This window comes from Halodesulfovibrio sp. MK-HDV (assembly GCF_009914765.1).
Lineage (GTDB): Bacteria > Desulfobacterota > Desulfovibrionia > Desulfovibrionales > Desulfovibrionaceae > Halodesulfovibrio.
In genome coordinates, this window is record NZ_WYDS01000014.1 from 1 (window position 1) to 57,671 (window position 57,671).

Below are 57,671 nucleotides of genomic sequence, written 5' to 3' on the forward strand. Positions count from 1 at the left end.
GTGTGCCGGCAAAAGCAGCGGTTCCCGGCATTGCAAATGCGATAACTGCAAATGCTAACACTGCAACTCTCAAAAGTGATTTCATTCTCATCTCCTCTCTTTTCTGTGTTACTCAACTGTCACGTTGAGCTCTTTTTGCGGTAAGTCGAACCTTGTCATCGCCATTTTGTTCTTTTGTATGACAGGTAATTCTGTACCAACTAATTGTTCAAGTTGTGCAATGCGCTGTGCTTGGTCTGTTAGAGCACGCGCTTGAGCGATGTATAGCTCAAAATATGTGTTTTCTGCCGCGATGACCTCTTCAAGGTCGACTTTGCCACTCTGATATGCCTCTAGGGTTACTTCAACGGATTGCTCCGCTTTAGGGAGCAGGCTTTCTTCATACAGAGTGATTTGTCGAATAGCATCGCGATAGCGATATAAAGCCAGCTCCAAATCGGCTAGAAGGATATCTTTGCGTCCCTTTTTTGCCTGAATAGCTACGAGCCTTTTTTCTCTTCCTTCTTCAACGGCAGCGTCTCTGCCGTCCTGCCAAATAGGAATATTGAGGCTTACAGTGGCTATAACTGGATCATTACCGTTTTGGCTTGGATCACCGGAACGGGCTTTATCTGTGTAAATTGATTTTATTCCGAAGGTGAGGTCTGGATAATAATTTTTTTCTGCAAGAGTAATCTGTGCGTCTGCACCAGCGAGTTGTTGGTCAAAGCTCAGCAGCTCAGGATTTGTTTGCTGAAGAAGCTTCCTGAGCATATCTTCTTCAACCTCTAACTGTAGCTCCGCCACTACCTTTGATAGATGCACTGCATCGTCAATATCTCGCCCCATAGCCGCGTTCAAACGAGCTTGAAGAGGAATATACATGTCTTTAAGTGAGGCTTTTCTATTTCGAGAAGAGTCTAGTTCAACTTGTGTTCGGAGCACGTCTGAATACAAAGCATTGCCTGAAGAGTAGCGAGCACGAATTGTAGCTTCTAAAAATTCTAATAATTCGACCTGTTCTGTTGTAAGCTGGATAGCCCGTTGCAAGTAGAGCAACTCATAGTATGCTACTTTAACATTCCGGAATATCGTAGTTTTAATGCTATCCGCTTTTGCTTTAAATACATCCGCTTCGCGGAGTGCAATGTTTTCTTTTGCATCTAGCTTACCAATCCAAGGAAATTTTTGAGTAAGCGCATAACTCATGCGTTGTGGACCAACGCGTGTTTCAACAGGGACAATGTAGACACCAAAAGTGAATTGCGGGTCAGGCAGTGTAGAAACTTGTGGTGCCTTTTGAATTGCGGCTCTCCACTTACTGAATGCAGATTGTAGCTCACCGTTATTTTCAGCCGCAATTTTTAGATAGGTAGGAAGTAAATTTTCAGCGGCGTCTTCTGCATATAATGCTTGTACGCTAAAAAACAATAGCGCCACACTCATCAAAAATGTTCGTGCAATCATTTGTTTTCCCATGTGTTTTGTTTGTCAGGAAATCGCATTTCAATATTAAGAAAGCATAATCAGTAAGTTATGACATACAGTATTCTTTAACACCATGCAGAAATATTATTGTTAGCGCCATTGTATTAATGAGTTTTTGTAAAGGATTGCTAAACGTTGCTTCTGATTATGTAAGCAAAGCATAGGCCAAACTGGCCAATCCTTACTATTTTAGTCAGATATAGAACGGTATTTATTTTTATTCAAGCCCCCCTCTTGAAATTGTATAAAAAGTATACAGTTCAAGACCCTTCCCCTCCTGCTATGTTCATTTTTTTTACAGTAGAAAGAAGTTTGCGAGCGTCAGGCTTGAAGGTCATTACGTAGTAGGTAAGTGGAATTGTACATCCAGCTTTAAGCATCAGTGAGACAAGGGGGCCGTTCTTTGAATGTTTCACGCGTTCGCAATTAAGAATAATCCTTACATGTGGGCTGCTATGAGTGCTATCATTAGTTCTTGTTATGTTAGAAGGTGTACTATTTTTAGGCACCATAAATTTCTAATTGTGGCGAGGACGAATAATTATGCCTATCCGCATTAAAATTCTGATTATCCTGCTATTAACGACAATTCCCCCTGCTCTTTTCTTGCGTGTAAACAGCATGCAATCGATGAATCAGCTGGCAGAAAACGTTGAATCACGAACAGAAACTATACTTCTTAATAATATTAGCATGCTACTGCTGCGTGTTGCTGAGGGGCAAGCGCATCTTCTAAAGCGTGAAGGGCAACTTATTAATACGGTCTTAAGCATTCTTGCTAACGATGCCAGCATAACATTATCGTCGTCACCGCAATCAGCAAAAAAAAGTACGATTCTTCCAATGTATGAAATGGAAAGTCCTAAAGGCATGGCTGACAGGGGGGGCGCATGCATGTCCTCTTCTTCACCAAAAACTAAGGATAATTTCAAATTATTACTTCCTTCGCTCGAAAAATTTGCGGATTTATATCCCGAGTTGATTCTTTGGCAGCGTGTACGACTTTTGGATAGTTCTCAGCTTTTTTTTCCTACAAAAAAAGCTGAACATTCTGAGGATCAATGTTTGTTTGGTGAACCCCCTCTGCCTGCGATCGCAGGAGAAACATCGTGGTCACCGCCCCTGCACGATCCTCTATTCAAAAGATCGATATTTACAGCTACTCAGAATATTTATTCAAAGGACACAAAAATTGGGTCTGTTACAATTGCAGTACCTGTGCATACGCTCCTGCGTTCTCCCGGGAATCTGTCTAAATTTTCGCCTAATGTTACGTCCTATCTTGTTGATGCAACAGCAGAAGGCGATGAGCTTATAATTTTTGCTGTTAGAACACCGAAAGATCAAGGTGGAAGGTGGTTTAGTTCTCCAGAAGACAACCTTGCGCTTGATAAAAAAACGCTCAGTCAAATTTCAGGGGATGTTGTACTTGGGAAGGCTGGTTTACTTAGTGCGATTGTTGATGATGAAAGCCTGTTAATAGCCTACGCACCGCTTAAAATAGGTGGTGCAACTTTGCTTATCACCGTTCCACGTATAGACATTGTCAATGATGCCTCTGAAGAGACAGATATTATTAGAGCTATCTTTTCTAAACAAATGGACACGTCGCATCTGCTGTTGAGTGGAACTCTTTTGCTCTTGGGAATTGTCGCAATTATTTTGTCTATCTCGTTGAGCAAGAGTATCTATAAACTGGTTCATGCTGTGCGCGCCGTGAGTGCTGGTGATTTTTCAGTACGCATTCGAAATGTTGGACAAGATGAGATTGGAGAACTGGGAAAAGCTATTAATGAAATGGTACCTACGTTAGAAGAAAACGTTCATTTAAAAAGTTCGCTTCAGTTGGCAAGCGTTGTGCAGCAAAGCTTATTGCCCAAGCAGGCACCTACTCCAGCCTCTTTTGATATAGCTGGAGCAAGTTACTATTGCGCAGAAACCGGTGGAGACTACTACGATTTCATCGCCTGTGCATCCGGAAGTGCTTCTCAGCTTACTATGGCAGTTGGGGATGTTGTTGGTCACGGTATTCCTGCTGCGTTGCTTATGGCGACAGCGCGAGCGTATTTACGATCTAGTGCAAATAACGACTTCACCCTGTCCGAAGTGACCCGTAAGACAAACGAACTGGTTGTGTGCGATACCTATGGCTCCGGCCAGTTTATGACACTCTTTCTTGCTTCGTTAGATACTTTAAAAAACACATTTACCTGGACACGGGCAGGACATGACGCAGCGATTGTGTATCGTGGGTCAGAATCCCGTTTTATTGAGTTTAAAGGGATTGGAAGCACAGCCCTTGGTGTGAAGTATGATGCAAGGTACACAGAAAATACAGAGCAGCTTTTCCCCGAAGACATCATCGTCATTGCTACTGATGGAATATGGGAAGCACGATCTCCTGAAGGTGTGATGTTCGGTAAAAAACTTATGGAGACTATTATTCGTGATAATGCCTCGCTTTCGGCAGAAAAGCTTATTGAAAAATTACATACTAGTGCTCTGAATTTTACCAAGCTCTCGAGCCTTGAAGATGACTTCACTTGTCTTGTTATAAAGTTCCGTAAGAAAAGTTAGGTAAAGCAATAATAAAGCCGGATGGGTACTTTTCCACATTCGGCTTTATTACTTGCCAAGATTACTATAAGTCATGCGTGTACGTTTTTTTTGGTATAAGCAGTGTCGAATACGTAACTGCTCTTCCCTCTTGATCTTCATGAAAAGTCGATAAGGACAATATGTCAGAAAAAGAAACGCTTGGTTGGAAAGAATGGGCATCACTACCGGACTTCAGTATCTCATGCATTCTTGCAAAAATAGATACTGGTGCTCGAACTTCTTCACTCCACACAATAGATGAAGAGATCTTCATTAAGGACAATGTAGAGTGGATTCGATTTACAATTGCGCTCGATTCACGCGAAAACAGAACTGTTTCAGCAGAAGCCCCGCTCATGGCAAGGCGTTCTGTCACTAATTCCAGCGGTCAGACAGAAGAACGATTTGTTATTGAAGCCCTAATTTCCATTGGCGACTGGCGCAGTTTAGCAGAGATTACCCTAACTCGTCGTAGAGGGATGAAGTGTCGAATGCTTGTTGGTCGCACTGCCATATCTGGAACTGCTATAGTTGACCCAGAGCACACGTTTTTACATCAAGCCCCCTTATGTGGCTAACGAGCTACTTGCTGTTGTCTTTTTAAATTACAGTCGATTGCCTTGAAATTTATTTTTCCTCTCCTTCCTTCTGTCCATTCGCTCCCCCAAAAACACCTTTGCTGAATAAGTATGGAGCAAGAGGACGTTGTAGCCCTTCGCGCCTTTTGGGTGAAAAGACGTTACCTCGTTGCTCTCTTCGTCTTATCTCTACCTAGATGATAGGCAGTAAGAACTGGTATCTCGCAAGAATATTTTCTTTTTTTATTTGTAACAGTCCTGTAATTTTAGCAATTTTCGGTATAGTTAAATAAAAAGAAAAATTTTTTCGAAAAACTTGCCTTGACAGTTGGTTGAATTAGATCTTAAAAGGCTTTTCATGTTGATAACGGATTTCATTTTCAGAAGTCGATTGATAAATACGTGAGTGAATTCTCTTACTTCAGTGCCGCTATTAGCCAAGTGGTACTGTAATGAGATCAGGATTCGCACAACCTTGCGTATCGTATTCTTTTGTCTCAACTTGTTGAAAATGAATTTCATAATCATACATCCAATCTGTCTTGGAATACGTGAATTAAGAAGGTAAAATTTAATGAAACGCTTTATTGTACTAGCTCTCGCTACTTGCATGATTCTTAGTGTCGCTGCTGGCGCTTCTGCTGCTGAATTTAAGGCTTCCGGTTCTATGTGGGCCGGTTTCGATTACATCAACACTGATGGTTCTGACGATGATACCAACAACTTTATCCAGAGAATGGATACTCAGGTAGACATCATTGCTTCCGAAAATCTTTCCGGTACTGTGCTCTTCCGTATTGAGCAGACATGGGGACAGGCAAACGAAAATGTTGGCGCAGGTTCCGGCGGTGCTATTGGTGCTGACGGCGTTAACGTTAGCACACTTCGCGCTTACATCGACTTCCTCGTACCTTCCACAGAAATTAGAGTTCGCGCTGGTATTCAGGGACTGGGTCTTCCTGGTGCTGTAACTGCGTCTGGCGTACTTGATAACGACGTTGCTGCAATTGTTGCTTCTCAGTCTTTTGACAACGTAGCTGTTACAGCTTTCTTTGCACGCCCATACGATTCTGACGGTACTGATGATGCAACCATGGATCTCTTTGGTGGTATTGTTGCGGCAGATCTTGGCGTTGCGACTGTTTCTCCATACTTTCTGTTTGCAAACGTAACCGATAAGGTGGATGCAGACGGCGAAATTTTTGAAGATAATATGTACTGGGTAGGTGCTTCTCTTGAGGCTGCTCCAGTAGAAAATCTCGCATTAGCATTTGACGGTGTATTCGGTAAAGAAAACGGTAAAGACGGCGGTTTCGCAATTGCCGGTAAAGCTGCTTACACTACCAGCATGATGGTTCCTGCAATCGTTGGTTGGTATGCTTCCGGAAACGACGACGATGGTGAAGGTCGTATGCCTAGCATCGATGATGATGACTTCAGCATGACTACTCTTGTTGGTGCTGGTGCTATGGGACCAGATAGCGATAACATTTTCGGTAGTGCTCTTGGTAAATGGGGTCTTGGTCTTCAGCTTGAAGAACTTACCTTCATTGAAAAGCTTAGCCACACTGTACGCCTCACCTACATTCAGGGTACAAACGAAGACTCTGACAGCATTAGCAGCTGGGGTGAAGACGATCGTGCAACCGAAATTGATGTTGCATCCGTTTACAGCATTTACGACAACCTCGACCTCCTTGTTGATTTTGCATACGCAGTCACCGACTTTGATGCCGGTTCTGCTAAAGATGTAGATAACGTATTCAAAGCTGCTGCACTCATTCAGTACAATTTCTAAACACTAACTACGTATTCCAAAACAGACAGTTTCTTGAAAAGAGCCACTTAGCCAGTGGCTCTTTTTTATATCCAGTAAAGCTGTTTTTATTCTGCCCGATTCAATTACGTTTATCTTGTGTGCATCCGAAACGTATTGCTCCTCTTGTGCCTTCGTTCATTTTCTACTCGCCAGTCGAACAAATTCCTGCTTTACGTAATAATCAGCACTCGTTTGTTTTTCAATCTATACTGGAGAACTACCAGTCAGAATATACAATGAAGTAATTACGTTGAAGTTCTATGCAGCAGCCAACTACATGTTTGAGTCGGTTACTTTTATACCCGACCTAGACGTTGGGTGTAATGCATAATATTTTATCTGTTACGCAACCTGCGGAGAATTTAATGGGCAAATATATATTAAAGTTTTCCCCCGTCATTGTTGCCATAATTATGGCCTTATTCCCTTCTCCGGCAGGATTGTCGCCCGAAGGATGGTACTTTCTCAGTATTTTCATTGGCGTCATTATCGGGCTAATTATTGAGCCAATCCCCGCCGCTCTTGTCGGGCTTTTAGGCGTATCTATCGTAGCAGCGTTGGGTTTGGTTGACCCGAATCCCACTGCCAGTAGAAATTGGGCGCTATCCGGTTTTTCTAATGGCGTTATCTGGCTAATATTTTCTGCTTTTATGTTTGCTCTGGGGTATCAAAAGACCGGTTTGGGGAAGCGTATCAGTTTAGTTCTGATTAAGTATTTAGGGAAAAGCACACTTGGGCTTGGCTACGCAATTGCATTTTCAGATGCCATTCTCGCACCCTTTATGCCTTCTAATACAGCTCGAAGCGCAGGTACCATTTATCCGATTGTGAGTAACATTCCGCTGATGTTCAATTCCACTCCAGATCATGAACCACGCAAGATCGGTTCGTATCTGACATGGGTTGCTATTGCGGCAACGTGTGTCACAAGTTCTATGTTTTTAACCGCACTCGCCCCAAACCTGCTTGCTATTGATCTTATTGCTCAAACGACCAACGTTCAAATTTCATGGGGACAATGGGCGAAAGTGATGATTCCCGCCATGTTCCCTCTTTTTATTCTCACACCTTGGTTGGCATACGTGATTTACCCGCCGACGCAAAAAACATCACCAGAAGCGCCATTGTGGGCAAAAAAAGAATTGGAAAAGCTTGGGGCTATTACTCGAAAAGAGCTCATGATGCTTGGGTACGCGGTATTGGCACTTATTTTTTGGATTTTTGGTAAAGAACTTGGCGTTAACAGCACCGTTGCAGCCATCTTGGTTCTGTCCTTAATGGTTTTAAGTGACATCATCACGTGGGAAGATGTCATTAGCAATAAAAGTGCGTGGAACGTTCTTATCTGGTTTGCAACACTGGTTGCGATGGCTTCCGGACTGAGTAAAACCGGTGTTCTTTCATGGATTGGCAATCTTAGCTCAAGTTACTTGCAGGGGCTGCCACCATTTACAGTAGCTCTGTTCCTCGTCCTTATGTTCTTTATGCTTCACTATTTCTTTGCAAGCACCACCGCCCATACTACTGCCCTCATGCCTTTATTTATGGTAACTGCCACCGTGCTGTTACCTGCTGAGATGATCCCACAAATTGCACTTATGCTTGCGGGTAGCCTTGGTCTCATGGGTATTATTACTCCGTATGCAACGGGGCCATCCCCTATATGGTATGGGTCAGGATTTATCAGTCAGGCTCGCTGGTGGTTCCTGGGTGCCATCTTCGGTGCTCTTTATTTAGCTTCTATGCTAATTTTGACAGCTTTATACGTTTAACCCTCCATTCAAAAAAGAAAAAAGGTCTGCATTTTCGTGCAGGCCTTTTTTTCTGGTAATGGAATGTCCGACATAACCTTTTGGACGACGATTCTCCGATCCTTTTCAAATTATACCAAACGACCAAACAAAATAAATGGATACCGATGCTTCAGTACAATTTTGATCTGCTCGAAATCCGCTATAATTCCATTTGGCATTCAATCCTCCACAAGGCGCTTGCCCAAATCCGCCATTCCTCCACAGTAAGTGGCCATGATTGCGACTGCCTCCCAGTCTGATAGACGATATCTTGTGAATCTAGGAAGTTCGAATGCGTCCCCAACGCAGAGGAATAACCCGAAACGATGGTATGGTTTGACACGCTTCCATGAAAACCGAAAAATTCTTCCAGAACAGAATAGCAGTCCCTAGTTAAAACCAAAATCCTATTCGGGCACCTTTTGCGCTTCCCAGTGTTCCATGCATTTTCTGAAAATATGGGGGTAGACGATGAAATGGCGGAATGGCCGGATGCACCTCATGTAAAACGCACTGAAAGCGGTCCTATGCTTAATGTACACCGCAAGGCGAACCTTCCACTTACCTTCTCCCGAGGGAGACCAAGCATAATGCATTAATGTATGCTCGGTGGAATTGGAGAGTTCGTGGAGCGTTTCGTCCTCGAAGGTATACACTGGTCTGAAGTCCATAAAGTCTCGTGTTGAGATGTCCATCGCGCGTTCCGGCGTGTCTTTCTCAAAATCGCTTTCCTGCAAACGATCGCGAAGGCTCTTGTCCCCGCAGCCCGGGATAGGGAGACTATTCATGTTATTATCGATGCGAAATAACGCCCCGAAAAGTTTTCGCATCCTGAATAGCATTCCAGTCAAGGAGCCATCATAAATGCTCTTCATCGTAGGCTCAATGGCGGATTTCTGGAACAAATGTAAATTGACCCCGTCCTTTGCGCCGAATTCGTAGGGGAACTCCCAAGTATCCTCGAGTAGAAAATCGGACGCTAATGAACGGACCCTCCAGTTGAATTTGGTATGCGTAGCAGTCGCGGCAGTAAAATTCATAGTTATTCCTTTGTATGATAATATAGGGCTTAGTACATGATACGTGCAAAAAGTAGGAACATATTTCTACCAACTTCGATCTGATCCATCCATTGCGAACACACCGGCTTTGATAAAGCCATTTCTTATCTCTGCTGTCCTTTCTTCAAGTGGATTCAGTCCAACTGCCAGCCTCCGTTCATTAACCCGTCGAGGTTCTCAATCAAACAAGGTGCCCAATCACCGTCTTGGTTGGAATCGTGTCCCGTAAATTTGGGGGTTCCCTTCGTACATGTGTATACGATCCTCCAGCATTGCCGCCTGCCAAGGGATGGCTTGATTGTTGAAAGCAGCTTCCTTAAGCAACGATAGGCAATGTCGCATGAATGGTGGATTGCCAGTGGCATGCTGTGCGATCAGCCACGCTGCCCATGCACCGTCCTCGCCAACTAAACTTTTCCCTGGCCAGCCATTTTGCACGATGATGGTCTCAAGCCGAAGAGATTTATCTCTATAGAGTTACAGGCACAAATTGACACAGAATTACTTTGCTAACCTGCTGTTCTAAAATAGCAGCTAAACGCTTACTGATTTCGAGTGTGAGTCCGTCATTTGTTGAATAAATTATTAGTGTATTGCCCATTGTCTCTTCTGGTTAACAGTCTTTTGTCTGCTCTATCTACCAATGTTTTATGTAGAAATTACGAAAAATACTTTGTAAAAATCATACCTGAAGGAAGTTTTTCAGGCAACCACCCGAATAGCACGGCACAATGGACTTTCAGAGAAAGATCAAAATGTGAAATCTGTTTCTTTTAACTTTTCCTGTTGTACCTTTCGAGGGGATGGGCAAAAAAACATATTCTTTATGCTTCGCTACTTCTTTCGAGCACAACTGCTCACCCCACTGCCCTCATGCCTTTATTTAAGGTAACTGCCACAGTACTTTTCCCTGCTGAAATGATCCCGCAAATTGCACTTATGCTTGCGGGTGGCCTTGGTCTCATGGATATTATTACTCCGTATGCAACAGGGCCATCCCCTATCTTACGGGTTAGGCTTCATAAGTCTGGCTCGCTGGTGGTTCTTAGGTGCCATCTTTGGCGCTCTTTGTTTAGCCTCTATGCTAATTCTGACAGCTTTATCGTCTAACAACTCCATTCAAAAAAGAAAATAGACCTGCATTTTTGTGCAGGTCTATTTTCTTGTAATGCTGACGTCTTGGTCTTTGGTGGTCAGTTACAGACATCCGAACCAAAAAATTTTTAAAAACAATGTCTGTTCATACAGAACACTATTCGTTTTCTCACAATTCTTAACGTACCGTTCAAGCTTCAATATTTTGTTACTTTGAAGGAGTAATTCAAATAAAAGTGATAACATTTAAATAGTTGTATACCTAATCTATTACCGTGGAGTAAGCTGAAAGGGATATGTATTTTGAAACGAAGCAAGCGAGACCTCAAGAGGCCTTTGAAAGGATTACACTATGCATTTCTTAAAGCGACTATCGATGCGAAGCAAAATTTTCATAACCTTTCTTCTTCTTGTATTTGTCATGTTCGGTTCCATTTCTCTTACATTACCCCACATAAAAGAAACATTTGAGAAAACTATAAAAAATGAACTGCAAGCTAACACAGTACTTGCGAGTATTATGGTTGAGAAGCTTTTGGATGAGTCTGTTGAGCAATATTTTAAAGGGATGGCCGAAACGAGCGCTGGAATTGTTCAGCGGTTTTACAATAGATACAGACGAAAGGAACTCTCGCTGGAACAAGCACAAGCCTTCCCTAAAGAGCTTATGAATACGCATTTAGTTGGAGAAACGGGATACACTTTTTTTATTACGCCAGAGAACAAAGATAATATTGAAGAAATATTACTGGATGCACCTAACAGCGAGACTCTTTCTCATTCTTTTCTTGAAGCAATAATTTCTCAAAAAAAAGGATTCTTGCGAACTGTAAAAGGAAAAGGGATTTTTCCAGAAGATGATGTGGCTTATCTGGATTACTTTTCTCCATGGAAATGGATTATCGCAGCTGTGCCGTTTGAAAAGGGAACTCACTCTATTGTTAGCCTGACAAACTTCAAAGATAGCATTGAAAATTCGAAATTAAGTCCGGGGAAAGGGAGTTACATTACTATATTCGAATTGGACGGGCACATTTTGTATCACCCGTTCTTGCAAAATAAAAATGCATTAGAGCTTAAGGATCCTAAAACAAATAGATTTTTCATTCGAGATCTTGTTGATGTCGTTAGAAAGAAAGGTTTCGATATTCCACAGACGGGCTGGTTTGAATATCATTTTTTGAAACGTGAACAAACAAATAGCTACGGTGCAAAGCTATTCTACTATGTATACCAGCCAAAAAATAAATGGTTTGTTGTTACAGTCATCAATAAAGCTGACATGTTGATGCCTTATTCTCAGCTAATTCATGATTTAGGAATTTTCGCTGCGATCATGCTTATCGTGGTAACTTTTCTCGCATTCCTATCATCCAATCACCTTCTCCAACGTATTACTGCATTGAAAAATGCAGCCAGAAAGCTTTCTGAAAATGACTACAATCTTGATCTTCAAAAGTATGCGGATGATGAAATTGGAGAACTTGAGGAGGCGTTTGGTGATGCCAGTACGAAAATTTCTTCGCTTACACAAAGCCAGAAAGAACTAAACGAAAATTTGGAACGAATTGTGGAAGAGCGAACAGATGCACTGTATCTAGCTTTGCAAGATGCTGAATCTGCAACCGAAGCAAAATCAGAATTTCTTGCAAACATGAGCCATGAAATACGCACGCCGATTAATGCCATTACTGGGCTCACCTATCTTATGCAGCAACAGGATGCACCACCCCAGCAGAAGCGATACATCACCAAAGTTGAAACTGCCGCACATTCACTTCTCGGAATTATTAACGATATTCTCGATTTTTCAAAAATTGAAGCTGGAAAACTTGATCTGGAAAATATGACTTTTTACTTACATGACGTAATGGAAAAAGTATCAACAATCGTGGGGATAAAGGCTTCAGAGAAGGATCTCGATTTCATTATTAGTTACGAACCTGATGTTCCAATGACCTATAAAGGCGACCCTCTTCGTCTTGCTCAGATCATTACCAACTTAACGAATAATGCCATCAAATTTACCGAGAAAGGCGAAGTGGGTGTCTATGTCTCCCGTGAGAGACGGCATTTATTACGGTTTGAGGTGAGGGATACAGGTATTGGCCTGACAGAAGAAGAATCATCCAAGCTTTTTAAATCATTTTCGCAAGCAGATACAAGCACAACTCGTAAGTATGGCGGAACCGGACTTGGTCTTGCCATTTCTAAACAGCTTGTCCAAATGATGGGCGGCCGTATATGGGTTCAAAGCATTAAAGGAAAAGGGACATCATTCTTCTTTACTGTCACTCTTAAAGAATTTTCATCAAAAAATGACGAGCATATGCTCTTTACCAATAAAAGTGTTCTTATTGTTGACGATAGTCCTTCGTGGCAATCTTCACTTTCAAATTTACTTTCTGTTTACAATTTTGACGTTGAAGTAGTTGGCAGCGGTGAAGATGCTCTCAAGAAAGTAGAAGAAAAAGTTCCGTACGATCTTATTCTTATGGATTGGAATTTGCCGGGTTTGAATGGTGTTGAAACGACAAGAAAACTTAAAGAGATGCATCCAACATCAGTGCAACCAATCATTATGGTTTCTGCTTATGATGAGGAATATTACAAAGAAGAAGCAGAACAGCTGGGCATTGCAATATTTTTACATAAGCCCATAAACCCTTCTGAGCTCTACAACATCATTATTTCTTACTTTGGAACAGAGGTTAAAGAAGATTTAGACACCAAGGTGGAAAAAGTGAGTTTGCAGGAAGAGCTTACGACAAGAAAAGGGAGCTGGGTCTTGTTGGTCGAAGATAATGAGCTTAACCGGGACATTATTAAAGATATGCTCGCTCACTCCGGTATCTTGATCGATGAAGCTCATAATGGGCAGGATGCTGTAGACAAAGTTCAGCAACATCCCGACAAGTATGAGCTGATACTTATGGATATACAAATGCCTGTAATGGATGGATATACTGCTACTGTAAAAATACGAGAAGACAATAGCGATATTTCCATAATTGCTCTTACTGCAAACGCAATGGCAGCAGATATTGCGCGTTCAAAAGAAGCAGGCATGGATGCACATCTGAATAAGCCAATTAATGTGGAAGAATTTTTTACGACATTATTACGGTACCTATCTCCAAAGATTAGTTTGAATTCCAATACTCCGCTTCCTTCCGAAACTACAGACCAAGTGATGTTCAAGTTTACCGTAATCGATGCTGAAGCCGGCTTGAAATACATGAATGGCAACCTCGCCCTGTATTATAAGATATTACGTAACTTCCAATCAAATTATGAAGATGCACATAACTCTCTTAAACACCTGCTTACCGAAAACAAGAAAGAAGCAAAACTTTTATTGCATACTCTTAAAGGCCTCAGTGCAAGCATAGGGGCAAAAGATCTGCACACCATTACAAAACAACTTGAAACAAGTTTCGATAGTTCTCTTTTAGGAACTTTTGACCATGAGCTTGGAAAAGTACTGGATGACATAGCAAGTTGTCCTGAGCTTTCAAAACAAAAACAGCTAGACTCTAATTTGCCATTACTTGAAGGAAATACACGTAAAAATTTGTGGTCATCTCTTTTTCAGGCTATAAAAAGTAAAAGACCTAAGAATATTAAGGGAATTCTGGATAAGTTTTTGCCCTATTCTCTGCAAGAGGAGGATGCGCAAAAACTAGCTGAAGTCCGAGTACTTTTAGGTAAATTTAAATACAATGACGCGCTGAACCTTTTAGGAGAAAGTAATGAATAATGATTCGCCTCAACCAACGATACTTGTCGTAGACGATTCTGAGTCTAATATTGAGATGGTTCTTGCTATTCTGGACAATTATGATGTCATCCCTGCGACCTCAGGAAAAGATGCTTTGGATATGGTTGCGAGCGAACATATTGACCTTATCCTGTTGGACATTCTGATGCCGCAAATGAGTGGTTTCGAGGTTTGCGAAAAATTGAAAGTGTCTGAACAGACAAAAGATATTCCAGTGATCTTTCTTACAGCCCAAAAAGACGAAGATAGCATTGAATCTGCATACCTAACAGGTGGAGTCGATTACGTTACAAAACCCTTTAAACCAGTAGAATTACTCGCCAGGGTAAAAGTGCATCTTGATCTTCAAAATCTTATTCAAAAATTAGAATATCTGGCAACAAGAGACAGTTTGACAGGTATTTACAATCGCAGGAAATTTTTCAAATTAGCTGAAAAAATGTTTGCCACGTACGATGAGCATCTCTATGCCATAATGCTGGATATTGACTTCTTCAAGAAAGTTAACGATCAATATGGACATAACGCCGGGGATATTGTTCTGAAGCAAACGACAGATGTTATTTCTAGCTTATTACCTTCTTCTTCCATATTCGGGCGGATAGGCGGAGAAGAGTTTGCCGTAGTGTTAACAGCATCATCTGATGAACAGGTGATAGCGTTGTTGGACAACATTGTCTCAACGTATGCAAATACGAGTATGAAGGTTGATTCGATACACGAAATCCAATGCACGCTAAGTTGTGGAATGACTCAAAAAGTTGAGTCAATTAAGACAATTGACGATTTACTCAAAGAAGCCGATGCAGCTTTGTATGAAGCAAAGCAAACAGGAAGGAACAAAAGAGTAATACGTGCCGCAAGACGCTAACTACCTCTTTGAAAACATTGACTGCTACGCAACGCTTCACCACATACTTGCCTAACATTAATGTAGATACTGCATTATGAGGCATCCCTCTAAACTCATTGTGCGTTTTTAGTAATTCACAATGACAGCCCCCCTATTCAGGAAGCGAATTATGCGATTACCAATTTTTCAAGTTGATGCTTTCACAGATACCATTTTCGGTGGTAACCCTGCTGCCGTTTGCGAATTAACGCACTGGCTACCTGATAGTGTTATGCAAAAAATAGCGGAAGAGAATTGTGTAGCGGAGACAGCGTTTTTTCTTGCTGTAGATGATGGTTTCGAAATCCGGTGGTTCACTCCAGAATTTGAAATCGACTTATGCGGACATGCTACGCTTGCAACTGCACATGTCATTACACGCCACCTGCAACCCTCATTGAGCTCGGTGAAGTTTCATTCTAAAAGTGGAATACTTTCGGTTTCCGCAGACAGCGAGTTATTGACCTTAAATTTTCCTTCACGCAAGCCCGTGCCCTGCTCTATTCCTCAAATCATTATTGATGCAATTCAGACTGAACCAACAGAAGTTTTGAAGTCGCGAGATTATGTCCTTGTATTTGAAGATGAAGAAACGATTAAAAGCATAAAGCCAGACTTGGCGCTTCTTAATCAAATAGATATTGGGATGGGTGGCATTGCTGTCACAGCTAAAGGAAACACCGTCGATTTTGTGTCGCGTTTTTTTACGCCTCAAGCCAGTATTTCAGAAGATCCTGTCACGGGCTCTGCCCATTGTTCTCTGATTCCGTACTGGAGTGAAAAACTGCACAAAGAATCAATGGTCGCTTTGCAGCTATCATCACGAGTCGGAAAACTCTTTTGTAGAGATTTGGGCGAGCGAGTCCTAATTTCTGGCAAAGCAGCAACCTACCTCGAAGGGCATATCACAATCTAAATCTCCTTCTCGACCCAACACGCTGATCATTGCTTTGTTCGCCCGTACGCTCGTCGTTAGCGGAGTTTTACGGTATTCTAATACTTCTTGATACAAGCGAGTTAATCTTCAGATTTGGACGGACTCAGCTTGTTGTTAGTTTGTATTCTTTCCCGCTACTCTTTTGCCTTATTTAGGATAGCTGAATCCCATTCATAGCCTTTAAAGTTGACGCGGAAAAAAGTGGAGTAAAGGACTGGGCACAGTACAAGAGTTAGCCCGCTTGCTACTGTTAAACCGGAAACCATAAGTACTGCCATTGGGCGCCACATACCACCACCTGAGACTATCAACGGCACAAGCCCGACAATGGTTGTAATCGTAGTCATTATAATAGGACGCGACCGTTGTAATCCGGACAATACTAGAGCGTTTCTAATATCAACCCCACTTTTTTCGAGCACATCAATCCTATCAATAAGCATAATTGCATTGTTGACGATAATGCCCAGTAGGCTGATTAGTCCCAAAAGCGGCATGAAACCAAAAGGTTGCCCCGTTAGAAGCATTCCGGGAGCAACGCCTATCATCATAGGCGGCAAGGTCAGCAGAATAATTATGGGCTTACGAATTGAATTGAATTGGGTAACCAGCACAATGATGAGAAGTCCCATTGCCAGTGGCATGTTTGCCATCAATGCTGCCTGGGCCTTTCTGCTTTCTTCATCTTCACCGCCAACTTCCAGAGTATAGTTTAGCGGCCATTGATCTGATTCTACCAACTTATCGAGCTTTGGTTTAATTTCCTGTAAAGCATCAGACGCATACCTTCCGACCACATCAGCCATCACCGTCATAGTTCGGACTTCATCACGGCGTCGAACATTGGACGGTTGCCAGATAAAATGAGCGTTGGCGACTTGTGCTAAAGGCACACTTAGTTTTTCAGTATAAGAATAAACATTCATACCCGGAATTTTGTCTGCTTGATCTCGATAATCATCATCTGAGCGCAAAACAATAGGGATGACCGTGTCACCATCACGAAATTCAGAAACAGGCAATTCTGACATCTGCATTTGCATGGACATAGCTATATCTTGGCTACTAAGCCCAGCACGTCGCGCCCTATCCTGATTTACTTCGATAACGAATTCTTTAGTCCATTCTCCCCAATCATCCCAAACGACGGTTACGCCTGAAGTATTTTTTAAAATTTCCCCAATTTTTTCACGTAAATCGTAGAGTTCTTCTATGCTATCTCCAGCAACTCTCAGTTCAATTGAAGCACCTGCTGGTGGGCCAAGCATCATTTCCTTTAATCTGAAACGTGTATCTGGAAAATTTTCTATGATCTCATGTTCTGTCTTATCCATAAAACTTTCCAAATGATCAAAAGAATCGATATTAATGATCAACGTAGCCAGATTTTCGTTCTGTTGCTCAAGATCTAAAGGTAGATACCAACGTGGTCCACCTGTACCTACAAATGTCAGCACAGATTTAAATTCTTTCTGTTTCATTAAGAACTTTTCAAGCTTCTCATAACGTCTTTCTGTCGCCCTAATGTCAGTGCCATATGGTTGCCAAAAATCGATCATAAACTGCCCGCGCTCATTGGGAGGGAAGAATATGTTCGGCACTGATTTAAATCCTGTCAGGGCAGCACCAAATAGTCCGAAGACAATAGCAAGAGCGATAAACCTATTTTTCAATGCCAGCATCAATAGCTTGCGATAGGCATTATAGATTTTACTGGAAAAGGTTTCTACACTTGGCTGCGGCTTGAGCAGGTAAAAACACATCATTGGCACCATGGTCATCGATAGCAACCATGAGGCTGCAAGAGTCAACGTGATTACCACGAATAATGATACACAATATTCTCCGGCAGAACTTGGAGCTAGCGGGATTGGAAGGAATGCAAAAACAGTTGTGAGGCTGGCTGCTAAAAGAGGGAAAGAGAGCTCTTTCGCGGTACTTATAACCGCTTGTTTTCGATCCTGCCCTGCTCCCAATTTAACAAGTATGCTTTCGCTTACAACAACCCCGTTATCCACAAGAATCCCCAGAGCGATAATCATGGCTGCAATGGATATTCGCTCAAGCATTACATCAAATAAAGGCATGAAAATAAGGGCTGTCAGCATAGCCATTGGAACAAGCGTTCCGCAGATTAAACCTACACGTATGCCAGCAAAAAGAAGCATGACGAGAATAACGAAGACAAACGCCTGCGCCAGATTTATGAGAAAGTCGAAGATAGAAGTCTGAACATATTCAGGCGTGTAGATAGCCATTTCAAGGTCGAGGCCGGCGGGTAACTCTTCGTTAACATTTTCCACAAGTGTTGTAAGCTCTTTGCCGAGTTGGATAATGTTGTTTCCAACTTTCATGCTGACGGCAAGAAGAATGGCAGGTTTGCCATTGTATTGTACCATTGTGGTCGGTGGATCAACAAAACCGCGCTTAATATCGGTTAAATCTGAAAGCGCTACACTTTCCTTACCACCCGGAAAGCGCAGTGATAGTTGACGAATATCATCAACATCCAAAAATTCACCTGTTGAGCGAATGTTAATCCGTTCGGGATCATCATACACCTGCCCACTAGGTTTGATAATATTTTGAGATTGAATAACCGATGCCAACGCAAAAGGGCTAACTCCTAACTCGGCAAAGCGTGCATTTGAAAATTCGATGAAAATTCGTTCTTCTTGCTCACCCCATAATTCGACCTTGGAAACCTTTTGAAAGCGCAAAATTTTATTACGAATGATATCTATTTCATCTTTCATTTCACGATACGTATAGCCATCACTTGTAAGCGCAATAAGGAAACCGAACACATCTCCAAATTCATCGTTAACATAAGGAACAGAAGCTTCAGGGGGTAATAACGGGATAGTATCGTCGACTTTGTTCCTTAGCTTTTGCCAAGCAGGTGCTACGTCTCTGATACTTTCATAAATATTGACTTCGATGATGGAAAGGCCTGTAAAAGATTGTGACTCGACATAGTCAACCTCACCCATTTCGCGAATTTTTTCTTCAAGCTTATCGGTGACGAGCTCTTCGACTTTTTGCGGTGATGCACCTGGAAACTGTGTCGTGACAACAGCCGTACGAACAACAAAATCCGGATCTTCCTGTCGAGGGATAGTCGCAAGTGTAATAACACCGGCAACTGCAATAAGGATGAATATTGCAAGAGACGTTACGTTATTCCGGAGGCTCCATTCCGTAATACTCATAAGCGACTTCCTCTACTGTTCCTGAGGTCGTACTTTCTGACCTTCCTGGAGGCTGTGCACGCCTCTGACTACTATCAACTCTTGTGGCTTGAGCCCTTTTTGTACGATTAATCCACCTTCTCCCGGAAGACTAATTGTGACCTCGCGTTTATGAACAGCATTTTCAGTATCCACTATCCATACGTATCTCTTTCCATCAGCAAGCCCAAAAACTGCGGCGGCTGGAACCACTACCAATCTGTATTGTTCTGCCTGCTTGAAATTGAACGAGACCTCTCCAACCATACCGGAACGGATACGTTTATCTGTTGTTCCGATACTGATAGTCACAGGGAATGTTGATGTTTCGTTAGACCGAACGCCCACTTCTTTTACTGTCCCTTCCAGTTCCAAATCACGGAACACATCAAAGCGTATATCAACCGGCTGATTCAGCTTCACCATGGCAATCAGTCTGTCAGGAACCCCAACGTCCATTTCAAGCATACCACGTGAATTAAGAGTCGCCACAGGCTCGCCAATGGCAACGTTGGTGTGTACTTCAGCCGGAACAGAGCTAATTGTTCCAGCTTCCGGCACGAACAAACGGGTGTAAGAAAGGTTACGCTTCGCGATTGCAATTCGTTCATTTTGAGCAGCAGATTTTGCTTTCATGGAATCAAGGTAAGAGGCCGCCAAGTCAAATTCACTTTGGCTGATTACATCCATGTTAACGAGCTTTTCTTTACGGTCATAGTCAAGCTTCGCATTTCTTAGCTCTGCAAGAATGTCTTGAAGTGATGCTTTTGCTTCACGCATTTCTAAAAGATAATCAGTAGGATCAAGCTCTGCTACAAGAACTCCTGTTTTCACCTTTTGTCCTACATCTACAGGAAGTGAAATGATCATCCCACTGACCCGAAATGAAAGGATTGTTTCAAGAACGTCCTTTGCTGTCCCTGAAGTAGACCAGATCCGAGTTTTCAAAATGTCCGGCACGCGGTACACAATGACCTTTTTAGGAGGGGGTGGTTTTGCAACTTCTTCACCACAACCGACAAGGCCGGTTGTGGTTGCAATCAGTATCAGCAAAAACCATACGTCAGGACGCACGCGCATATTTCACCTTCAAGCTTGTTACGAATATCTGTTCCTCATATAGCAAAAATTCTATTCTTCAAAAAATAACAAAGTGCTAGGCTCGCAACAACTATATGTTCCTGTAGCCTTCATCACCTAAGTATATCCTTCAACACAGCAACAGCCCTGTCTAAAACAAAAGCCATCCTTTCCTGCTGACGTAGTGGAACGAATGTTTCTCGATATTCTCTTGCGTTAATATCCTCCGACAATCTAAGACATTACTTCAATAATACTTTGGACTTTTCCATGTCACCGCATATGATAACGACGAGTCTGTACTCATTTTTTTAATCAAACTGACATCTCAATTGAGGAATCCATGGATCCCATAATCTTATCTGTTACGTTTGTTTTAGGACTTTTGGCCAATCGCATGAAGTTGCCTGCACTTGTTGGGTTTCTAGTTGCTGGCTTTATTCTAAATGCGATGGGCTTCACGGTATCCGAGGATATTAAGGATATTGGCGATCTGGGTGTTACCCTTCTGCTGTTCACTATTGGACTTAAACTGAAAACCAAGCAGTTATTACGGCCAGAGATATGGGCTGCTGGTTCAATACATATGACATTAGCCGTGCTATTTTTTTGGCTTATTGTTCAGCTGTTTACATATACTGGTTTACATTTTTTTGTCGGGCTCAGTATTTCTACATCTCTTCTCATTGGTTTCGCTTTGAGCTTTTCAAGCACTGTTTTTGCCGTGAAAATTATGGAAGAAAGTGGATTAGCTAAATCCCTCAATGGCAGAATTGCTATCGGTGTCCTTATTATTCAGGATATTCTGGCTGTACTTTTTATTACTTTTTCTACGGGGAAAACACCTTCACTATGGGCACTTCTCATAATTGCCCTACTTCCCGCAGCGCGCTGGGTGTTCCGATATATTCTCGACCACACTGGTCACGGAGAATTACAAGTACTTTTCGGAATGTCGCTTGCCTTGGCAGCTGGCGCTGGTGCCTTTGAAATGGTGGGACTCAAGGCAGATCTTGGTGCGTTGATCATGGGAATGCTTCTCGCAACGCATCCACGGGCGTCTGAATTAGCAGACTCACTGCTTAGCCTCAAAGATTTTATGCTCCTTGGCTTCTTTCTCAGCATTGGGTTGGGTGGATTTCCCAATATGACAGCACTCGCTACAGCAGTGTTTTTCGTATTACTTATTCCTCTAAAAAGTATGCTTTTTTTCTTTTTATTTACGCGGTTCAACGTCAGTGCACGTTCTTCATTTATTGCCGCTATTAATCTTACAAGTTATAGTGAATTTGGTTTGATTGTTGGAGCCATCGGAGTTTCTTATGGTTGGATGGACAGCAAGTGGCTTGTGGTTATGGCTATTGCTCTATCATTATCCTTTATCGTGGCTTCTCCTTTAAACATGCAGGCCGAAGAGTTGTTTGAAAGATGGCGCAATTTTCTTAATCGATTTGATACAGAAATATCGCATCCAGACGAAGTACTTATCTCGTCTACGGCGAATTGGCAGATTCTCATTGTCGGTATGGGGCGTGTTGGTACCCAGACATACGATTTCTTACGCGAACGCTTTGGTGATATAATTTTGGGTGTGGATGCGGATCAGGAAACAATACAGCGGCATAAAGACGCAGGACGTGACGTTGTGCATGCCGACATATCAGATGGTGATTTTTGGCGAAGAATTGTGCCGTTACGGTGTGTCAAACTTGGGGTTCTTACAATTCCAAATCTTGACGCAAAGCTCTACGCTATGAACATGGCAAAAAAGGTTGGCTCAAATAGTAAACTTGTTGCCATAACAGAATATGACGACGAAATAGCACCGTTATTAGTTGGTGGTGCTGATTTTGCTTTTAATATCTATGATGGAGTGGGCATTGGTCTAGCTAGCGAAATCAGTAATTATCTCGATACGTCTAATTTAGTGATAGAGAAATAAGAATTACAAATTGCTTCTTAAAAGAAGCAATTTCACTAGGAACGCTACGTTCCCTTTGGAAACTGGGACACTGTGTATCCTACAGTAGGTGATGCTGGGGCTAGCTGTGCAAGCCTATCCAACATCGTTAGTGAAAGAGATTTTAAGGATTAGATCTTTCCGTGCTTGCTTCACAATTTTTGAAAACCTATTTTACCCATAAAAAAGTGGCTCTGTTTTAGCAGAGCCACTTTGATTTAGTATGGGGAAGTTGAAACGGTATTACTATGAAGACGTATTGGCGTGATGCCGCAAATCTTCTGTTACGGTTGCAATTTGTTCCGTAGTTTCACCGAGATTGACGATTACCTGCGTCGCTCCCTGAACTTCTTCACCAGAAGATGCAACAATACCTTCCATTTGTCCTAGGGCTGTGGACACCTGAGAGTATTCACTTGCCTGTCTATCAGCTGCTTCAGAAATCTGTAGCGAACGGTTGTAGGTCGTCTCTGCACCATCAGCGATTTGCTTAAAACGTTCTCCAGATTCTTCCGCAAGCTCAGCAGTCTGAGTAATGTCTTCAGCAATACCGTTCATGGATTGCGCGTTTACTTGCGTTGCCTGCTGGATGCCGGAAATTGTGCCGCCTACTTCTCTAGTTGCTTCCATTGTTTTTTCTGCAAGCTTACGTACTTCATCTGCCACAACAGCAAAGCCTCTACCTGCATCTCCTGCCCGCGCCGCTTCGATCGCTGCGTTAAGAGCAAGCAGGTTGGTCTGATCTGCAATATCTGAAATCACAACCATAACCTGATTAATGGATTCTGCCTGTCTATCAAGTTGGCTCATCTGCTCTTGAAGGGTATTGGCTTTTTTATGGACAGCCTTGATAGATGAAAGAGATTTTTCAATCATCTGGAAGCCTTCACGAACAGCCTCAAGCTCCATTTTTCCTTGCGACATAGCCTGATTGGCAAGCTCTTTAATAAGAATTGCGGCCTGATGCAGATTTTCCATCGCATGATCAACTTCGTTCATCTGATTTTGCTGGTCATAAGACTTTTCACCCACAACATCCATATGTCCCATAAGGGTTCCCATCATAGTCTTGCTTTGCAAAGCTGCCTGTTCAAGCATCTGAGCTGTTCGCAAAATTTCATCATATGATGTTTGAAGATCGTGTCTGTTCTTTTCAGCATCTTTTTGAGCCAAGGCTGCTGCCTGAGCTTTTTCTTTGGCCTCTGAGCTAGCTTTTTGTAGGTCATTATGGCCTGTAACAAGCTCTTTAGACATAGCATTCATGGCTAAGGCAAGTTCAGACAATTCATCTGAACCATCAGTCGGGATGTGCAGGTCAAGCTTGCCATTTGCAATATATTTCGCACCATCCGTAACAGTTGCCAACGGATGTAGAATACTACGGATGATAAAGAGACAAAGAAACATGATCCCGAACAGGAAAATACCAAATAGTGTCGCGGCAAGAATGATTCTAGGACGCACAAGACTCATAAGAGTTGTTTTAAATACGGCCTGATTCTCTCGGATATTTGACATGTAGATACCGGTACCGATCCAGATATCTGTTCCTGAAATGAATTGAGCAGAGCCAATTTTAGGCTGCAGTCCTTCACCGGGTTTTTTCCACTGAAATTCAGTAATCCCACCACCCGCTTTGGCAATTTGAAATAGTTCTTGAATAATGTATGTGCCATTAGGGCCTTTTAATTGATCAAGATTTTTCCCAATAAGAGACGGGTTTGCCCCATGAGCAAAACAAGTGGTGCCTTTGTACGCGTAGAAATAACCAGATTTATCTTTTTCGAAACGAATCTGTGTAAATGCTTTTTGAATTATCTTTTGCTGTTCAACCGGGTCAGTAACTTGATCCAAGGAAGCTGAAAGAGCACTAGCAAGAATTGTTGTTGCAGCAGTTATTTTCTCTTTTTCTTGAAGAGTCATTCGCTTGTTAACTTCGATCGAACTCGTATCCATGAGTGCGTTGGCAGATTGCCAGTATTCGAAAAGTAATCCCCCCAGAGATAATAGGAGTAAGGCAAAAAGTATCTGAATTCTGGTAGCAATTTTAAATTTTCGCAACATAGTAAATTCACTTGTATGGTTTGTTTAAAAATCATTATTCTAGATAGTTGATGCTTTTCTGCACCAACACAAAGTCACCAAGGCAAGCCACAAGGTAATACTGTTAATTGCGAGACTCACGGTAGGTGAAAAAATACACCATCATGATAGGCGCAGGCGTAGCGTCCTCTCTGTGAAGATAGGACTAGCAGGATATCTGCATGAAAAATTAAGTGTGGAGTCAAATAGGATAACTAGTCATAGCTATATTCCATCCAATCACGACATAGTCCCTGCATTTTGTATTTCAGCGACTGCGTGTAATTCCCCTAAATTTAAGCTATGTTTTTTGAAGAATATTTATTGAAAACGACAATCAATGTCAACGGTTGTGATGACATCTTTACTTTCAAATCATAATTTATTTTAGATTCTTATGCTTTCACTGTGCGTTAACACTGCCCTATTGCAATGTTGCGGCGTCAAAGCTGCAAATGCATGTCAAAATAAATTAGCCAGATCTCTAACAGCTAAAAGTTTAGCTCTCCCTTCAGCCATGAGATAAAAAAAGTTCAGTCTACTATCCTGTTCTGGATTCACAACAGATAAGACAACATAGTCCACACCTGTGTTCACAAATCCAAAAGGCGCAACGAGCATCCCCTGCCGTATGTCATCAATCACTAAAGGTTCAGGTCCAACAGCAATACCTAATCCTGCTACAGCAGCCTGTAGACTAAAGTAAAAGTGATCATACAACTGCTCTGAAGAGATATCGGACGTTATCGAAGTTAGTTTAATCCAATCTCTCCAAGCCTCTGGTCGGGTGCGAGTGTGGAGGAGTTTTTTCGGCAGGTTTTTATTTTTGTGCCAGTACTCTGGACTACAAACTAGTCCAATTCGTTCCGTACCCAGTGATGTTGCCGAATAGGAAGCAGGCCATACAAAGTCAGATCTACGGATTGCCATATCCAAGTTAGCAGAAAGAATATCTACAGGGCCGCCTGCTGTCGAAAGATGAATATCCATCTCTGGATGCCGTTCGTAGAATTCTCCTAATCTTGGCATTAACCAGCGCATGGTAAGAGAAGGCTCGCATGATACTGCAAGGCTCGGAGTCTCTTTTTTTGTTCTCACCTTACTACACGCTGACTCGAGTCTGAACATTATGTCTGATAGTTCTTCGGCGAATGACTGCCCTTCTTTTGTAAGCACTAGTTGACGATTCTGCCTGTGAAAAAGCGGTAGCCCAAAATGCTGCTCCAGCTTCTTTACAGCTTTACTTACTGCACCGTGAGTCACATGCATTTCTGCTGCTGCTTTGGTAAAGCTTTCGTGTTTTGCGGCAATGCAAAATGTCATTAAAACTCCCAAAGGAGGAAGGGAATGCATTACAATCTCCTGTGAATAAAATTCATACGTACCTATACAATTTTTCGTTATTTTTCTTTGAAATACAAGTGTAAAGAAGGTTTTAATGAATAACTATATGGAATGGAAGTATCATGAATGTATGGGGAAGTGAAATAGCAGTTGTCGTTGCAATCATTGTTCTGGCTGTAATTAGTCCGGGCCCGGATTTCGCTATAATAGTCCGTAACGGATTACTTTACGGCCGCAAAAATGGTCTTTTTACGGCTCTTGGAATTGCCTCTGGCATATCGGTTCATATATCATACACGCTTTTAGGGCTTGGTTACGCCGTTGCAAAGTCTGCATGGCTGCTGGAAGCTGCCAAGTATTTAGGAGCAGCCTATCTCGTTTATTTAGGCTGTATGTCGATTTATAGCAGTTTTAAAAATGGCTCAGCGAAGCTATCGCTTGAAAATGCAGATAGTTGCCTTTCGAAAAATACAAGCTATGGCAATTTCGCTGCATACAAAAATGGTTTCCTTTGCAATGCGCTTAATCCTAAAACCGCCATGTTTTTCTTAGCGCTATTTACACAAGTAATCTCTCCCTCTACCCCCAAAAGTGTTCAAATAGGCATTGGCATATTCATTTCAGGTATCCATTTACTTTGGTTTTCTCTTGTTGTCCTCTTACTCACAAATTCAAAATCTTCAAAATTTGTGGCAAAGAGTAAAGCTTGGATAGAAAGAGGTGTTGGGGGAAGTCTTATCGGTTTAGGGACTAAAGTTGTGTGTGACATTTAGTCGCAACGTAAAAGGAGCCATCATGCCTATCAAACCTATTTGCTTTAAAGACAAGTTGACGCTGTTTTCCGAATATTGGTCGCCACGTGTTATCGCAGAAATGAACAATTACCAGTTTAAGTTAGCTAAATTCAGTGGAGAATTTGTGTGGCACGATCACAAAGATACAGACGAAGTCTTCATTGTTCTCGAAGGAAAAATGAGCATTTTATTTCGGGAGGATAAAGTAGAGCTATCAGCAGGCGAAATGTTTGTCGTTCCTAAGGGGGTAGAACACAAACCCGAGGCATCGGACGAATGTCACGTAATGCTTATTGAACCAAAGGGCGTAATCAATACTGGCGAAAGCAGCAGTGAATTAACAGCTGAAAACAATGTTTGGATATAGCAAAAATCTATTCAGAAGATGATCTTATTTATGGCTGTTGCTAACTGCTTCTATTTAGAATGAAAAAACGTTTTATACATGCAGGCTTAGTAGTTTTAGTTTGGGCTGTTTTCCCTTCTAGGCTTTTTGCATTTATCAGTGCTCTTTCCCGATTATCCGACTGGTGCTCATGCCAGTGCCTTGTTACTTTCTATACAGTTTTGTTGGATCAGCTAATGCTGCTTATCTTAATCTATACGAATAACTCACTGTACATTTTTAAAAAGATACCTACCGCAGTAACATCTTAAGATATTGAAAAAAATCGCTGTGAGAGGACTGGTATTTACAGCGAAATAATCAGTTAATGGAGGATAGGTGCGGATGATTGTGCGATTAGAAAGAATCTCTTTAGCGAAGAAAAAGTGGTGCAACGCGAATCGCACGTGGGAAGATAAGAGGTGAGGCTTCTAGGCTTATTCGTTGTGTGCACGCAATGCCTTCTCGAGATTATCCATTGATATGATTTCAATTGTCTTGGACGTGGAGAGCACTTTTTTGCTTTGTAGGTCTTTCAGGATGCGGTTTATACTTCTCACGCTCGTTCCAAGGTAGTTTGCAATTCCATCTTTTGAGATATCAAATTTTTTGGGCTCATTTTGAATGGAAGCCATTTTAAGGAGCTTCAAAACGGAATATTCCATGGGATAGGAAAGGCGGATAGCAGATCTTTTAGTAAGCATTTGAAGTCGTTTGGAGATTATTCGGTTAATTAATTGTGTGAACTCGTGGTCGTCTTTAAGCCAGCATCTATAGGCATATTGCGAGATTTTCGCGACTCTGCTTTCAGTCATTGCAGTCACAGAACAGGTGGCAAGGTCTTCAGTCAGGGCTTCGACTTCGCCGATTAGTTCTCCTGGGCCTATAATAGCTACGAGATATTCAGTGCCCTTAGTTGTGTTTAGATGAATTTTCATGCTGCCATGAAGAACAATGAATACACTTTCAAGTAATTCCTCCTGATTAATGATCAATGTTCCTGAGGGTACCGTTGTCTCGGTTATTTGAGCCATAGTTTGCTGACTTCGGCGTGCGTACGCATCGAGAAGTTCTTTAGCGAGTTGGTTGTAACTTGATTTCATATCATTACTTTGTGGGACAAATGTCCTGTTACCTTAATTCTTTTTTATATATTGCTCTTGCTGAATTGCTTGCCTTGCAAAAAGAATCAGTGGTGGATGTCATATTCTTTTCAGGTGCACCATGGACTCGTAGATGGATATCATGCGGGCCTTTTTTTCAATACTTTTCAGGAAGTGCTTAACAGGCCGGAATCGTATCTTACTATTGAGTAATGTTGATAAATTATTACCAGTTTTGCTGTCTGATCAATAAAGGGATTAAATATGGTGCTGAGTGAAAATATGGATGCAGTGTGTTGCTTGCTGGATTTCTTGCGCAGGACAGAAGCCTTAAAAAGCACACTACGGTCAGCCTGGACGCAGTCGGGAAGGCAGGAAAGTACAGCTGAACATAGTTGGCGATTATGTCTTTTTGCAATGCTTGTAAGTCGAGAATATCCGGAGCTGGACGCATTGAAGATATTGCATCTTTGTATTGTTCACGACATGGGAGAAACGATTCATGGCGATATCCCCGCACCGGAACAAACAGGTTCTAAGGATGAACAAGAGCGGAACGACATGGTTGATCTATTGCGCCCGCTTCCTGAGGACATGCAGAAAGAGATAATGGATTTATGGGAAGAGTACGAATCTGCTAAAACTCCTGAAGCACGATTAGTCAAGGCATTGGACAAGCTTGAAACTATTTTGCAACATGCGCAGGGCGCTAATCCTCCTGATTTTGATTATGCATTTAATCTTAATTATGGAACGCAGTATACTGAGGTGGACAGTTTGGTCAAAGAGCTGAGAGCTGCTGTGGATCTTGAGATGGAATCTTGTATACTTTTTCGAAGAACTCATCTTTAAACAATCTCCCATACAACACTACGCTTTTTATTGATCAATATATAATACTCGTTTAATCACCTGCACCTCCTATGAATGCACGTAAAGACCGTGTGTTATGGCGCCGTCTTCAGACTGCTGACAAGCCTTAGCTTCTTTTTGAGACTGAGGTGTGCTTTTGGCGTTTAGAAAATTATGCAGCAACTTTTAATACGTTAAATCTTAATCGTAAGTTGTAACCCTCCTCTAACCTATTCTTTCCTCTAGAGCTTTTTATCAATACGAGTACGAATAAAAGAAGCTGAAATCATACGATTTCAGCTTTTTTGTGTTCATAAGTGTTCTTCGTAAAAAATACGTAACACAAATCATTATGCAGGCTTATTTAATATGTCCGCAATCTTTTATCTGGTACGTACTGCGAAATAACGGCGATGAGATAAGAAAATCCGCAGAAGAAAGGTTACTTGCTGTAGGGATATTGTAGAGAACAGCTAAACGAAGCAGCGCCTTAACGTCTACATCATGTGGCTGAGGCTCCATAGGGTCCCAAAAGAAGATAAGTACTTCAATTTTCCCTTCCGCGATTAATCCCCCTATCTGCTGGTCACCACCTAGTGGGCCGGATTTCATTTTATGTAGTCCGGTATACATTTCCATTCCGGCTGCAGAGGTTTTCTCTTGCAACAGATTTTCAACAAGGCTTCCAGTAGTGCCGGTAGCAAACAAGTTGTGATGGATTAATGTATCGAAGTTGCAATCAACAAACTCTAACATCGTTTTTTTGCAGTTATCGTGAGCGACAATGGCTATATTCTTAGTAAGTTCCATGAGTCCTCAATCCTATTTTTTGTATGATAGCAGAAGCAAATATCTTTTACAGCACGGTAGCACGGGTTGTTTTCGACAACAATACAATATGTATGGAATGTTACGGGAGCGTTAACACGAGAAAGAGAATACGTGAAGCGAGACATTGAATGAAACAGCGTTGGCTGTACAATTAAATGAGGACGCAAAGTCGAATTACAAAACTGCTCTGTCAGGTACAAAAGACTCTTCTTACTTCCTTTGTCTACTATGTATTCGCAAGATTACCAGCGTGGCTTCTTCTACTATTCGATGAACCGTTTTATTAAGAAAGGTATATTTTATCCTTACTCTGGTGGTTGCAAAACGATCACTCTTTCCATAACCCCTTTAAATCATTTTCTGAGCTTTGTTAGAGTTCGACTTATTTGATACTTCGCCTGCACATAATGCATTATCAAGGAATAGTTTTTATCTTCTCAGTCAGATAAGCTTCTTCTTATTTAAGAAAATTTTACTAACTAGTTGTTAAGGGCGATCCTTGGAGGATGCATGGAGCAACAATCATCATTGCGCGATTCCGTCTTAACAATAGCCGGTATCCTCTTGATTTTGTTTGCCGCACGATCAGCTCAAGCTATTGTCATTCCCCTTCTGCTCTCAATTTTCATTTCTGTTGTAATAACAGTGCCCATAAGTTGGCTGAAACGTTGGGGAGTATCTACTCCTTTGGCCGTGGGAATTGTTATTATTGCAACGTTGTTCCTTGAGATGGGAGCGGGTTTATTACTTGGCAAGTCCGTTTCTCAATTTAGTCAGGCAATGCCTGAATATCAGGCACGATTAGCTGGCATTATGGACAGCGTAAATGGCTGGATGAGTAGGCACGACATTGACTGGTCAGACTCTGGACTATCGAAAACGTTAAATCCAGGAGTTGTTCTAAGGTATGCCAACTCATTTATGGCTGGGCTTGGAAGCGCACTGAGCAATATTTTGCTTATTATGTTTACAGTACTTTTTATGCTAGTCGAGATTCGTAACTTGCCATTAAAACTTCAGGCTCTTGATGACTTGAATGGTGGAGCCTTGCTCGAAAAATGCACTTCTATCCTCGAAAGCACCAAGCAATACATTTCGATCAAAACTCTTACCAGTATCGTGACAGGTGTTCTTGTTACTGTCGGCTTAACTGCGATTGGGCTTGATTTTGCTCCGTTATGGGGATTTTTCGCTTTCGCACTTAATTTTATTCCGAACATCGGCTCAGTGCTTGCGGCAGCACCGGCAGTTCTTCTGTCATTTTTGCAATTTGGATCGACGGAAACATTTATTGTGATTGGTATCTATTTATTCGTAAATATTGCAGTCGGCACTGTACTTGAGCCGGCTGTCATGGGGCATAAAGTTGGGTTATCAACGCTGGCAGTATTTTTGTCTTTAATTTTTTGGGGATGGTTACTTGGACCCGCGGGAATGTTGTTGTCGGTTCCATTAACCATGGTGATAAAATACGCAGCGGCTACGAATAACCAAACCTTGTGGCTGGCAATCTTGCTTGGTCCAGCCCCACAACCGTCTATGGATGATGAGGATTAATTTACCTTTTCAGATTTCTTTTAAAAGGATGGATTAAAATGACACACGATGATTTACGAAAAGAAGTTGAAGAGTTACGGGAACAACTACTAAAGCTTAAACACAATAAAATGGGTCACCATAGTCAAACTGTTAAGTCTATAAAAAGAGCTACAGCGAACTCTACCTCTAAATTGAAAAATGTTTTGAAAGAGAAAGGTATTCCACAGCGTTTTACTGACAAGGATTTGCGTAAAGGCTTGGTGGTACCAGTAGCTATTGCCGGTACGTTTGTTCTTGGCGTTCTCGTAGGTCGCTCATTACCAAAATAGGACATAAACATGACTGATCCAATTAACAAAATACAAATTCTCATCCGTTCCGAAATTGCCCTGCTTCGTCTTCAGACTAAGCGTATGGCAACACAGACCGGCTTTAGGATTGTAGCGTTAATTTTTGCCATATTAGCTTTAGCCATGCTCACATTTGCTGGTTATCAAGCATTAGTTGAGCCGTTCGGGCCTGTCATGGCAGCTCTGTTTGTCGCGCTAATTGATGGAATGCTAGCGTTAATCCTTCTATTCGTATCTCAGCATGTAGGAAACTACACCGAACAAGAACGAGTGCTAAAAGAAGTTCGTGAAATGGCATATGGCGAGCTCAATGCCGACTTTGAAGAACTCAAAGTCGGAGTGGATCAAGTCTCAGAAGATGTGAAACGGATTCACGATAACATTACAACTATTGTAAGCGGAACAAGTGAATTAGTAAGCTTTGTCACACCTGTGTTGAGCCTTCTCGTGGCGACAATTAAAGCGAACAAGGAAAAAGACGAGCGATAAGGGCGAGGCTTTTTTCTTAGAGAGTAATCGGCTAGAAATGTAATGGATACTTTTACTTAAAAAAGAAGCGTTACCGATTCATCGGTAACGCTTCTTTTTTTGTTCTATCCGAACAATTTCCAGCTAAGTAAATGCTGCCCTCGAAGATAATGTCGATAGTAGCCGACCAAGTTGCTACTCAAAAATAAGAGTTCCATAATAACTGCCACTGGGGATGACGCTAGATAGTTATGTGGTATCCAAAAAAGAGTACCAATAATCATTAATATGCGTAGGCGTTTGTCGTTTTTTGAAAACGCCCCAGCTGTGTGGAAAGCTGTTCCTGACAAACTGAGAAGCTCAACACGCCCTCATACGAAAATGCAGTTACGGTTATGGCTAACCCTATAAACACCCACATGGCCTTGCTTGAGGTTGTGAATATGCTTGTTAAATAACGAAGCGTGGCCACAAGCATTAATAACCCTGCAGTCTGATGCCCGAGTAAAAAAAAGTGCGTCGAAATCAATATGCCGGATACGAATAGGCATTGAACAATTCGTTTTCTATCCTTGAATTGAAAAGACAAGATGTCGAAAATGATGGCAATACCGACAAGCACCTGTGAAGCGAGATAAAAAGACACTGGAAATAGTTCTCCTGACGCAGAAAAGAAATTGAGTAAGACAAGACCTACTTCCGTAACTGCCTTTAATATAAGCAGCCCAACTGCACAACATGCCTAGAGTTGCCCCTATTGCAACATTTTGCTGTCTAGCACCCCACGAGCCCCAGAGTCAATTTCAATTTTTCCAGTTCACTCCCCCAAAAAATGAAACAATTTTGTTCGTAATTATCTGTTACAAGAGAAGTAAAAGCATTACAGTTTCATAATTGGTTTAGGTAGAATTTCGGTTCTGTTACGCTAGTTCGCAGAGATGTCGGCGTTCTCTCACTAGGTTAGACCGCAGCGTCAGGTTTTCATAACCATAATGATAAAAGAGGAAACTACACGGCTTGTTATGATCGCATCATTACAAGCGATAAAGATAGCGTAGTTCACAAACTCCGTGGCCTGTATTACCAAGCGCGGATTCCTGTCGTGCAAAGCCAAGGGTCTCATATAAGGATGTCGCCTCACGCAACTCGGGGGTAGTTTCAAGGTAGCAGGCTTTATAGCCAGACTGACGAGCGAAATCTAATGCCTTCAGTACCATACGGCGCCCCAATCCAGTTCCCCGACATTCGGGCATGAAGTACATCTTTTGTAATTCACATAGTCCATCGTTGCTGCCTTGAAGTGGAGCAACCCCACCGCCACCAACTACCTTCCCATCTTTTACAACAACCCAGTAGCGGGTTCCAGTTGTCGCATATGCTTCACTCATGCTTTCTACCATGGGATCGCCCACAGCATATCCATCTTTTGCACGTAGCCCAAACTCATCGGAAACCTTTCGGATCACAGCTGCCACAGCAGAATTATCTTCTTTTGTGATTGGGCGAATAATAAAATCTTTCTGTAGACGATTGTAGCGTAATGCCTTGGCATACGTTTTTAATCCTTCAGCAACGACCTCTTGCTCTTGAGGACTTAACAACTCAAGTGCACCACCAACAAGCTCGTCAGCTTCAATATGAACTTGCTGAACACGCTTGCGTCCTGAAGTTGTAATGGAAACATCCTTCGCCCGTCTGTCTTCTTTGTTTTCCGTAAATTCTACAAACTGCTCTTTACCCAATGAGGCGAGAGCTCGACTTGCATTCGACTTATCTATTAAGAGCATGTCTGCAATATTTTGAACGGACAACGTCTTGTGTGTTGATAGCTCTATAAGTGCATGAGCCTCAGGCACCGTTAAGCCTTGTTGGTCAGCCCTGTTTGCGACAAGCTTCCACTCCCGAGCAAGGTTACGTGAATGTTTTCGAATCGTATGAACTTGATTTTCTTTCATTTTTATTCTCGCTTGGTTCTAATTAGTTGCGATGTACAACTAATTAGAACCAAGTTGTTAATCTGTCAATGCTGAGTGGCGAAAGATCCCTTTGAGGGAACTAACTAGAGTCTTTAAACATGGATTACTGTAACGACTGCAATGATGAATGAAAGCGGCGAATATAATGATTCACCGCTTTATCGCGATCTACGATTCTTTACTGCGTAAGATCTAGAAATGTTAATCGATACCCTTACAATAAATTATTCGATAGAATCGTAGTGTTGGGATATTAGCTAATGCTTATTGATTAATCTTATAGATCATTTTCAGCAGTATACATCCATAGAAGCACGTGGTTATGAATGAAGAAACTTCGGTGCGTTCTTTTGCCGTATTCTTATGAGGTATTAATTGCTTCCTACTTTGGTTATTATTGTCTACCGTTACATTTCTATGTAACAACCTAGTATTAGCTTTTTTGTCTCTAAAGGAGAGGTGGATGCATAAGGTTCTATTATCAATAATCATATTTATATTATGCATCAGTGCACTTACTCCTGTTCGGTCTATTGCAGCTGAAAAAAACACCGCAACAGTCCTTGTTCTCAACTCATACCACATGGGTTATTTATGGGGTGAGTCCGTTCTACAGGGAATACGAGATGAACTGGAACAGGCAGACCTGCCCATAAAGGTTCATTATGAATTCATGGATACAAAGCAACATAGTCCCACGAAAGTTTTTCCTCTTCTTTATGAGCTATATTCAACTAAATACAAAAATACCAAGTTCGATGCCATCATCGCTTCAGATAACAACGCACTAGATTTTCTCGTTCGTTATCGGGATCAACTCTTCCCCAATGCCCCCGTGGTGTTTTGTGGTGTTACCCGCTTCTCTCCAAAGTTACTGCAAGGTAAGTCTGGGTTTACAGGTGTAGCAGAAGAAGTCGACTTTAAAGAAACAATAGAGCTCGCCCTTACCCTATTTCCTAGAACAAAAAACATCACGTTAGTCAGTGGTGGAGTAACTACATCCAGTAAAAACAACCTTGAACAGGCAAAGGAACTTGTCCCTTTGTTTGCCAACAGAGTGTCTTTTACTGAGCTTACCAAGCTCAATCCTGTGCCGCTTCAGGAGAAGCTTGCAGCGCTTCCTGCGGATACCGTTATTCTTTACCTTTCCTATTACCGTACTCCCGACGGAACAGTGCTGAGTGTTCAGGAAAGTACATCACTGATTGCAGCAGCAAGTAACCTTCCCGTATTTTCTCCATGGCTATACACTTTAGGTAATGGAGTTCTGGGGGGCAAAATGCTCAGCGGGATTCAGCAGGGAGAAACTGCCGCGCTACTTGCTCTGGATATCCTAAAAGGAATTCCGGTTGCTGACCTTCCGGTTATCCGTAGGCCGCAAAACGAATTCATTTTTGACTACAGGCAGTTAAAAAAGTTTAAAATACCGCAAGATATTCTACCTAATCGTTCAGAAATTCTTTTTGAGCCGCAAACTCTTTTCTATAAATACAAAACCCTCATTCTCATCGCCATAGCTTGTTTTGTCTGGCTGTCCCTCACAATTCTTGTTTTGCTGCGTATGCTCAGAGAAAAAAATGAGACAACAAAGCTGCTCAAACGGGAAGAAGAGCGCCTTGAGTCTCTTCTTGAATTGAACGGACAAGAAAAGAGTTCTTCTGATGAACTGATTCTCTTCAGTGTTGATAAAGTCCGTAAACTACTCAACGCGAACACTGCTGTTTATCTGACAATAACTTCAAATAAAAAAAGTTGATCGTTACTGCATCAGCAATGAACTGAATACATCTTGGCACTCCCTCCCTAATCAGTTGGGGATTGAAGATCTTATTTCTCCGTGGGAAGAGCTTATTCAGCAGAAAAGCACATCACGACTCCGCGCAGAAAATGCTAGAACGCCGGTTGTATGGCCGTTAGGTATGAACAAATTTAAAAACAGCATCGCCCTACCCATTTGGGAGCGAGAGCAATTGCGAGCGCTTATTGTGCTGGGTGATGACGTGGTCACTTTTTCGAAATCAGATGAGCGCCAGCTTACCCTTATGATGCAAGGTGTTACCAACTTTATTCAGAAGCGCCGTGCAAAAGAAAGAGAAGCCCAACTTGCATCTGAGCTCCGTCAATCGCAAAAAATGGAAGCACTTGGTACTGTTGCAGGCGGGATCGCTCATGATTTTAATAATATTATCGGAGCCATCAGTTCGTGTTGCGAACTGGCTTTGGATGATGTTGCCAAAGAGAATCCGGCGCATGAAGATATCAAACAGGCTCTTAAAGCTGCTTACAGAGGAAAACAGATTATTGGTCAAATCCGTAGGTTTAGTAGCCGCTCGGAAGTTGCGACTGAAATGATTTCTCTGCCAAACCTAGCTGAAGAATGCATTCAGCTTTTGCAGACTCTCCTTCCTTCGACAATTGAAATCAAATTTTCATCGAAAACACCGCATGGCGGAATGCTCCTAGCTGATGCTGGTGAGCTGCATCAGGTAATCATGAATCTTTGCTTGAATGCAGATCATGCCATGTTTGGCATGCAGGGCGTTCTCACCATTGATGTCGAAGAGGTTGATGTAACCGCAGATAGCTTTGACCTTCCCCGCGGGTTGTCTTCAGGCCGCTTTTTACGCCTGTCCGTATCAGACACCGGCACGGGAATAGACAACGAGTTTCTCCCTCGTATTTTTGATCCGTTTTTTACTACAAAAAAAGAGAAAGGCGGCACAGGGCTTGGACTTTCAACTGTCCATGGCATCAGTAAGAAGTATGGCGGTGCAGTTACTGTAGAAAGTGAGCCAGATAAGGGAACCACGTTCCGAGTCTTTTTACCGGAGGTTGTAACAGATTACTGTGCGTGGGCACCTGAGCCGGAGAAATCCTCTACTCACGGGACAGAGCACCTCCTAGTTGTGGATGATGACAAAGAAATGCTTTATTCTGTACACAAGTTCCTTGAGCGCCAAGGGTATACTGTGACGATGCTTCAAAGCAGTGCCGAAGCTCTAGAATGTATCCGAAAGAATCCGAATGAATTTGATCTACTTCTTGCAGATCAAATTATGCCGGAACTTACTGGACTTGAACTTGCAAGTGCAATCTCCGACATTGCACCGGATTTACGTGTTATCATTTATAGTGGTTTTGAGGGTAGCAATGCAGAATTGTTTATGCGTCAATCTGCGGAGATTGGCATCTCCGCATTCCTTGCAAAACCATTCAGAAATGCTGATCTCGGAAATACAATCCGTAACGTACTAGATTCTCAACAGGATAGTGTGGCATGGCTTTAGTTCTAATTATTGATGACGATCCCTCTATTAGCTACACCCTTTCAAGAGCAGCACAACGTCAGGGGCATACTGTAACCTTTGCCCGCACACTCAGAGAAGGAGAGCGAAAATCCACAGAGCAGGAATTTGCGCTGGTATTTCTTGATGTCTGCCTTCCAGACGGTGATGGCCTCACCCTGCTGCCTAAGCTGAAAGCTCAAGAACCTTCACCAGAAGTTATCATCATTACCGGAGCCGGTGAGCCGGAAGATGCTGCAACTGCCATTGCCAACGGGGCTTGGGAATATATTCAGAAAAGCGACTCTATTCATCAAATTGCAGTGACTTTAGAAAGAGCGTTACGTTATCGAGAAAAAAGACTATTTGCGCCTCAAACCTCTTCCCTTCCCTTGCAGCGCGAAAATATTGTTGGAGACAGCCCTGCTTTGCGCCGTGCTCTCGGTACTGTGGAACAGTATGCTGCAAGTGACGTTAATGTGCTCATAACCGGTGAGACAGGTGTCGGCAAAGAGATGTTTGCTCGTGCTATTCACGAAAACAGTAATCGCCGCCATCAACCTTTTATCGTGGTAGATTGCGCCGCCCTTCCAGATACTCTGGCAGAAGGGATTTTGTACGGTTATACAAAAGGTGCCTTCACAGGAGCAGCTAAAGAAAGCAGCGGCCTTATCATGCAGGCAGACGGTGGTACTTTATTTCTGGACGAGATAGGGGAACTTTCTCTGGACGTACAAAAGAAGTTCTTACGACTCCTTCAGGAGCATACTGTCAGACCAATTGGTGGCACACGAGAGCTTCATAGCCATTTCAGACTACTTGCCGCCACCAACCGTGACCTTGAAGTAATGGTCGAAGAAGGTACTTTTAGAAGTGATCTGCTTTTCCGGGTAAAAGCATTACACTTACCACTTCCCTCCCTTATGGAACGCAAAGAGGACATTCGTCTACTCGTAGAGAAATTCATTACTGTCCTCTGTCGTCAATATAGTATCCCACCTAAAAAGGTAGATCCCGAACTACTTGAGGTACTAGAGTCTTACAATTGGCCGGGGAATGTCAGAGAGTTACGGCATGCTATCGATCATGCAGTTTCTGCTGCGCGTCATGAACCGTTACTCTTCTCACAGCATATTCCTCAAATGATCCGAATTTCAGTCGCTAAACAACGAGTTAGCCAATCCCCGGCACGCCTTGCCCCATTGCCGGATAAAAAAGAAGATCTGCCACCGTTAAATGAATTTCGTGCTGAAGCATATAGCAGACTAGAGGAACAGTATCTTCGTGACCTTATGCTTCTGACTGAAGGGGTTATAAAAGAAGCTTGTACTATTTCAGGATTATCTCGCTCAAGACTGTATGCCCTGCTTAAAGAACGTGGGGTCTTGCAAAACAAGACTTCAGAGGATGGTTAATCCGCCCCGACAGCTTCATTCGTTACAACAGTCTGTTTTTTCACGATAAATAAGTAAAAAGAAAGTGTCCTATTTTTTAGGACACTTTTTTCTTATGCACAGTTTGACCTTCGAAACATTGCTCTAGTGACTACAAAACAACTTTTACTCTGTTGGTTGTTTAATCATTTTAGCGTGTAAGGACGCTATTTCCATCCTGAAAAACAAGACCTTTCGTGTCTTTGCCCTTCTTACAAAGCTTACTGCAAAAAACATAACGCACCGGTTTAAAAGCTTAAAAATAGAAAAAAAGAGAGTGGCACGCATTCTGCTTTTAAGAGAGTGCAGCAAGATTGGAAAGGGCAGAACACACTGCGTGTCGATAATGCTTTCCGTGTTCTGCCTCTTTTCTACAACACTATTTTTAAGGAGTAACCGATGAGCACTGCCACTACCCTACAAGGGACAGCTTCGAGCTCCATCTTCGATTACAAAATTATGGGGCTTCCTTTAGGACTGTTTGCTATTTTAACTATTATTGTCATGGGCGCGACATATCTTGGAGCACTTCCTGGCGGCATGGTTGGGGCATTTCCGTTAATGATGATTTTAGGCGCTATTCTAAACGAGATAGGAGAACATGCTCCGATTGTTAAAGACTATCTCGGCGGTGGCCCTATTCTGATTATTTTTGGCTCCGCGGCTCTCGTTGGTTACGGAATTTTGCCGGAAAAATCCGCGGCCATCATCACCAGTTTCATGAAGAAAGAAAGTTTTTTAAGTTTCTACATCGCTGCGTTAATCAGTGGATCAATTCTTGGAATGGATCGCAAATTACTTATTAAAGCAGCTGTACGGTACCTGCCTGTAATCCTTGGCGGGGTTGCCACAGCAATCCTTCTTTGCGGGACTGTGGGTATGATGATGGGATTTGGATTTGAAGAAGCCGTACTCTACATAGCGCTCCCAATTATGGGTGGTGGTATGGGCGCAGGTGCAGTCCCACTTTCACAGATATTCGGATCCACTTTGAACATGGATGTCGGAACCATGCTCTCTAAAATGGTTCCCGCCCTTGCTCTCGGTAACGCTATCGCAATTGTTTGTGCTGGATTACTTCACCGTCTCGGATCTGTAATTCCCGGTATTTCCGGCAACGGTAAACTGCTCAAAAACCAAGATGCCGAAGCTGAAGATTCAGCTGAAGACGTCGAATCCATTAGTTACTCAGCAATGGGCATCGGTCTTCTTCTGGCAACAACATTTTTTGTATGGGGCAAACTTCTTGGCCAATACATTCCAATCCACTCATACGCTCTAATGATCCTCTCTGTGGGTGTTGTGAAGTCAATGGGCTGGTTACCACGCAAATACGAAATTTGTGCATTCCAGTGGTTCCGTTTTGTAATGGTAAGCCTTACCCCCGCCCTGCTGTTGGGTATCGGTGTTGCTTACACGAATCTCCAGCAGGTTATCGACGCCCTCACCATCCAGTATGTAATTCTCGTTGCTATGACTGTAATCGGCTCAATCATCGGCTCTGGTTTCATCGGTATGCTCTTCGGCTTCTACCCTGTTGAAGCAGCAATTACAGGCGGACTCTGTATGGCAAATATGGGCGGAACTGGCGATGTGGCGGTACTCTCCGCATCAAAACGCATGCAGCTTATGCCTTTCGCACAGATCTCATCTCGTATTGGTGGCGCATTCATGCTGATTCTAGCAACAACACTGCTGAAAATATTTATGTAACTATCCTTCCCAGTTCACAGCCTTGCTGTGAACTGGGTTGCAGATCCTTTATTGAAATATTGTAAGGAGAACATCCATGGCTCTATTTACCAAAGAAGAAGCACTCGCATATCATGAATCACCTCGTAGAGGTAAAACCGAAGTTATTCCGGCAAAGCCGTGTAACTCTCAAAAAGACCTTTCTATGGCGTATTCTCCGGGCGTTGCTGAAGCTTGTCTTGCAATTAAAGACAATCCGGAAACCGCAGCTCTTTACACCGGTCGTTCAAACTTAGTTGCAGTTGTTACCGATGGTTCTGCTGTCTTAGGGCTTGGTAACATTGGTCCTTTAGCTGGCAAGCCGGTAATGGAAGGCAAAGGTGTTCTCTTTAAGACATTTGCTGACATCGACGTGTTTGATATTAACCTGACTGTCAAAAGCGCCGAGCAGCTTATTGAGATAACAAAGGCGATGGAACCAACTTTTGGTGGTATTAACCTTGAAGACATCAAGGCTCCTGAGTGTTTCCATATTGAAGAAACCCTTAAAAAAGAGATGAACATCCCAGTCTTCCATGACGATCAGCATGGAACCGCGGTTATCTCCGGTGCAGGCATCATTAACGCTTGTGAAATCACAGGCCGAAACATCAAAGACCTGAAAGTTGTTGTTGTGGGTGCCGGTGCGGCAGGTATTGCATGTTCTAAGTTTTACGTTGAGCTTGGCGTTAAACGAGAAAATGTATTTATGTTCGACTCACGCGGCCTCATCCATCAAGGGCGCGAAGGTTTGAATAAGTACAAAGCGGAATTTGCTCAGGATAAAGACTATGGTGACCTTTCGGAATGCCTTAAGGGAGCAGACTGCTTCCTCGGCCTTTCTGTGAAAGATCTCCTTACAAAAGAGATGGTCAAATCCATGGCTTCTAGTCCTATCATTTTCGCTATGGCTAACCCTGATCCAGAAATTCCATACAATGACGCTAAAGAGGCTGTCCCCACCTGCATTATGGGTACAGGACGCTCCGACTACCCTAATCAGGTGAACAACGTATCCGGCTTCCCGTACATCTTCCGCGGCGCGCTTGATGTTGGTGCAACAGAAATTAATGAGGCAATGAAGATTGCCGCAGCAAAATCTCTTGCAGCACTGGCCAAAGAACCAGTTCCAGCAGAAGTGTGCAAAATGTATGACGTGGAAAGTTTAGAATACGGCCTTGATTACATCATCCCTAAACCTCTTGACCCCCGTATCCTTGAATGGGAAGTGCCCGCTGTAGCACAGGCAGCAATGGACACAGGTGTGGCAACCACCCCCATCAAGGATATGGACGCATACCGTAAGTCTCTTAGCGAGAGAATCACGGCTTCACGCGATCGCGTTAACACTTTTATCTCCAGCTACAACGATTAACTGTAGCGCCGGTCTTTAAGACCTCGATACAGATTAGAAAAACCACGCTGGGTTGTTTCTAATCAAGAAGACCCTTGCTTCACAATGCAAGGGTCTTCTCTTTTTGTTTATTTTGTATTTTGGGATGTCCCCCCTACTCACTATTTCAAAAAACAATATTTGACAGAAAAACTGTTTAGTTGCTAAACAGTAGGCATGAGAACTTTTGAAGAAATGACACCTGTGCTCAGAGAATTTGGTCGAGCAATGGCAAAATATGCTGTTGTTGACCGTAAGGCATTTGATTTTGGGATAGGTATGGAGCTGTTCCCGGCAGAAATACATATGCTCATGGCAGTAGAAACACGTAATGGAGCCGGAGTCACTGAATTGGCAGATGAATTCAGTATCACCAAGGGAGCAGTCTCTCAGCTTGTTGGCAAACTGGTAAAAAAAGGATTGCTGATCAAAGAGTCTGACCCTGCGCATGGGGCACGTGTTGTGATAAGAACGACCGAACTTGGACATACTGCCAGCAAGAACCATTTGGCCTTTCATAAAGAGCACGACAAAGTTTTCTTAGAATATATGTCACAGTTAGATGAGGCGTCATACGAGGCCATTCGCACAATGGGTAAACAGATGAATTTATGGATGGATGGCTATCTAAAATAAAAATTTTTACAAGATCAGTTTAGCAACTAAACTGATTGGAGAATACATGCTTATTACAAAACCTCACACCGACTTTCAGCCCGTGCACACCATGCTAATGAAATCACTCTCAGCTAAGGTGTTAATGAGTGCCATGAAGCTGAAACTGTTCGATTACATTGAAGGCAAAGAAGTAGACGGGACGGTTCTTGCCCATGAAATGGGGTTGGTGCCAGAACGTCTTGAGCCTGTTCTGGATATTTTTGTTGCGGTTGATCTTCTGTTTAAAAAACAAGATATATATAGCAATTCCCCCACAGCTTCAGAATTTCTAGTCAGCACCGCACCCCACTATCAAGGGGACAGCATGGCACTTACAATGGGGTTTGCAGATGCTATTGAGAACTCAATAACTGAGTTGCTTTCCGGTGAAGAAGTAGACCGTAAGAAGACAGATAAGAATTGGGCTGTTGAAAGGACTATGGAAGGCGCAGCACAAGAAGCCATTGGTGGCGGGCTGGCGGATACAATCGAGTTTACAGCATCACTGCCTAATTTTGATAATTTTAGATCCATGTGCGACATCGGCGGTAATCATGGGATGTATACAATGGGAGTACTTGATCGAAATGAAAACATGCAGGGGACAATCTTTGATCTTCCTCATGTGGCAGAGCAAGCACAAATAAGGTGCGACAAAGCTGGATTCGGCACGCGTGTGACAACTACTGGGCTTGATTTCCTAAAAGAGCACATTCCAGCTGAGCAATTTGATTTAATTTTAACTTCCCATGTTTTGTATGCTTTTCAGCACGATCTAGATACTACTCTTACAAAAATCGCAGAAGGATTAAAACCGGGCGGTTGGTTTGTTTCTCACCATTACTCAGGATATGGTCAGAAAGGAAACGAACTTACAAAAGCAACACTGGAACTTCTCACTCGTCTGTCCGGCTATTCTTCACATTTCATTGAACAAGAAGCGTTGGTTAAGATCCTTGAGACACTCAAGTTTGAAGATATTCGTTGCCAATCAATTTCTGAAACTGGGTTAGGTCTTATGGTTGCAGCACGTAAGGCTTATTAACCTGTCATAATAAGTTAGATTATTTATTTAAGCTTTTATAGTTTCTGTAAGAGCTTAAATTTTATTAAGAGATATGATCCATACCCTTTCACTTTACGGTTTAACCATTAAGTAGTGGCTAGCCTGTTTACACATGAGAGGCATCACGTTTCTAAAAATGAAGCATATTAGAAAATAGGCATTGCCCCTTCTTATTGTTGGCATTAACAGCATTCGTTATCCCTAAAAACGTTCCTATTGGCTAGCAACAGACAGCTATTTTAAGCATGGGTGTTGACAGCTTGAATTATCGATAATATATTCTCCTCAACGAGGACGATTATGAATACTAAAAAAATCAATAAAGAATCTCTTAAAGAGCAAGTTAAAAACATATTATATGACAAGATCATATCGGGCGAATTTCAACCAAATGAGCGTCTTAAAATCGTCCCGATAGCAGATGCTCTTGATGTAAGTCAGGCTCCAGTAAGGGAGGCTATTCAGTGCCTCATTACGAGTGGGCATCTTGAACACATCCCTAATGTCGGCGTCCGTGTAAAAGAGTTCACCGAGACAGAGGTGAAAGAGATATACAAAGTCCGAGAAGCCCTTGAGATAGCGTCACTTAAAGAATTACAAGGTTCTACAGAAACTCTTGCTGAAGATTTGGAACGATACTTCGACAAAATGAAAACTGCATGCAAGAATGACAGGCTTGAAGAATACATAAAACAAAATAATCTATTCCACCGTTGCTTTGTTGAAGCTTCTGGAAATAAAAAGATGTTAGAAGTGTGGGACTCACTTCACTTGCCGTTGTACATGAAGCACACACTGGTGAATCTAAGTTTATCCATAGAAGAGGCACTCCCTCTTCATCTACCTATCATCGCAGCCCTTAAAAAGTCTTCTACTGAGCGTGCTATCCATGCTTTAGAAAACCACTACAGTTTTGTTTAATTTTATCGGCTTCGGCCTAAATTGAATTATCGATAATATATAATATTTGAAAAAGGTGTTCATAATGGAAATTAGAATAATTGCAGATATCGTAGCTACGGCAGGTTTTGAAGAGGAACTTAAAACGCAGTTACTCGACTTGGCAGATAAGTCACAATCCGAGGCTGGCTGCAAAACGTACACGGTTCATAGTGACACAACGAGTCCAAGCAGGTTCTTTATTTATGAAATATGGGAAAACAATGACTGCTTGGAAAAGCATGAAAACTCACCACACTTTAAACATTTTATTAAATCGTCTGAAGATACTCTTTCAGAAATACAAGTTCATTTAATCAATGCCTTAGTTGAATAAAAAGGATTTATAATGAAATATAACAACCTCTTTGAACAAATTACTCTTGGTAAATTAGATTTAGCTAATCGGATAGTTATGGCACCGATGACTCGTTCACGCAGCACAGAGCCTGGTAATATCCCCAACCAGATTATGGCTGAATATTATGAGCAACGATCCTCTGTGGGACTTATCATTTCTGAAGCAACTCAGGTATCGTTACAGGGACAGGGCTACGCCAGAACACCGGGAATATTTACCGATGCCCAAGTGGAAGGCTGGAAGCTCGTTACGGACAAAATTCATGCACAAGGCGGCAAGGCTTTCTTGCAACTATGGCATGTGGGGCGCGTCGGATCATCTATTGTTAATGGTCTGCAGCCCGTTGCTCCAAGTGCTTGCATTGCAAAAGACACACAGGTCTACACCTTTGATGGTGCCTCCAACGGAGACGCAACGTTCATCCCCGTAGAAATGCCACGAGAAATGCAACAGGACGATATAGCGAAGGTTATTGAAGCATTCGTCCAAGGCGCGTTAAATGCCATTAAGGCAGGGGTTGATGGTGTAGAGATACACGCTGCAAACGGTTATCTGATCGATCAGTTTCTACGAAGTAATGCAAATAAACGAACAGACAACTACGGTGGCTCTATAGAGAACAGAGTCAGATTATTAGAGGAAATAACTGAGGCTGTTTCTCATGAAATCGGGAAGGATAAAGTTGGAGTTAGACTCTCTCCGTTCATCAAGTTTAAAGATATGGATGATCCGGAAATTCTCGATACGATGATGGCAGCAGCCAAAATGCTTAATAAAATAGATGTAGTCTACCTGCACTTGTGCGAAGCAGACTGGGATGATGCACCTGAAATTCCAGAATATTTTCGTAAAGAACTCCGTTCTGCATACAAGGGAACTATCATCGCTACTGGTAACAAAACGCCAAAAGAAGGTGCAAATCTTATTAATGCAGGTCTCGTAGATTTAATCGGATTTGGTCGCAAAATTCTAGCAAACCCAGATTACCCTGAGAGAATTAAGCAAGATGCTGCATTGAATGAAATTGTTAATACTCATACTCTCTTTGGAGGTGGAGGCACCGCAGGATACACAGATTATCCATTTTTAGATTCTAAATAGTTAAATGAGCGCGTGAACAGGTAATTCAATTGCAACAGGCACAAACAAATTTCTATTCACCTCTCCACACTCTTTTATGATTGGCTTCCGCTGATGGGTAAATGAGTAACGATCATTGTGGTTCATACTTACTCTGCCAGATACTCCTCTTTAGGTTATCTTTCAGAGTAAGTATGGTCACATAACTTTGCTTTGAAATTTCCGTTGTTAGCAAACAAAAAACATGTCCTCAATCTCTCTTCTAGGTTCTATAAAAACATACCGAGCCTGTAGGTTTCTATGCACTATTTGACTGAATTTCCCAATTTTCTACATATATTCAAGTAGGCAGCTACGTGTTTTGTCAACAGGTCAGATCAATAAAAAGCACTACATCCTAAAGGATTTTTTTGATAAATAAGTTTGAGGTTAACATAGCGCAATATCAGCTCTATACTCCTCGCCTCTAAGGAGTATTATCATGAATATTAGATCAGTAAAGCTGGCTTGTTTCTCTCCAACCGGCACTTCACGAGCCATTAACCAAGCAATTGGAGAAGGCCTCGAGATAGACAATGTTGAAGTCATCGACGCAACCCAATTAAATTCTCGTCAAACTGCTTTGCAGGCTTCAAACGATGAACTGCTTGTTCTCGCTATGCCTGTTTATAGTGGCAGACTTCCTGTTGTTGCAGAAAAATGGCTTCAAACCATATCCCTTAAAGACACGCCCACTGTTTGTGTTGTTGTGTATGGCAACCGTGAATATGACGATGCCCTGCTCGAGTTACAGGATATCGTAAAGCAGCGCGGTGGGCTCCCTGTTGCCTGTGCTGCGTTTATTGGTGAGCATTCTTTTTCCGCTGACAACACCCCTATTGCGGTTGCTCGCCCTGATGCAAACGATTTGCAGCAAGCAAAAGCCTTTGGACATAAAGTTCAAGGAATCATGGAATCATTTCTACCGGAAGTGGGTATTGAAGTACCTGTACCAGGAAACCGACCTTACAAAGAACTTGGTAAAGGTGCTCCAGTAGACTTTATTGACGTTAGTGAAGTGTGCACCAGATGTGGCATTTGTGCTTCTGTATGTCCTGTAGAAGCTATTAACAAAAAAACACCATCAACCTATGATATGGCTAACTGTATTCGGTGCTGTGCTTGTATTAAAGCATGTCCGGAACAAGCACGAAGCATGAAAGAAGGCGTAATGATGGATGTCGCAAAGCGGTTAAACTCCATGTGCCAAGAACGAAAAGAGCCAGTCACCTTTTTCCCAGCTTAATCAGTTTTTCCTATTTAGCTCAAAAAAAGCCCCTCTGGATATCCAGAGGGGCTTTTATATTAACGGTCTATCTACCTAGATTGAGCACCCTACTCGCGTTTAATTAACTCATAATTAAATGAATAGCTGTCTATTCAACAAAGTATTCTTCGATGAAATTACCTACTCAAACCCTCTGCAGACCGAATATGTAGATCCATCTGTGGGAACGCAATTTCGATATTGTGTTTTCTAAACTCTTTGTCAATTTCAAATCGTAACTCTGAAATAGTCCTTAAAGAATAGTCGATGTCATCAATCCACACTCGAAGGACAAAATCCAGACTACTTGCTCCAAAGTCGTTGAACAGAACCCATGCGCTTGGAGTTTTCAAAACATGCGGATGCGCGTTAGCTATTTCCAAAAGCGTATTCTTTACAAGCTCTGTATCTGATCCATAGGCAACACCAATAGCAAGGTCACGTCGTAGTGTCGGATTATCCTTGGTCCAGTTTGTCACCTGATTGGATATTAAATCAGAGTTTGGAATTATGATCGTAGCATTTTCAAAAGTTTCAACAACTGTGGTTCTAATATTGATTTTTTTAACAGTAGACCACAGTTCGCCGACTTGAATAATATCTTCTTGTTGGATTGAACGACCGAAAAGCAAGATCAACCCACTTACAAAGTTATTAAAGATAGTCTGCATGCCAAAACCAATCCCTACTGAAAGACCACCGGCAATAACAGTCAAACTAGTAAGGTTCACTCCGAGAACGCTCATGGCTAAAATGCCGAATAAAGCCCATAAAGAATATGAGGTGATCGTCTGTAACGAATGCATGGTTCCACGCTTCGCTCTCGGCCACCCATTACCAGTACGCTTAATGTATGTGTGAATTACAGCAATGGCTGCACGAGTCAGGAAAAACAACGCAACGACCATTACAACGTTAAATAGCTGTAGAGAAAACCCTTGCCAGCCAAGTGTAAAACCAGCTGTCGCCTTAAATACTCCAGCTCCAAAGAAGTCATAGAGCCAAAGTCCTGCGAGACCGAGTGCCCCAGTCCATATAAGCGGAGACAGAATACCCATAACGAGTGCCCGTATAAATGGATACAAACCGGTTTCCGGCAAGCGTGAAATTCCGTAGACCGCAAGACATGTTCCTGCCATCCCGATCGTATACGTATAGTAGCCGGTAAATAGAAGCATTCCTCCGAACACAGCCAAGCGCCCGTATCCCATTATTGCTATTACGATGGATAGCATAAGCCCCCAAAACCACGGATGTCGAGAGAGTCCGCCTGAATAGCTTATGAATCTACGTTTCATTACATTAATAATGACCGTTGCAATAATAATCCAAAGTGGAATGGCAAGCTGCTCAGGCATACCAACAACAAGAATTAAGCCACCACCAGCAAAAAGCCATGTCAAAGGAGTTCGAGAAGGCTTGGTGTATTCACTATAGGTGCGCCGGATTATATTCCCAGCCCACATTGCGCCGAAGCTATAAATGCTTGCTCCAAAAATAGAGATCACGCCCGTAGTTTGTGGAAAAAAGTTATGCTCAGTCAGTAAAATAGAGATCCCGACACTTACCACGCCCCATGAAGCACCGAGCTTACGCATTTCAAGTTTATCTTTTTGCTCAAGGAAAATGCGCTTTCCTGCGAACCAGCCTAGGGCCGTAATAGTGGAGAAGACAATCATGAAAAAGAATGCCTTACTCATCCATCCATCTACGGCATTAGCTAGCCGCCCTTGCCAAACTGGAAGCCTTAAAGAAAACCAATTTGTAGGAGAAAAGCTGCTTTGCCAAAAATTCTTAGAAAAAGGAGGGTGTTTTCCGGCTAAAAAATAGTTCTGCCACTTAGTGGGAAGTTCTTGCCCCATGCGAGCTAAAAGAACAGAAGTTCGTTTTTCTAATTTTTCGGCAGAAGCCAACTCTCTTTTAATCCGTGAGAGCTGTTTTTTTAAAGCCCGTTGAAGTTTTCCTAGTCGTCCAAGATAGCTTTTATAATCACCAACAACCGGAGACAGCTTTTTTAAGTCCTTGGTGTTAAGTTCTCCTGATGCACTATTTAAACTTTCAATTCGAGCCTCAACCTGACGTTGAAGATCCTTCAACGAGTCAGTAACTTTCGCCAGCTTATTATCCAGAGTAGCCAAATGCGCGTACAACTCTCGAAGTCCCATCGGAGTGGAACCGGCGATTCCTTGGCTAAGGATTATCTGTTGGTAAGATGAATGATTGGCAAACAAATCTGTCCTAATCTTATCAAGCTGCTCTGCTCCTGCTTCACGCAGAGCATTTTCTTCATCTTCAAGAATTGCCAACACCTTAAGGCGTTCTGTATCTACAATACTTGACTGTTCTTCTACACTCTGAGCAGAGACAGAAAGAGGAATAAGCAGAAGAGAAAATAAATAAAGAGCAATAACAAAACGCTTCATCCGATGGTTCCTTTTGGAAGTGTTCTAAACTTAAGAGTTTCTCAAGTCATGATAACGTGATTATTTAAGCAATTTGCAAGATGTATTGCTTAGGTGAGAAATATTGCAGCACAGTGAACGCACTTTAGAGCTAACTATCCACCTTGCTACACAAGGTCTTCATTAAGCTGTCAGCACGTATTTTTACTACCACCATCCAATTCTCAGCCGCAAGCCCTCTTTCTCGCTTTCAAGGGTGGGTTTCAACATTGTGAAGCCACTATAGTAACTAAATTATGAGGTTAAGAATGGGAGAAATGAATGCATTTACTTTTCTATTTCTATGGAGCTGTCTATGTCTTGTTTCCTTGTTACATGAATAGTCTTCACGAAAAAGCATCTACTTCTTAGTTTCAAATATGATCTAATCCAATAAGCCTCATAAAAACAGAATATTAGAATGAAGAGTTGTAAAGTTAGAAACTGGTACCATTATCCAATGCTCTGTACCCTATACCTTTTTCCCGAAATGAGACTTCTAGCCGCCCTTCACGACTCCATATATATGGATGTATTTAAACACTGAACTTGCCTGTGTGTGGCGTCTAAATACAAAAAAAGCTCTTACACTTTCGTGTAAGAGCTTAGATTGCTTAGGGTCCCAAGGGATAAGCCTTTTATTGATTGAAAAGGAGTGCAACATAAAATAGTTAGGCTGCCCTTTTCACATTCAAAAGTTTTTAAAAACTTGAATCACACAAGCCTATACACAGCTTGTACCGATAAAAAGACTATAGCCGATTGGAACTTCATATTGAGAACAGGTAATGCTACTCAGCAGCTTTGCGAGCTTCTGCAAGCCATGCGTCCCATTTCTCTTTGTTTTTTTCTATCCAAGCGTTGACATGACGTTCGACATCTTTTGGTGATTTTTCACCAGCATTCATAAGACTGTTTTGCTCGTTAATATCAACCAGCGGCAAGGTGAAAACTTCAAAGAAACGTTTTGCAGCCGGGTTTTTTTCTGCAAATTTAATATTTGCGACGACACGAATATCAGAAGCTGCCCAACCCATTTTCAGAGGGCTGCTTATTGCGCCTGACAGGTTTTCTACAGTCATGCTATCAACAACATCTAATTCATCTTTTGACGGGATAATTTTTGGAACATTGATCCAAACAACATCTTTACCCGGCTGTAACTTAAACACGGTCCAGTTTGGTGTCCATGTATAGAAGAACACTGGTTCACCAGCCTGATGAGCTCCAAGATTTGCTGCCATGCTTGCTTCATAAGCAGCTTTGATTGGCTTTACATACTTTTTGAGGTCATAAATTTTCAGATGACGATCGATATCACGCTCACAGGCCCAGCCTGGAGGGCACGCAGTTAAATCAGCTTTGCCGTCACCAGTTTTATCGAACGCGGCTATAACTTCAGGGCGTTTAAAGTCATCTAAGCTTGTAATATTAAGCTCTTCTGCAATTTTTTTGCTAACAAGATAGCCCTGTAAGCCCCCAGCTTTAACAACATAGCCATACACGGCTGCATGTTCAAAGAAATCTCCGCCCATGTAGCTTTTATGGTTAGGAAGCCATCCACTTGGCCAATAATCAACGTCACCCATGACAATTGATTTGTAGGCAAGAGCATTCGCCAAATCTTTTGGTTTTTTTACGTCATATCCGAGCTCTTCGAGCCCTTTTTTAATTAATGCAGACTGGAAAAAACTGGTGCTCCAAGTAGCGCGAGCAGGCTTAATCACAACACCTTTTCCTGGAAGCATAGAGTCAGCAAAGGCCTGACTTGAAAACAAACAAAGAACTATCGTTAACAGCACAATACGCTTAAACATTACTTTCCTCTTTTTCATAAGTTGCTAAATCTATTTGCTAGCTATGGACTGAGTTAATCTATCCAAAATTACTGCAAGTAGAACAATTGCAAGGCCACCCACGGCTGCCTGACCTGTGTCCAAGGTGTTCAAACCAAGAACTACAGGAGCACCGAGACCACCTGCTCCAATCAACGCAGCGATTACAACCATTGAAAGTGCCATCATAATGGTCTGGTTCAATCCTGCTAGAATGGTTGGTAAGGCCAACGGAAGCTGCACTTGCGTTAAAACTTGGAATTCGCTTGCTCCAAAAGCTTGAGCCGCTTCTACTAACTCAGGATGAACCTGACGTATTCCCAAACATGTCAATCTGATAATCGGAGGTACTGCGAAGATAATTGTTGCAATAACACCCGCAGTGTTGCCGATTGAAAACAGCATTACAATTGGTACTAGATACACAAACGCCGGAGTTGTTTGCATTGCATCAAGGACAGGCCGAAGTGCAGATTCAAAAAGAGCGTTACGGCCGGCCAACACGCCAAGCGGTACGCCAATAATTGCACAGAAAAGAACCGAAGCTATGACCATCGCTAGTGTCGTCATGGTCGCTTCCCACAGCCCCAAACAGGCTATGAGTACAAACGAAAGCAAGGAAAAAAATTGCAAGTCGCTTGCCTGAAAATTTCCATGCAAGAAGGGCAATAAGTATGATTGGAATATAAAAAGGAAGAGCAGTTAGCCCAGAAGTCAGGCTTGTTAACGTCACTTCAACTGGAATTTTGATTACCTGAAAAAAGTCTCGAAAGTTATATACGAGCCAATTAATGCCTTCTGAAATCCATTCTGAAAGAGGAATAATGCTCTCGTCTAAAGGAATAAAGTCTCCACTAAGCATGACATACCTCTTCTACTGAATGTAAAATCCGCTCTGGTTGATGCAGGATACGTAAAAAACGGCTCTTAGATACAACACCCATAAAGCGTCCGTCATCATTCAAGACAGGAACTGGACAAGGACTGCCGGCAACAATTGGTTGAATGTCCGTAAGCACATCCCTTAGCCCAATGTTTACCACGTCGTCTAAATATGCTTCTGTCAAAGTAGATGAAGCATTCCCCAGTTCAGCAGCTGTACGCAAGCTTTCTGAAGAAACGACGCCAATCAATTTTTTCTCTGGGGTCAAAATATAGCAATAATCGCGGTCACTATTGCTGAGATATTCTTGAGTAGCAGGAATATTCCCACCTTTTGTGATTATAAGCGTAGGATGGTTATTTAAGACAATATCTTGAGTTGTTAAAATGCCTGTAGGGTCAACACCCTTAAAGAACGATTTAACATAGTCATTGGCAGGCGAACGTAAGATTTCTTCTGCTGAACCAACTTGAACGACAACGCCATCCTGCATAATTGCAATGCGGTCGCCGATTCGTATCGCTTCATCAAGATCATGAGAAATAAAGATAATGGTTCGCTGATGCTGCTGCTGTAAATTTAGAAGCTCATCCTGCATTTCTGCTCTAATGAGCGGATCAAGAGCAGAAAAGGCTTCATCCATCAACATGATTTCAGGATCAACCGCAAGTGCTCGAGCTAACCCGACACGCTGCTGCATCCCGCCACTAAGCTGAGAAGGAGAAGCGTTCTCCCATCCGGAAAGGCCAACTTGTTCGAGGGATTCTTTTGCGCGAATATTTCTTTGCTCTTCAGGAACACCTGAAAGCTTAAGACCGAAAGCAGTATTTTCAAGAACAGTAAGATGAGGCATTAAGGCAAAAGACTGAAAGACCATGCTCATATTATGAAGTCGAAATTGCACAAGTTCATCGTGGGACATAGCAGTAATGTCTTTTCCGTCGACGATGACACTGCCAGCGTTTGGTTCGATCAATCTATTCAACATTCGTACTAATGTTGATTTACCAGAACCTGAGAGGCCCATGATAACAAAGATTTCACCTTCATAAATCGTAAATGATGCACCCTGTACACCAACGCTCAGCCCAGTGCTTTTGTAGATCTCTTCTTTAGAAACCCCTTGCTCGAGTAAAGGCAGCGCCCGATTACTCTTCGTTCCAAAAATCTTATATAAGTCTTTAACAACCACTTTTCCATCTTGAAGATGCATTTAAACCTCATAATTATTGTTGATGAGCTATGAGGCTAATGATTATCGGGGATGACTACAAGGGGGGGAGACGGGGACACTTCGGGGGTGTGTAAAGATGCAACGTATACCCGATTATTCTAAGTCAAGGTCTACCCGATTGGCTAAATATGTTGTCAAAGAAATCTTAGTTCCGCTTAATTTCAGCTTCTTACGAATGTTTTTACGATGACTTTGCAGTGTTTCGAAGGAAATATTTAAAAGTTCAGAGATTTCTCTCCCCTTCATTCCGACTCGAATAAGCTTACAAATCTCGAGTTGTCTTGTTGATAGCGACAGCAATTCGTCCGATACTTCCGTGCTGCTTTCTGAAAACTCTTCAAGGTGTGATTTAAGGATTCCGCTATAACTTCGGCGCAAGTCTTGGGAAGAAACTTCGGCTATGATATCGATTGTTGGTAATAAATACTGCTTAACTTGCTCCAGTACTTCTTCACGAACCTCTTGCTTTCCTTCGTCAACGGTACGGAGAACAGTGCGCAAGGTATTGTCCATTGACTCCAACTCTTCTTCACGATCTTTAAGGTTCTCTTCTAATTCTGTACGAATACTTAGATCTTTCAAAATAACTTGATATAGAAGCTGATCAGACAACCGAACCTGTTTTATTGTGACTAAAACAGGAATTTCTTCATTTGGGCGATTTATAGCAACAAGCTCCCCACCCCAAATTTTTCCACCCGTCAGTCCAGCGATTCCAGATAGCACAACCTGCTTTAATGATTTTTTTATTATTGAAAAAAAGGAAACAGCATCATCTTCAATGCCCAAAAGACCAAACTGCTTTATAGCTTTCGGGTTTGCACTAAGAATAGTAAAATGCTCATCAGCTAGAATTGTTGGGTCTGGAGCCGCATCAAAGAGCGCTGCAAACAATTTAAACGAATCTTTTCTTGCAATAATATTATCTTGCAGATGTCCTTCATATGTCTCTTGTAGCTCCGTTAACGGAGATACAGTCGCAACAAAGCCACCTTTCGGAGCAAGCACCTTCGGAATTGGAATAACCCAAATGTTGCAATCCCCTTGTTCAAGTAAAGAAACTCGACAAGCTTTTCCCGGAGGATAAAGGGACAACATTTCATTAATATCTTTAGCTGCAATATTTAAGAGAGACCACAACGGCTTGCCCGTCACATCTATTTTCCAAAAATTACGAGCACCAACGCTGTTCTTGATAACAACACCTTGGTCATCACAAAAAAGAACAACATCTTCCAATGAATCTGTCAGTTCTTGAAAAGACTCTTCGAATTCCGGTTCTATCAAGTTCAGTAACGTATCTTGCATAGATCTCCTATTCGATCACTCAATTCATATTTTAAGCCGAAACACCTTGATACCTGAAAAAAAGAATTGTTGCAAAAACAGGACAGATTTCCTTAAAAAAAACGAAAAGACGCTTTTACGCTGCTTATGTCGCCGATTAGTTGAAAGATAACTTACTAAAAACGATGGGCTTCGACTTATTTCAAATTTTCCGGGTACTATTCCATTGTAGATGTTCCAGGAGTGGTTTGAGCCGCAGTCGTCAGTAAACTTAAGAGGTGGTTGATATGGTCCCGTGAGTTATTTTCATATCTCCGTAGCAGGTAATGTAAAAACAATTGGAATAATTAGGAGAGGGACAAACGAAATGGATGCCAGAACGAACCATATTCCATAATGATCAGCTACTGAGCCTAAAAGAGGAGCGACAAGGCCACCGATGGAAAAAGCAACTCCTAGCGTCATGCCCGATGAAAATCCGATATGGTTTGGAAGATATTTTTGTCCGCTCACAATTGTCGGCCCATAAGTCATTAACAGAAATGCACCTGTAGGAATAAGAAGAAGAGTCGCAATATGAACATTATCAAACCATGCTAGTGCAGGTAAACAAGGACTTAGGCAAACGCACCCTAAAATGATGATTTTGACATGACCAAAACGATCCGCCAGCTTTCCTCCGAGTAAAGTCCCAACGACTCCTGACATGGAAAATACTGTTAATGCTGCAGCGCCAGCAGTTTCAGACTGATGAAGAACCTTGACCCAATACAATGGAATAAAAGTTATTAATCCATAAAAGACAATCGACTTACCAATGATAGTCAGAGTAAGTTTCAGAAATGCGTTCCAGTTGTCTTTTTTGGGAGCTGATTCGTTATGTGCGACAACGACATTTTCAATTTTCTCCAAAGACTCAAAAGAAGAAGATTGCGTGAGCATTAAAAGAATAGTGAGACTTGCCGGAATCAACATTACTATCGATCCCTCAAGCCCCCAGTGAAGAACAGATGTTGTAATTAGCAGAGGTCCCAGAGCAAAACCAAGGCTACCCCCAACACCAAAAATACTCATTGCTGTTGCTTTCTTCAATCCACCCGCAAAATTTACATAACGAGCCGCTTCAGGATGAAATGCAGCACTGCCAATTCCACAAATAACAACAGTCGTTATTAAAGCGAGATAGCTAGGAGCAAAGCCGATCATTGCAAACCCACTACTTGCCAGAAAAAGCGCTGCGGGAATAATCCATTTGTAAGAAAGTCGATCTGCTAAATACCCGAACAAGGGTTGAACCATTGTTGAAGTAAGAGTGAAAGCAAACACAATTCCTGTCGCAGCCGTATAAGACAAGTTGTTTTGCGTAATCAAAAATGGCAACAACGCAACGATTGCCCCTTGATTAAGATCGTTTGTTAAGTGCCCCGCAGACAGCATTCCAACCATTCGAATATTCATACTATTGTTCCATAATTATAGATAATTTAAGATTTTCAATAACGCACGAATGTACTTTATCAACAAATAGTTATATCTTTCTCGCGATATGAAGACAAAAATTATCTCAAATCAGACAAATACATATGGAGAGGATTTTCCTGACAGATTGATGGACAGTCCACATAGGATAATTGCCACACAAGCCGACTATCCAGACGGACTTTCATATCCATTTCATCACCATCTTCCTATTCAATTTTTGTACGCTTCGGAAGGTGTAATGACGGTGACAACACCGCAAGGTATTTGGGTTGTTCCACCATTTCGTGGAGTTTGGATTCCTTCAGAGACCAAACACCAAATATTTGCTCCCGGGTATCTATCTTTGCGCTCACTTTACATAAGGCCAGAGACAATATGCGATCTTCCTACGCAATGTTGTGTGGTATCTGTTCCACCTCTTCTCAGAGAGTTGATTCTTCATGCGGCTGAATTCCCAGTAGACTATCTTCACAATAGTCCAGAGGAGCGGGTCATGGATGTCATTTTAGATATGATTCAAGCTCTAGACACAGCCCCTTTGCAGCTCCCAGTGCCTCAAGATGAACGTCTTCTTAAGATCACGGCCCATATTATCCAAAATCCAGCATGCCAAAGACGATTGGACGAATGGGGGCATATTATTGGGGCAACAAGCAGAACTTTAACGCGCCTGTTTCATAAAGAAACCGGGATGAGTTTCAGCCAATGGCGACAACAGGCTAGATTGTTAGAAGCCTTACGGCAATTAGCGTGTGGGGAATCAGTAACTTCCGTGGCTATGAACCTTGGATATGATAGCGTGAGTGCGTTCGTAGCGATGTTTCGTAAAAACCTTGGAAGCACTCCGGGGCAGTATTTCAATTCCCCACCATATAAGTGAGGAATTGAGAATAAGACTAGGGAAGGGAGGAGATGAATGGCATAGAAAGTAATTTTTTTTAAAGCCAAGGAAACTATAGCGCTTTTGGGTACTGCTCAGGTAGTAGGCTCTATGGAAAGATTACAACGCGATGAAATTGACCTGATAACAACGTGCGCCATGTGTTGCTACTATTGCCCGCGCAGTTCCAGAGTTTGCAAAATCTGATAAAGTTGATGTTCTATTTGCACAGCACGACTATCGTACACTCCGATAAACGCATATCCGTAACGCTCTACAGTTTTGTATCCGACAAATACAGTGACTTGGCTTCCCCTATACTTTCCTTTGTAAACAATAACAGAATCTATAAAATTATGGCTCA

Annotated in this window: 43 protein-coding genes and 2 pseudogenes (1 of these 45 running past the window's edge); 27 read left to right on the forward strand and 18 right to left on the reverse strand. The window is 42.2% G+C overall.

Going from position 1 to position 57,671, the window contains the following annotated elements; translation table 11 throughout:
* Positions 1–108 precede the first annotated feature (108 nt).
* On the reverse strand, positions 109–1,446 hold the full coding sequence (locus MKHDV_RS11665) for a TolC family protein (protein ID WP_216846910.1): 1,338 nt from the start codon (positions 1,444–1,446) through the stop codon (positions 109–111).
* Between the two features lie 564 nt (positions 1,447–2,010).
* Between MKHDV_RS11665 and MKHDV_RS11675 the strand changes: the two genes are divergently transcribed.
* The 4 genes from MKHDV_RS11675 to MKHDV_RS11690 all read left to right on the forward strand — a co-directional run bounded on the left by MKHDV_RS11675 (position 2,011) and on the right by MKHDV_RS11690 (position 8,234).
* Positions 2,011–4,044, forward strand: coding sequence for a PP2C family protein-serine/threonine phosphatase (locus tag MKHDV_RS11675; protein ID WP_160715495.1), 2,034 nt, complete (start codon positions 2,011–2,013; stop codon positions 4,042–4,044).
* 161 nt (positions 4,045–4,205) lie between these two features.
* Complete coding sequence (locus MKHDV_RS11680) at positions 4,206–4,643, forward strand: RimK/LysX family protein (protein WP_160715497.1); 438 nt, start codon at positions 4,206–4,208, stop codon at positions 4,641–4,643.
* 574 nt (positions 4,644–5,217) lie between these two features.
* Positions 5,218–6,441 carry an outer membrane homotrimeric porin gene (locus MKHDV_RS11685; protein ID WP_160715499.1) on the forward strand — a complete coding sequence of 408 codons (1,224 nt, stop codon included), beginning with the start codon at positions 5,218–5,220 and terminating at the stop codon, positions 6,439–6,441.
* A gap of 386 nt (positions 6,442–6,827) precedes the next feature.
* Positions 6,828–8,234, forward strand: coding sequence for an anion permease (locus MKHDV_RS11690; RefSeq protein ID WP_160715501.1), 1,407 nt, complete (start codon positions 6,828–6,830; stop codon positions 8,232–8,234).
* A gap of 428 nt (positions 8,235–8,662) precedes the next feature.
* On the opposite strand, the gene MKHDV_RS11695 is transcribed toward MKHDV_RS11690, so the two are convergent.
* Positions 8,663–9,295, reverse strand: a complete 633-nt coding sequence (locus MKHDV_RS11695) for a DUF2867 domain-containing protein (protein WP_160715503.1) — start codon at positions 9,293–9,295, stop codon at positions 8,663–8,665.
* Between the two features lie 219 nt (positions 9,296–9,514).
* Positions 9,515–9,763, reverse strand: a pseudogene (locus MKHDV_RS19215) (DUF6624 domain-containing protein); the annotation flags it as partial.
* Between the two features lie 426 nt (positions 9,764–10,189).
* Here MKHDV_RS19215 and MKHDV_RS11700 point away from each other — a divergent pair.
* From MKHDV_RS11700 to MKHDV_RS11715, 4 genes are all read left to right on the forward strand, one after another.
* Positions 10,190–10,426 (forward strand): hypothetical protein, encoded by a 237-nt coding sequence (locus MKHDV_RS11700; RefSeq protein ID WP_254060467.1) that lies wholly within the window; start codon positions 10,190–10,192, stop codon positions 10,424–10,426.
* Between the two features lie 337 nt (positions 10,427–10,763).
* Positions 10,764–14,171 (forward strand): response regulator, encoded by a 3,408-nt coding sequence (locus MKHDV_RS11705; RefSeq protein WP_216846911.1) that lies wholly within the window; start codon positions 10,764–10,766, stop codon positions 14,169–14,171.
* Positions 14,164–15,063 (forward strand): diguanylate cyclase, encoded by a 900-nt coding sequence (locus tag MKHDV_RS11710; protein WP_160715507.1) that lies wholly within the window; start codon positions 14,164–14,166, stop codon positions 15,061–15,063. The genes MKHDV_RS11705 and MKHDV_RS11710 overlap by 8 nt, the downstream gene beginning before the upstream one ends.
* A gap of 151 nt (positions 15,064–15,214) precedes the next feature.
* Positions 15,215–16,000 (forward strand): PhzF family phenazine biosynthesis protein, encoded by a 786-nt coding sequence (locus tag MKHDV_RS11715; protein ID WP_160715509.1) that lies wholly within the window; start codon positions 15,215–15,217, stop codon positions 15,998–16,000.
* Between the two features lie 155 nt (positions 16,001–16,155).
* Here MKHDV_RS11715 and MKHDV_RS11720 read toward each other — a convergent pair whose 3' ends face one another.
* A complete protein-coding gene (locus tag MKHDV_RS11720) occupies positions 16,156–19,233 on the reverse strand; it encodes an efflux RND transporter permease subunit (protein WP_160715511.1) in 3,078 nt (1,025 codons plus the stop codon).
* Positions 19,234–19,245: 12 nt separating this feature from the next.
* Entirely contained in the window at positions 19,246–20,331 is a 1,086-nt protein-coding gene (locus tag MKHDV_RS11725) for an efflux RND transporter periplasmic adaptor subunit (RefSeq protein WP_160715513.1), read from the reverse strand.
* Positions 20,332–20,674: 343 nt separating this feature from the next.
* Here MKHDV_RS11725 and MKHDV_RS11730 point away from each other — a divergent pair, with 343 nt between their 5' ends.
* Positions 20,675–22,273, forward strand: a complete 1,599-nt coding sequence (locus MKHDV_RS11730) for a cation:proton antiporter family protein (RefSeq protein WP_160715515.1) — start codon at positions 20,675–20,677, stop codon at positions 22,271–22,273.
* 264 nt (positions 22,274–22,537) lie between these two features.
* Here the strand turns inward: MKHDV_RS11730 and MKHDV_RS11735 are convergent, their stop codons facing one another.
* Together MKHDV_RS11735 and MKHDV_RS11740 are read right to left on the reverse strand one after the other, a co-directional pair.
* Entirely contained in the window at positions 22,538–24,355 is a 1,818-nt protein-coding gene (locus MKHDV_RS11735; RefSeq protein ID WP_216846912.1) for a methyl-accepting chemotaxis protein, read from the reverse strand.
* Between the two features lie 480 nt (positions 24,356–24,835).
* Positions 24,836–25,726: a LysR substrate-binding domain-containing protein gene (locus MKHDV_RS11740; RefSeq protein WP_160715519.1), complete on the reverse strand. Its 891-nt coding sequence runs from the start codon at positions 25,724–25,726 to the stop codon at positions 24,836–24,838.
* A 113-nt stretch (positions 25,727–25,839) separates the two neighbouring features.
* Here MKHDV_RS11740 and MKHDV_RS11745 point away from each other — a divergent pair, with 113 nt between their 5' ends.
* Complete coding sequence (locus MKHDV_RS11745) at positions 25,840–26,490, forward strand: LysE family translocator (protein ID WP_160715521.1); 651 nt, start codon at positions 25,840–25,842, stop codon at positions 26,488–26,490.
* Between the two features lie 22 nt (positions 26,491–26,512).
* The gene (locus MKHDV_RS11750) at positions 26,513–26,878 is read left to right on the forward strand and encodes a cupin domain-containing protein (protein WP_160715523.1); all 366 of its coding nucleotides are present in this window, start codon (positions 26,513–26,515) and stop codon (positions 26,876–26,878) included.
* Positions 26,879–27,333: 455 nt separating this feature from the next.
* On the opposite strand, the gene MKHDV_RS11755 is transcribed toward MKHDV_RS11750, so the two are convergent.
* Complete coding sequence (locus MKHDV_RS11755; RefSeq protein WP_160715525.1) at positions 27,334–27,999, reverse strand: Crp/Fnr family transcriptional regulator; 666 nt, start codon at positions 27,997–27,999, stop codon at positions 27,334–27,336.
* A 264-nt stretch (positions 28,000–28,263) separates the two neighbouring features.
* Here MKHDV_RS11755 and MKHDV_RS11760 point away from each other — a divergent pair, with 264 nt between their 5' ends.
* Complete coding sequence (locus MKHDV_RS11760) at positions 28,264–28,851, forward strand: HD domain-containing protein (RefSeq protein WP_160715527.1); 588 nt, start codon at positions 28,264–28,266, stop codon at positions 28,849–28,851.
* 360 nt (positions 28,852–29,211) lie between these two features.
* Here the strand turns inward: MKHDV_RS11760 and MKHDV_RS11765 are convergent, their stop codons facing one another.
* Positions 29,212–29,661, reverse strand: a complete 450-nt coding sequence (locus MKHDV_RS11765) for a methylglyoxal synthase (protein ID WP_160715529.1) — start codon at positions 29,659–29,661, stop codon at positions 29,212–29,214.
* Between the two features lie 531 nt (positions 29,662–30,192).
* Between MKHDV_RS11765 and MKHDV_RS11770 the strand changes: the two genes are divergently transcribed.
* The 3 genes from MKHDV_RS11770 to MKHDV_RS11780 are packed head-to-tail and all read left to right on the forward strand — an operon-like array spanning position 30,193 to position 32,060.
* Entirely contained in the window at positions 30,193–31,239 is a 1,047-nt protein-coding gene (locus MKHDV_RS11770) for an AI-2E family transporter (protein WP_160715531.1), read from the forward strand.
* A 38-nt stretch (positions 31,240–31,277) separates the two neighbouring features.
* On the forward strand, positions 31,278–31,550 hold the full coding sequence (locus MKHDV_RS11775) for a hypothetical protein (protein WP_160715533.1): 273 nt from the start codon (positions 31,278–31,280) through the stop codon (positions 31,548–31,550).
* 9 nt (positions 31,551–31,559) lie between these two features.
* A complete protein-coding gene (locus MKHDV_RS11780) occupies positions 31,560–32,060 on the forward strand; it encodes a phage holin family protein (RefSeq protein WP_160715535.1) in 501 nt (166 codons plus the stop codon).
* A 104-nt stretch (positions 32,061–32,164) separates the two neighbouring features.
* On the opposite strand, the pseudogene MKHDV_RS11785 reads toward MKHDV_RS11780, so the two are convergent.
* Together MKHDV_RS11785 and MKHDV_RS11790 are read right to left on the reverse strand one after the other, a co-directional pair.
* Positions 32,165–32,685: pseudogene (locus MKHDV_RS11785) on the reverse strand (YgjV family protein).
* A 388-nt stretch (positions 32,686–33,073) separates the two neighbouring features.
* Entirely contained in the window at positions 33,074–33,994 is a 921-nt protein-coding gene (locus tag MKHDV_RS11790; protein ID WP_160715537.1) for a GNAT family N-acetyltransferase, read from the reverse strand.
* 484 nt (positions 33,995–34,478) lie between these two features.
* Between MKHDV_RS11790 and MKHDV_RS11795 the strand changes: the two genes are divergently transcribed.
* The 11 genes from MKHDV_RS11795 to MKHDV_RS11845 all read left to right on the forward strand — a co-directional run bounded on the left by MKHDV_RS11795 (position 34,479) and on the right by MKHDV_RS11845 (position 47,244).
* The gene (locus MKHDV_RS11795; RefSeq protein WP_160715539.1) at positions 34,479–35,771 is read left to right on the forward strand and encodes an ABC transporter substrate-binding protein; all 1,293 of its coding nucleotides are present in this window, start codon (positions 34,479–34,481) and stop codon (positions 35,769–35,771) included.
* 55 nt (positions 35,772–35,826) lie between these two features.
* Positions 35,827–37,302, forward strand: a complete 1,476-nt coding sequence (locus MKHDV_RS11800; RefSeq protein ID WP_160715541.1) for an ATP-binding protein — start codon at positions 35,827–35,829, stop codon at positions 37,300–37,302.
* The gene (locus MKHDV_RS11805) at positions 37,293–38,714 is read left to right on the forward strand and encodes a sigma-54 dependent transcriptional regulator (RefSeq protein ID WP_160715543.1); all 1,422 of its coding nucleotides are present in this window, start codon (positions 37,293–37,295) and stop codon (positions 38,712–38,714) included. The genes MKHDV_RS11800 and MKHDV_RS11805 overlap by 10 nt, the downstream gene beginning before the upstream one ends.
* A 417-nt stretch (positions 38,715–39,131) precedes the next feature.
* The gene (locus MKHDV_RS11810; protein WP_160715545.1) at positions 39,132–40,445 is read left to right on the forward strand and encodes a 2-hydroxycarboxylate transporter family protein; all 1,314 of its coding nucleotides are present in this window, start codon (positions 39,132–39,134) and stop codon (positions 40,443–40,445) included.
* A gap of 76 nt (positions 40,446–40,521) precedes the next feature.
* Positions 40,522–41,838, forward strand: a complete 1,317-nt coding sequence (locus tag MKHDV_RS11815; protein WP_160715547.1) for a malic enzyme-like NAD(P)-binding protein — start codon at positions 40,522–40,524, stop codon at positions 41,836–41,838.
* A gap of 195 nt (positions 41,839–42,033) precedes the next feature.
* Complete coding sequence (locus MKHDV_RS11820; RefSeq protein WP_160715549.1) at positions 42,034–42,492, forward strand: MarR family winged helix-turn-helix transcriptional regulator; 459 nt, start codon at positions 42,034–42,036, stop codon at positions 42,490–42,492.
* A 46-nt stretch (positions 42,493–42,538) separates the two neighbouring features.
* Positions 42,539–43,558 (forward strand): methyltransferase, encoded by a 1,020-nt coding sequence (locus MKHDV_RS11825; protein WP_160715551.1) that lies wholly within the window; start codon positions 42,539–42,541, stop codon positions 43,556–43,558.
* 321 nt (positions 43,559–43,879) lie between these two features.
* On the forward strand, positions 43,880–44,500 hold the full coding sequence (locus MKHDV_RS11830) for a GntR family transcriptional regulator (protein WP_160715553.1): 621 nt from the start codon (positions 43,880–43,882) through the stop codon (positions 44,498–44,500).
* Between the two features lie 64 nt (positions 44,501–44,564).
* On the forward strand, positions 44,565–44,855 hold the full coding sequence (locus MKHDV_RS11835) for a putative quinol monooxygenase (protein ID WP_160715555.1): 291 nt from the start codon (positions 44,565–44,567) through the stop codon (positions 44,853–44,855).
* Between the two features lie 12 nt (positions 44,856–44,867).
* Entirely contained in the window at positions 44,868–45,980 is a 1,113-nt protein-coding gene (locus MKHDV_RS11840) for an alkene reductase (RefSeq protein ID WP_160715557.1), read from the forward strand.
* Positions 45,981–46,440: 460 nt separating this feature from the next.
* Positions 46,441–47,244, forward strand: a complete 804-nt coding sequence (locus tag MKHDV_RS11845; RefSeq protein WP_160715559.1) for a 4Fe-4S binding protein — start codon at positions 46,441–46,443, stop codon at positions 47,242–47,244.
* A 158-nt stretch (positions 47,245–47,402) separates the two neighbouring features.
* Here the strand turns inward: MKHDV_RS11845 and MKHDV_RS11850 are convergent, their stop codons facing one another.
* The 6 genes from MKHDV_RS11850 to MKHDV_RS11875 all read right to left on the reverse strand — a co-directional run bounded on the left by MKHDV_RS11850 (position 47,403) and on the right by MKHDV_RS11875 (position 56,403).
* On the reverse strand, positions 47,403–49,688 hold the full coding sequence (locus MKHDV_RS11850) for a mechanosensitive ion channel family protein (RefSeq protein WP_160715561.1): 2,286 nt from the start codon (positions 49,686–49,688) through the stop codon (positions 47,403–47,405).
* Between the two features lie 809 nt (positions 49,689–50,497).
* Positions 50,498–51,523, reverse strand: coding sequence for a glycine betaine/L-proline ABC transporter substrate-binding protein ProX (gene proX / locus MKHDV_RS11855; RefSeq protein ID WP_160715563.1), 1,026 nt, complete (start codon positions 51,521–51,523; stop codon positions 50,498–50,500).
* A 30-nt stretch (positions 51,524–51,553) separates the two neighbouring features.
* Complete coding sequence (locus MKHDV_RS11860; RefSeq protein WP_254060468.1) at positions 51,554–52,111, reverse strand: proline/glycine betaine ABC transporter permease; 558 nt, start codon at positions 52,109–52,111, stop codon at positions 51,554–51,556.
* A 284-nt stretch (positions 52,112–52,395) separates the two neighbouring features.
* Positions 52,396–53,637: a glycine betaine/L-proline ABC transporter ATP-binding protein ProV gene (proV, locus tag MKHDV_RS11865; RefSeq protein WP_160715565.1), complete on the reverse strand. Its 1,242-nt coding sequence runs from the start codon at positions 53,635–53,637 to the stop codon at positions 52,396–52,398.
* Positions 53,638–53,751: 114 nt separating this feature from the next.
* Positions 53,752–54,966 carry a LuxR C-terminal-related transcriptional regulator gene (locus MKHDV_RS11870; RefSeq protein ID WP_160715567.1) on the reverse strand — a complete coding sequence of 405 codons (1,215 nt, stop codon included), beginning with the start codon at positions 54,964–54,966 and terminating at the stop codon, positions 53,752–53,754.
* Between the two features lie 285 nt (positions 54,967–55,251).
* Positions 55,252–56,403 carry an MFS transporter gene (locus MKHDV_RS11875; protein WP_160715568.1) on the reverse strand — a complete coding sequence of 384 codons (1,152 nt, stop codon included), beginning with the start codon at positions 56,401–56,403 and terminating at the stop codon, positions 55,252–55,254.
* 517 nt (positions 56,404–56,920) lie between these two features.
* On the opposite strand from MKHDV_RS11875, the gene MKHDV_RS18715 reads away from it, so the two are divergent.
* Entirely contained in the window at positions 56,921–57,307 is a 387-nt protein-coding gene (locus tag MKHDV_RS18715; protein WP_216846915.1) for a helix-turn-helix domain-containing protein, read from the forward strand.
* A gap of 170 nt (positions 57,308–57,477) precedes the next feature.
* On the opposite strand, the gene MKHDV_RS11885 is transcribed toward MKHDV_RS18715, so the two are convergent.
* Positions 57,478–57,671 carry the final stretch of a hypothetical protein gene (locus MKHDV_RS11885; RefSeq protein WP_160715572.1) on the reverse strand. 367 nt of this gene lie beyond the right edge of the window, so 194 of the gene's 561 nt are visible here — the last part of the coding sequence; its start codon lies off the right edge, out of view; it ends in the stop codon at positions 57,478–57,480.

Coding starts and splice junctions, on each gene's coding strand:
- MKHDV_RS11780 (WP_160715535.1), top strand. CDS start 31,560: ATGACTGATCCAATTAACAAAATACAAATTCTCATCCGTTCCGAAATT.
- MKHDV_RS11680 (WP_160715497.1), top strand. CDS start 4,206: ATGTCAGAAAAAGAAACGCTTGGTTGGAAAGAATGGGCATCACTACCG.
- MKHDV_RS11745 (WP_160715521.1), top strand. CDS start 25,840: ATGAATGTATGGGGAAGTGAAATAGCAGTTGTCGTTGCAATCATTGTT.
- MKHDV_RS11685 (WP_160715499.1), top strand. CDS start 5,218: ATGAAACGCTTTATTGTACTAGCTCTCGCTACTTGCATGATTCTTAGT.
- MKHDV_RS11850 (WP_160715561.1), bottom strand. CDS start 49,688: ATGAAGCGTTTTGTTATTGCTCTTTATTTATTTTCTCTTCTGCTTATT.
- MKHDV_RS11825 (WP_160715551.1), top strand. CDS start 42,539: ATGCTTATTACAAAACCTCACACCGACTTTCAGCCCGTGCACACCATG.
- MKHDV_RS11665 (WP_216846910.1), bottom strand. CDS start 1,446: ATGATTGCACGAACATTTTTGATGAGTGTGGCGCTATTGTTTTTTAGC.
- MKHDV_RS11715 (WP_160715509.1), top strand. CDS start 15,215: ATGCGATTACCAATTTTTCAAGTTGATGCTTTCACAGATACCATTTTC.
- MKHDV_RS11675 (WP_160715495.1), top strand. CDS start 2,011: ATGCCTATCCGCATTAAAATTCTGATTATCCTGCTATTAACGACAATT.
- MKHDV_RS11740 (WP_160715519.1), bottom strand. CDS start 25,726: ATGCATTCCCTTCCTCCTTTGGGAGTTTTAATGACATTTTGCATTGCC.
- MKHDV_RS11770 (WP_160715531.1), top strand. CDS start 30,193: ATGGAGCAACAATCATCATTGCGCGATTCCGTCTTAACAATAGCCGGT.
- MKHDV_RS11835 (WP_160715555.1), top strand. CDS start 44,565: ATGGAAATTAGAATAATTGCAGATATCGTAGCTACGGCAGGTTTTGAA.
- MKHDV_RS11735 (WP_216846912.1), bottom strand. CDS start 24,355: ATGTTGCGAAAATTTAAAATTGCTACCAGAATTCAGATACTTTTTGCC.
- MKHDV_RS11820 (WP_160715549.1), top strand. CDS start 42,034: ATGAGAACTTTTGAAGAAATGACACCTGTGCTCAGAGAATTTGGTCGA.
- proV (WP_160715565.1), bottom strand. CDS start 53,637: ATGCATCTTCAAGATGGAAAAGTGGTTGTTAAAGACTTATATAAGATT.
- MKHDV_RS11860 (WP_254060468.1), bottom strand. CDS start 52,111: ATGACGACACTAGCGATGGTCATAGCTTCGGTTCTTTTCTGTGCAATT.
- MKHDV_RS11755 (WP_160715525.1), bottom strand. CDS start 27,999: ATGAAATCAAGTTACAACCAACTCGCTAAAGAACTTCTCGATGCGTAC.
- MKHDV_RS11870 (WP_160715567.1), bottom strand. CDS start 54,966: ATGCAAGATACGTTACTGAACTTGATAGAACCGGAATTCGAAGAGTCT.
- MKHDV_RS11795 (WP_160715539.1), top strand. CDS start 34,479: ATGCATAAGGTTCTATTATCAATAATCATATTTATATTATGCATCAGT.
- MKHDV_RS11810 (WP_160715545.1), top strand. CDS start 39,132: ATGAGCACTGCCACTACCCTACAAGGGACAGCTTCGAGCTCCATCTTC.
- MKHDV_RS11845 (WP_160715559.1), top strand. CDS start 46,441: ATGAATATTAGATCAGTAAAGCTGGCTTGTTTCTCTCCAACCGGCACT.
- MKHDV_RS11695 (WP_160715503.1), bottom strand. CDS start 9,295: ATGAATTTTACTGCCGCGACTGCTACGCATACCAAATTCAACTGGAGG.
- MKHDV_RS11815 (WP_160715547.1), top strand. CDS start 40,522: ATGGCTCTATTTACCAAAGAAGAAGCACTCGCATATCATGAATCACCT.
- MKHDV_RS11690 (WP_160715501.1), top strand. CDS start 6,828: ATGGGCAAATATATATTAAAGTTTTCCCCCGTCATTGTTGCCATAATT.
- MKHDV_RS11730 (WP_160715515.1), top strand. CDS start 20,675: ATGGATCCCATAATCTTATCTGTTACGTTTGTTTTAGGACTTTTGGCC.
- MKHDV_RS11710 (WP_160715507.1), top strand. CDS start 14,164: ATGAATAATGATTCGCCTCAACCAACGATACTTGTCGTAGACGATTCT.
- MKHDV_RS11805 (WP_160715543.1), top strand. CDS start 37,293: ATGGCTTTAGTTCTAATTATTGATGACGATCCCTCTATTAGCTACACC.
- MKHDV_RS11775 (WP_160715533.1), top strand. CDS start 31,278: ATGACACACGATGATTTACGAAAAGAAGTTGAAGAGTTACGGGAACAA.
- MKHDV_RS11830 (WP_160715553.1), top strand. CDS start 43,880: ATGAATACTAAAAAAATCAATAAAGAATCTCTTAAAGAGCAAGTTAAA.
- MKHDV_RS11705 (WP_216846911.1), top strand. CDS start 10,764: ATGCATTTCTTAAAGCGACTATCGATGCGAAGCAAAATTTTCATAACC.
- MKHDV_RS11765 (WP_160715529.1), bottom strand. CDS start 29,661: ATGGAACTTACTAAGAATATAGCCATTGTCGCTCACGATAACTGCAAA.
- proX (WP_160715563.1), bottom strand. CDS start 51,523: ATGTTTAAGCGTATTGTGCTGTTAACGATAGTTCTTTGTTTGTTTTCA.
- MKHDV_RS11750 (WP_160715523.1), top strand. CDS start 26,513: ATGCCTATCAAACCTATTTGCTTTAAAGACAAGTTGACGCTGTTTTCC.
- MKHDV_RS11875 (WP_160715568.1), bottom strand. CDS start 56,403: ATGAATATTCGAATGGTTGGAATGCTGTCTGCGGGGCACTTAACAAAC.
- MKHDV_RS18715 (WP_216846915.1), top strand. CDS start 56,921: ATGGATGTCATTTTAGATATGATTCAAGCTCTAGACACAGCCCCTTTG.
- MKHDV_RS11725 (WP_160715513.1), bottom strand. CDS start 20,331: ATGCGCGTGCGTCCTGACGTATGGTTTTTGCTGATACTGATTGCAACC.
- MKHDV_RS11720 (WP_160715511.1), bottom strand. CDS start 19,233: ATGAGTATTACGGAATGGAGCCTCCGGAATAACGTAACGTCTCTTGCA.
- MKHDV_RS11760 (WP_160715527.1), top strand. CDS start 28,264: ATGGTGCTGAGTGAAAATATGGATGCAGTGTGTTGCTTGCTGGATTTC.
- MKHDV_RS11700 (WP_254060467.1), top strand. CDS start 10,190: ATGCCTTTATTTAAGGTAACTGCCACAGTACTTTTCCCTGCTGAAATG.
- MKHDV_RS11840 (WP_160715557.1), top strand. CDS start 44,868: ATGAAATATAACAACCTCTTTGAACAAATTACTCTTGGTAAATTAGAT.
- MKHDV_RS11790 (WP_160715537.1), bottom strand. CDS start 33,994: ATGAAAGAAAATCAAGTTCATACGATTCGAAAACATTCACGTAACCTT.